Here is a 49,766-nt window from a genome sequence, read left to right on the forward strand (position 1 = left end):
GTTGGAAATGCGGATGGCTTCATCGATGTTCCTGAAGCGGATCACCGGCGACACCGGACCGAAGGTCTCGTGCTTTGCCACCGTCATCTCCGGGTCGACGTGGTCGAGCACCGTGGGCGAATACAGCGCGCCACGGCGCTCGTTGCCGTACAGCAGCTTGGCGCCCGCCGCGATGGCTTCGTTGACCACCGCCTCGAACTGCTTTGCAGCAGCTTCATCGATGACCGTGCCCATGTCGGTGTCGGGGTCCATCGGGTCGCCGTACTTCAGCGCCTTCGTCTTGGCCACCAGCAGCTCGACGAACCGGTCGGCCACCGACTCGTGCACCAGCATGCGCTTGACTGCTGTGCACCGCTGGCCCGAGTTCTTGTACGAGCCGCCTGCTGCTAGCGTGGCGGCCTCCTCGATGTCCGCGTCTTCCATCACGATGATCGGGTCGTTGCCGCCCAGCTCCAGGATCTGGCGCTTGTAGACCGCCTTGCCCGAGATGTACTTGCCGATGGGCACGCCACCGGTGAAGGTGACCAGATCGACGTCGGCATTCGTGAGCAGTTCGTCGGCGATCTCGCTCGGATCACCCGTGAGCACCGACAGCATCTGCGGCGGCAGGCCCGCTTCGTACAGGATGTCGGCCAGCAGGAACGCGGTGAGCGGCGTCTTCTCGCTGGGCTTGAGCACGATGCGGTTGTTGGTCGCAATGGCCGGCGCCACCTTGTGGATCACCTGGTTCAGCGGGTGGTTGAACGGCGTGATGGCGGTGATGGCGCCCAGCAGCGGCTCGCGCATCGTGTAGACCTTGCGGCTCTTGCCATGGTGCGTGAGGTCGCACGAGAACACCTGGCCGTCGTCCACCAGCGCCTGGTTGGCGGCGAACAGCAGCACGTCGGAGGCGCGGCCCACTTCGTACAGCGAGTCCTTGCGCGAGAGGCCCGACTCGAGCGTGATGGTGCGCGAGATCTCGTCCAGGCGCGAGGCGATGATCTCGCCGGCGCGCATGAGGATCTTGTAGCGCTCGTAGCGCGTGAGCGTGGACTTGTAGTCGCGGGCAATGCGCAGCGCATTGCGCACGTCGTCCAGCGTGGCCTTGGGCACGGTGGCGATCACTTCGCCGGTGTAGGGGTAGGTGACTTCGATGGTGCGGTCGCGGTGGACCTTTTCTCCGGCGATGCGAAGCGCTTCGCGGTGAACGATGCCTGGCTTCAGAGTGGCTTGGCTCATGGGGTGCTTGCTCCGGGCGACGGTTTTTTTACTGGGCGTGGTTCAGCGCGATGTCGAGCGCATCGAAGTTGCGCAGCCTGCGCGTGCTGGCGATGCCGGTGACGGGCCGGTTGCAGATCAGCGGCACGCGCTGCTCCGACACACCGCCGTGCGAGCGCAGCGGAACCTCCAGCGCCGACAGGTCGTGGCGGCTGGCCGAGGTTCCGATGACGGTGTTGCGCTCGCTCACGACCACGATGTCGCCGATGCGGTCGGGCGGCAGTTCGAAGCGCTTGGCTGCTTCGGCGCGCGTGAGCACCAGCTCCATGCCCGGCACCTGCTTGATGCGTTCGATCCAGCCGGGCACGCTGGCGTCGTCGGGTGCGTACACGGTGGCAAACGAGCCCAGCGCGCCGTGGTGCACTACGTACGGGTCGGTGATCGGCAGGATCACCCTCGCCTTTTCGGCGCCGTACCAGCCATCGAGCACGTCCTGCAGGTAGATGACGTTCGGCGAGCCATCCGCGCCATGCTTGTCGTTCATGCCGTGGTCCGCGGTGATGACGATGGTGGCACCCAGCGCATCGAGTTGCGCAAGATAGCCGTCCATCATTGCGTAGAAGGCATTGGCGGCGGGGCTGCCGGGCGCGGCCTTGTGCTGCACGTAGTCGGTGGTCGACAGGTACATCAGGTCGGGCCGGCGCGACTCCATCAGCTTCACGCCCGAGGCGAACACGAACTCCGACAACTCGGCGCTGTACACCGAAGGCACGGGCATGCCGACCATGTCGAGCACGTTGTCGATGCCGTTCTCTTCCATCGTCACCTGGTCGGACTTCTCCGACGAGAAGCAGATGCCCTTCATGCGATGGCCCAGCAGCTTGCGCAGCTTGTCCTTGGCGGTGACCACGGCCACCTTGGCGCCCGCATCGGCGAATGCGGCCAGCACGGTGCCGGCGCGCAGGTACTTGGGGTCGTTCATCATCACTTCCTGGCCCAGCTCGCGGTCGAAGAAGTAGTTGCCGCAGATGCCGTGCACGGCAGGTGGCGCACCGGTCACGATGGACAGGTTGTTCGGGTTGGTGAACGAGGGCACGACGCAATCGGCCAGCAGGCTCGCACCCGACTTCATGATGCGGCCCAGGTACGGCGCCACGCCGGCCTCCACGGCCGCATCGAGATACGCGGGCTCACAGCCGTCGACGCAAACGACCACGACGGGGCGCGCCATCCAGCGATAGCTCCTGGCATTGACTTCGAGTGTCTCCGGTGTCATTTCAGACTTCCTTTTGGGGTGGGTTGTTCGATGTGGTGGCCGCCGCGTTGGCATTGGCGTCGGTGCGGCCGAAGGCCTTGTGCATGCGTGCGCGGCTGCCCGCGACGTGCTCGCGCAGCGCGCGCCCCGCGATGTCGGGGTTGCCGCTGGCAATGGCTTCGACGATGTCGCGGTGTTCGTCCGCCGACACGCGCAGGCCGCCGCCGCTGTCGAGCGCGCGCATCCTGAAAAGGTGCAGCTCCTTGACGAGGCGCTTGTAGGTTTCGGTCAGCTTCTTGCTGCCGGCGGTGTCGAGCAGGATCTCGTGGAACTGCAGGTTGAGCTGCGCGTACTGCTCCACGTCTTGCGCCTGGGCTGCCGAGCGCATGGCGTCGAGCATGGCGCGCAGGCGCTCGACCGCGTCGGGCTTGATGGCCAGCGCCACGCGCCGGCCGATGATTTCTTCCAGTGCCTCGCGCAGTTCGTAGATCTCGTCGGCCTCTTCGAATGCGATCTCCCGCACGAACACGCCCCGGTTCTTTTCGTTGCGCACCAGGCCCGCTTCTTCCAGCGCGCGCAGCGCCTCGCGGATCGGGCCACGGCTGGTATTGAAGCGCTGCGACAGCTCGCTCTCGTTGATGCGGCTGCCCACGGGGAGCTCGCCCGTCATGATCAAACGCTCGATTTCTTCCTGCATCAGCATCGGCAAAGAGCTGGATTGAAGGAACGCGAGGGCGGCGGAGTGATTGCTGGTGACCATGGGGCGTATTTTCCCGAGGAATTGAAAACTGTCAACAATTTTTTATTGACAGTCTTCAGTCATCAATCTACATTGCCTTCACCGGACCTTGGCACGCCACTGCCGGAGCACGCCATTCACTCACCCGTGACAGCAAGCCACTTCAGGAGAAAAAGATGACGATGAAACAAAGCACGCGCCGTCTCACGGCGGTTCTGTGTGCAGCGGCGCTGGGCCTTGCGGCCAGCGGCGCCGCATGGGCGCAAAAGACCTCGCTCCTGGTCTACACGGCGCTCGAGACCGACGCCATGAAGCTCTACAAGGACAGCTTCGAAAAAGCCAACCCCGACATCGAGGTGAAGTGGGTGCGCGACTCCACCGGCATCGTCACCGCCAAGCTGCTGGCCGAAAAAGCCAACCCGCAGGCCGACGTGGTGGCCGGCCTGGCCGCCAGCAGCCTGGCGCTGCTGCAGCAGGAAGGCATGCTGCTGCCCTACGAGCCCAAGGGCTTCAAGGAGCTGAACCCGGCCTATTCCGATGCCGCGCGCCCGCCGGCCTGGGTGGGCATGGACGTGTGGGCCGCCACCATCTGCTTCAACCGCGTCGAGGCGAAGAAGCTGGGCCTGCCCAAGCCGGAAAGCTGGCAGGACCTGACCAAGCCGATCTACAAGGGCACCATCACCATGCCCCACCCGGCCTCCAGCGGCACGGGCTACCTCGACGTGTCGTCGTGGCTGCAGAACATGGGCGACGCCGAAGGCTGGAAGTACATGGACGCGCTGCACCAGAACGTCGCCCAGTACGTGCACTCCGGTTCCAAGCCCTGCAAGCAGGCGGGCGCGGGCGAGTTCCCCATCGGCATCTCGTTCGAGTTCCGCGCGCACCAGGTCAAGAAGTCGGGCGCGCCGGTCGACCTGATCTTTCCGAAGGAAGGCCTGGGCTGGGACATCGAGGCCACCAGTGTCATGAAGACGAGCAAGAAGCTGGACCAGGCCAAGCGCTTCGCCGACTGGATGGCCAGCAAGGAGGCCAACCAGATCACCTCCACCTGGTGGGCGGTGGTGGCCTACCCCGGCGTGGCATCGAAGCTCGAAGGCATTCCGGACAACTACGAAAAGCTGCTCGCCAAGAACGACCTGAACTGGGCCGCGAAAAATCGCGAACGCATCCTGGCCGAGTGGAGCAAGCGCTACGAAGGCAAGGCCGAACCGAAATAAGCCTCACGGCGTTCCCGACTTTCAATCCGCGGGCGCCGCCGCAGTGGCAGTGCTCCGCCAACGATGAGTGCGAAAAATGGATATGACCGCCACCAGGTTCATTGCCGAACAGCAACGACAACTTGCCCCCGCTGCATTGGAAGTCATCGGGATACGGAAAGACTTCGAGTCTTTCAGTGCGCTGCGCGACGTTCACCTGCGCGTGAACCCGGGCGAGATGCTGTGCTTTCTCGGCCCCTCGGGCTGCGGCAAGACCACGCTGCTGCGCATCATCGCGGGGCTGGAAACGCAGACCTCCGGGCAGATATTGCAGAACGGCAAGGACGTGTCGTGGCTGTCGCCCGACAAGCGCGACTACGGCATCGTGTTCCAGTCGTATGCGCTCTTTCCCAACCTGTCGATTGCCGAGAACATCGGCTACGGGCTGGTCAACAGCCGCGCCAGGCGCGGCGAGATCAAGGCGCGTGTCGAAGAGCTGCTGAAGCTCGTCGGCCTGCCGACCTCGGGCAACAAGTACCCCAGCCAGCTCTCGGGCGGCCAGCAGCAGCGCGTGGCCCTCGCCCGCGCCCTTGCCACGCGGCCCGGCCTGCTGCTGCTCGACGAGCCGCTGTCGGCGCTCGATGCGCTGGAGCGCATTCGCCTGCGCGGTGAAATCCGCCGGCTGCAGAAGCAGGTCGGCATCACCACCATCATGGTCACGCACGACCAGGAAGAAGCGCTGTCGATGGCCGACCGCATCGTGGTCATGAACCACGGCGTGATCGAGCAGGTCGGCACGCCGATGGAAGTCTATGAACAGCCGGCCACGCCCTTCGTGGCCGACTTCGTGGGCAAGGTCAACGTGCTGCGCTCGGTGGCGCTGGGCAACCACCGCTTCCAGGTCGGCGACATGGAACTGCAGTGCGACGCCTGCGACGGCGCCTTCGAGCCCGGCGAAGCCGTCAACCTCTACCTGCGGCCCGAAGACCGCGCGGTCGAGCACCTGGGCGACGACACGGCCAACCGGCTGCAGGCGCTGGTGACCAAGGTCGAGTTTCTCGGCGGCCTGTGCATTGCCGAAGTGACGGCCGATGCGTTGCACGGGCAAACGCTGGGCCTGCACTTCTCGCTCAACCAGCTGCACGACCTGGACATCCGCGAAGGCAACACCATCGACATCGCGCTGCGCGCCAACCGCATCCGCGCCTTTTCAGCCGCCCGCACGCCCAAGCCATGAACACGCTGGCCCACCCTTCCGCCATGAAGGCGCCGTCGTTCGCCAAGCGGCCAGCCATGAACTGGAGCCGCGACGAAACCATTGCCCGCGCCATCCTGCTGGTGGTGATGGCGATGCTGTTCGTGTTTCTCATCGCACCGCTGCTGACCATCCTGGCGCACGCGGTGCAGGACAAGGAAGGCCGCTTCGTCGGCCTGGCCCACTTCATCACCTACTTCCAGACGCCGAGCCTGCTGCGCGCGGCGTGGAACTCGGTGTGGGTGTCGGCGGCGGTGGTGATGATCTCGGTGCCCACGGCCTTCGTGTTTGCCTACGCGCTCACGCGCAGCTGCATGCCGGCGCCGCTGAAGGCGGTGTTTCGGCTGATCGCGCTGATTCCGCTGCTGGCGCCTTCGCTGCTCTCGGCCATTTCGTTCGTGCAGTGGTTCGGCAACCAGGGCGCGCTGAAGTTCCTGCTGGGCGGCATGTCGATCTACGGCGCGCCGGGGATCATCCTGGCCGAGGTCTACAACACCTTTCCGCATGCGCTGATGATTTTGGTCACCGCGCTGTCGCTGGCCGATGGCCGGCTGTACGAGGCGGCCACGGCGCTGCGCACGCGGCCGTTCCGCCAGTTCATGACCATCACGCTGCCCTCGTGCAAGTACGGGCTCATCAGCGCGGCCACCGTGGTGTTCACCTACGTGGTGAGCGACTTCGGCGCGCCCAAGGTCATCGGCGGCAACTTCAACGTGCTGTCGGTCGACGTGTTCAAGCAGGTGGTGGGGCAGCACAATTTTTCCATCGGCGCGGTGGTGGGCATGCTGCTGCTGATTCCGTCGATCATTTCCTTCGTGATCGACTACGTGGTTCGGCGCAAGCTGAAGGCGCAACTCACAGCCCGCTCGGTGCCCTACAGCCCCAAGCGCCGCAAGCTCGCCGATGCGCTGCTGGTGCTGTTCTGCACGCTGGTGTGCGGCCTGCTGCTGGCCACCATCGGCATGGCGATCTACACCTCGGTGATCTCGCTGTGGCCGTACGACCTGTCGCTCACGCTCAAGCACTACCACTTCGTGCTGGTCGAAAGCGACATGGCCGCGGCGTATGGCAACAGCCTGGTCGTTGCCATGGCCACGGCCGTGGCCGGTTCGCTCATCGTGTTCGTGGGCGCCTACCTGATCGAGAAGACGCGCAACCTGGGCCTGATGCGCAAGGGCATGCATTTGATGGCGGTGCTGTCGATGGCGGTGCCGGGCCTGGTGCTCGGGCTGGGCTACGTGATGTTCTTCAACCATCCGGCCAACCCGCTGAATTTTCTCTACCAGACGATGGCGATACTGATCATCTCGATGGTGGTGCACTACTACACGTCGAGCCATCTCACGGCCATTACCGCGCTCAAGCAGATCGACAACGAGTTCGAGGCCGTGTCGGCTTCGCTCAAGGTGCCGTTCTTCAAGACCTTCCTGCGCGTGACGGTGCCGGTGTGCCTGCCGGCCATCCTGGACATTGGCCGCTACTTCTTCGTGGTGTCGATGGCCAGCCTGTCGTGCGCCATTTTCCTGTACACGCCCGAGACCATCCTCGCCTCGGTCGCGATCATGCACCTGGACGACGCCGGCGACATCGGCCCGGCCTCGGCGCTGGCCAGCCTGATCGTCGTTACCTCGACGCTGGTGTGCATTGCCTACTCGCTGCTGACGCGCGTGCTGCTGTCGCGCACGCAGGCCTGGCGCAACCTGAGCCGTGGCTGAACACACAACGCATCTCTCTCATTTCCTTCCCCGCCTGGAGACACCATGAGTCAAACGCCCTACCCCATTCTGCTCACGCCCGGCCCCCTGACCACTTCGGACCGCACACGCAACGCGATGCTGCGCGACTGGGGATCGTGGGACGCCGACTTCAACCAGATCACCGCGCGCATCCGCAAGGAAGTGCTGAACATCGTGCACGGCACGGGCACGCACGAATGCGTTCCGCTGCAGGGCAGCGGCACCTTCTCGGTGGAAGCGGCCATCGGCACGGTCGTTCCGCGCAACGGCCATGTGCTGGTGCCCAGCAACGGCGCCTACTGCCAGCGGCTGGCGAAGATCTGCAAGGTGCTGGGCCGCAAGCTGACCACCATCGACTACACCGAAGAAAAGCAGGTGTCGCCCGCCGATGTCGACCGCGCATTGGCCGCCGACCCGGGCATCACGCACGTGGCGGTGGTGCACTGCGAAACCGGCGCCGGCGTGCTCAACCCGCTGCACGAGATCGCACTGGTGGTTGCAAAGCACGGACGCGGCCTGATCATCGATGCGATGAGCTCCTTCGGCGCGCTCGAGATCGATGCACGCAAGACGCCCTTCGATGCCGTCGTCGCCGCATCGGGCAAGTGCCTCGAAGGCGTGCCGGGCATGGGCTTTGTCGTCATCAAGCGCAGCACGCTCGAAAAATGCGAAGGCAACTGCCACTCGCTGAGCATGGACCTGTACGACCAGTGGGTGTACATGGAAAAGACCACGCAATGGCGCTTCACGCCCCCCACGCACGTGGTCGCGGCGCTCGACACCGCCATTGCGCAATACATCGAGGAAGGCGGCCTGAAGGCGCGCGGCGGGCGCTATGCGCGCAACTGCAAGGCACTGATCGACGGGCTGGCCGCGCTGGGCTTCAGGAGCTTTCTCGACCCGGCCATCCAGGCGCCGATCATCATCACCTTCCACGCGCCCGACGACGCCAACTACAACTTCAAGACCTTCTACCAGGAGGTCAAGAAGCGCGGCTACATCCTCTACCCCGGCAAGCTCACGCAGGTCGAGACCTTCCGCGTCGGCTGCATGGGGCACTTCGGCGAAGCCGGCATTCCGGGGGCGGTGGCGGCCATTGCCGACACGCTGAAAGCCATGAACATCCGGCAGGTCACGGCCACACCCGTCGCGGCATGAACGAAGCCACGCCGCGCCGCTACATCCTCACGCTGACCTGCCCCGACCGCACGGGCATCGTGGCGGCCGTGGGCAGCTTCATCGCGAGCCATGGCGGCCTGATCACCCAGGCCGCGCAGCACGGCGACGCGCTGCACAACCGCTTCTACATGCGCGTGGAAATCCAGGCCGACACGCTGCCCTTCTACCTGGACGAACTGCGCGAACGCTTCGCGCCCGTTGGCAAGCAGTTCGACATGGAGTGGAGCGTGTCCGACAGCTCGGTCAAGAAACGCATGCTGGTGCTGGTGAGCAAGCTGGACCATTGCCTGAACGACCTGCTGCACCGCTGGCGCAACAAGGACCTGCACTGCGAGATCCCCTGCGTGATCTCCAACCACAACGACCTGCGCTCCTTCGTCGAGTGGCACGGCATTCCCTTCTTCCATGTGCCGGTGACGCCCGACACCAAGGAGCAGGCCTATGCCGAAGTGGAGCGCTTGTTCCGTGAATTCAGCGGCGACTTCATGGTGCTCGCGCGCTACATGCAGGTGCTGTCCGACGGCATGACGCAGCGCCTGCGCAACCGCATCATCAACATCCACCACAGCTTCCTGCCGGCCTTCGTGGGCGGCAAGCCGTATCACCAGGCCTTCGAGCGCGGCGTGAAGATGACCGGCGCCACCAGCCACTACGTGACGGCGGAGCTCGACGCCGGGCCGATCATCGACCAGGGCGTGATCGACATCGACCACGGCAACTCCATCGAGGAAATGGTGCGCCTGGGCAAGGACATCGAAAAGAGCGTGCTCTCGCGCAGCGTGCGCCTGCACCTGGAAGACAGAATCCTGGTCCACCGCAACAAGACGGTGGTCTTCAAGTAGCCCGCTCCCTCACTCATTTCCATTCACCACCCACCGAACGAGCCCCACCACACACCATGGCGACGCCACTTCCCTCCCATGCACAGGTCGTCATCGCGGGTGGCGGCATCGCCGGCTGCAGCGCGGCCTACCACCTCACAAAGCTGGGCTGCACCGACGTGATCGTGCTCGAACAGGGCCAGCTCACCTGCGGCACCACCTGGCACGCGGCCGGCCTGGTCGGCCAGCTGCGCGCGAACCGCAGCATGACGAAGATGAGCCGCTACGGCATCGACCTGTATGCGTCGCTCGAAGCCGAGACGGGCCTTGCCACCGGCTGGAAGCAGTGCGGCAGCATCACCGTGGCGCGAACGCCCGAGCGCATGACGCTGCTCAAGCGCACCATCGCCACGGCCCGCAGCTTCGGCATCGAGGCGGAGTTCATCACGCCCGCCGAAGCACGGGAGCTGTGGCCGCTGATGCGCGTCGACGACCTTGTCGGCGCGGTGTGGCTGCCCGGCGACGGCAAGGCCAACCCGACGGACCTCACGCAGTCGCTGGCCAAGGGCGCGCGCAATCGCGGCGCGAAGATCTTCGAGGGCGTGCAGATCACCGGCACGCTCATCGAGAACGGCCGCATCGTGGGCGTGGAAACCGACCAGGGCACGGTGCGCTGCGAGAGCTTTCTCAACTGCGCCGGCCAGTGGGCGCGCGAGCTGGGCAAGATGTCGGGCGTCAACATTCCGCTGCATTCGGCCGAGCACTTCTACCTGGTCACCAAGGAAATCGAAGGCGTGCACCGCGACCTGCCGGTGCTGCGCGACCCCGACGGCTACATCTACTACAAGGAAGAAGTCGGCGGGCTGGTCATGGGCGGTTTCGAGCCCGTGGCCAAGCCCTGGGGCATGGACGGCATTCCGCCGAAGTTCGAGTTCCAGCTGCTGCCGGACGACATGGACCAGTTCCAGGTGCTGCTCGACGAGGCGGTGCACCGCACGCCCGCGCTGGAGACCACCGAGATCAAGCTGTTCCTGAACGGCCCCGAGAGCTTCACGCCCGACGGCAACTTCATCCTTGGCGAGGCGCCCGAGGTGCGCGGCTATTTCGTGGCCGCCGGCTTCAACTCGGCCGGCATCGCGAACGCGGGCGGCGCGGGCAAGCTGATAGCCGAATGGATCGTCGGCGGCGCCGCGCCGGCCGACCTGCTCGACGTGGACATCCGCCGTTTCGCGCCCTTCAACAGCAACAAGCGCTGGCTGAAAGACCGCACGGTGGAGGCGCTTGGCCTGCACTACGCCATGCGCTGGCCGCGCCACGAACTGGAATCCGGCCGGCCGCTGCGCCGCTCGCCGCTGTACGACAAGCTGAAGGCCAAGGGCGCGGCCTTCGGCAGCAAGCTCGGCTGGGAGCGCGCGAGCTGGTTCGCCTTGCCGGGGCAGAAAGCGGAAGCCCGCTATGGCTTCGGCCGGCCCGACTGGCTCGATGCCTGCATCGAGGAACAACTGGCGGTGCGGCGCGATGTCGTCGTCTTCGACCAGACCTCGTTCGGCAAGCTGATGGTGCAGGGCCGCGACGCCGAGTTGCTGCTGCAACGCCTGTGCGCCAACGACGTGGCGATACGGCCCGGCAGCATGGTCTACACCGCGTTGCTCAACGAGCGCGGCGGCTTCGAGAGCGATCTCACGGTGATGCGGCTCGAGGCCGAGTGCTTTCTCATCATCACCGGCTCGGCGCAGCCGTACCGCGACATCGGGCACATCAAGCGCCATCTTCATCCGCACGAGCATGTCACGGTGACGGACGTGACTTCGGGCTACTGCACGCTCACGGTGACCGGCCCGAAGGCGCAGCAACTGCTGTCCCGCGTGACGCCGCAGGACTTGCGCAAGGAAGCGTTCCCGCAATCGGCGGTGACCGAGATCGACGTGGGCCATGCGCGCGCGCTCGCGGCCAAGGTCTCGTATGTCGGCGGCCCCGGATGGGAGCTGTACATCCCGACCGAAATGGCGGTGCACGTGTACGACACGCTGTTCGAAGCAGGCGCCGACCTGGGCCTGCGCGACGGCGGCTACTACACCATCGATGCGTTGCGCGTCGAGGCCGGGCGCCGCGCCTTCGGCCTTGAACTGGGGCCGGACGAAAACCCGTTCGAAGCGGGCCTTGAATTTGCCGTGCAGCTCGACAAGCCGGTCGCGTTCATCGGCCAGGCCGCGCTCGCGAAAGTCGCACCGGAGCGCCTGTCCAAGCGGCTGGTGATGTTCCTGCTCGACGACGCGCAGGCCTTCGCCTGGGGCGGCGAGCCCATCCTGCGCAACGGCAAGGCCGTCGGCGAACTGACTTCCACGGCGTACAGCGCGGTGCTCGGGCGGATGGTGGCAATGGGCTACGTGCGCAGCGCCGAGCCGCTCACGCGCGACGAAGCGATGCAGGGGCCGTACGAGATCGACATCGCCGGCCAGCGCTTTGCCGCCACCGCGCAATCGCGCCCGCCCTACCCGTCGCTCGTGAAAGCCGCGCTCGACGTTGCGGGCTGACGGACTCACGGAATCGTGGGCTAATGGTTAACACTGCAGGCATTCGATTGACCCGCCGAAAAGTTCGCCCTTAGAATTTACGCACAGGTTCAGATTTAAAGACCATCTGTAAGATGGCTTTGTCGCGCCTGCATGGTTTGCATCGTCCTCTTGCGGAATATTCCAATGGAGACAACTGTGCAACCCAACGCGATCAAGATCCGCGGCATCGACGATGTCATCGCCTACCTGGATTCACGCCAGGGCATCGTCGGCCGGGCCGCCACCATCTGGTGGCTCGCACTCGGCGGATTGTTCCTCGACGCCTTCTCCAACTCCGCACTGAGCGCGGGCCTCGGGCCCATGACGCGCAACCTGCACCTGTCCGCCGGACAGGTGGCGCTGATGACGTCGCTCGCCTCGTGGGTGGCCATTGCCTTCAACCCCATCGGCGGCTGGATGGCCGACCGCTGGGGCCGCATACGCCCGCTCATCCTGGCCAAGTTCCTGGCCGTGGTGGGCGCCGTGCTGGTGGTGTTCGCGCCCAGCTTCGAGATGATCCTGGTCGGCCGCTTCTTCGTGGGCGCGGCCTACGGCATCGACTTCGCCATTGCCATGGCGGTGCTGGCCGAGTTCACGCCGGCCAAGCTCAAGAGCCGGCTCAATACCTGGCAGGGCATGTGGTACGCGGCCGTGTGCACCAACCTGCTGCTGGCGCTGTTGTTCTACTCATGGAACGTGGGTGATTCGATCTGGCGCTACTCGGTGGCGGCCACTGCGGTCTTCGGCGTGACCATCCTCGTGCTGCAGCTCGCGCTGCTGGTCGAAAGCCCCGTGTGGCTAGCCCGCAAGGAACGGCTCGACGAGGCCGCGCAGGCCATGACCCGCATCTACGCCCAACTGTTCGTTGCCGCGCCCAAGCACGAGCGCGTGCCGGTGCTCAACCAGGCCCGCCGCGGCGCTGCCAACGTGCTGCTGATTTTTCGCGGTGCCTACCTGCCGCGCACCATCCTTGCCGCCACGGTGCAGATCGGCCAGTCGATCCAGTATTTCGCGGTGGGCTGGTACCTGCCGCTGATCAGCGCCACGCTGTTCGGCAAGGACTTTGCGCAGGCCACCATCGGCGCCCTCGCCTTCAACATCTTCGGCATCTTCGGCGGCTTTCTCTCGCCGTGGATCGGCCGCAAGCTGGGCCTGCGCCGCGCCTCGGCCTTCGGTTTCGCGATGGTGTTCGTGATGCTGCTCACGCTGGGCCTGTTCCATGGCCGCATGCCGCTGTGGCTGGCGGTGATCGTGCCGTCGCTGTTCATCCTGTTCCACTCGGGCGGTCCGGGCGCCAACGGCAAGAGCCTGTCGTCGCTGTCGTTCCGCAGCGAGCTGCGCGCCGGCGCCAACGGGATCATTGGCGCGCTGGGCTCCATCGGCGCGGCGCTGGGCCTGCTGGTCTTTCCGCTGTTCCGCGAGAAGTACGGGCTGGAACACACCTTTCTCATCCTGTCGGTCGTGCCGCTGATCGCAAGCGTCATCTGCTTCGTGATCCGCTGGGACCCGACACGCACCACCATCAACCCCGACAACGAACCCGATGCACCCCAATTCGAAAACGACAAGCCCGCCATTTCCGAGCTTCGGCCGGCCGCGGGGAAAGTGAACTGATGGCGACACCTCAGGATGTGATCCTCTGCATCGACGAGGGCACCTCGGGAACCCGCGCGGCCGTGGTCGGCCGCGACGGCCACGTCTCGTGCCTCGAATACGCACCGCTGCAAGTCGACACGCCCCGCCCCGGCGTGGTCGAGCAAGACGCCAACGCGATCCTCGAGAAGACGGTGGCGGTCTGCCGCGCCAGCATCGCGCAGGCACAGGCGGCGCGGCTGCGCATCGCCGCGCTGGCCATTGCCACGCAGCGCTGCTCGGCGGTGCTCTGGGACACGCACACCGGCCGCGCGCTGGTGCCGGTCATGGTCTGGCAAGACACCCGCTACGTCGATGAACTCGACAAGCTCGCCCCCACCTGGGACAAGCTGCTGGTCCAGCAGCTGGGCCGACCGGCCGGCGTGCGCTCGCCCTACCTCTGGGCCGCGCACCACCTGCGCGAAACCGAAGCCGTCGGCCGCGCCTTCGAACAGCGCCGCCTCGCCTTCGGCACCATCGACAGCTGGCTGCTGTGGCACCTGTCGGACCAGCGCGCCTGCGTGACCACGCCGACCAACGTGACGTCGGCCAGCGCCTACGTCATGGGCGGCCACCGCTACCAGCTCGACTGGATCGATGCGCTGGGCTTTCCGCGCGAGCTGCTGCCCGAATTGCGCGAGGACGCGGACGACTTCGGCCGCACCCGTGCCGACCTGCTCGGCATCGACGTGCCCATCCTCGCCTGCGCCGGCGACCAGCATGCGGGCGCCATCGGCCTGGGCTGCCTCGACCGCGAGCAGGCCATGTGCGTGCACGGCACGGGCAGTTTCGTCGACGTGATCACCGGGCCGGTGCTGCCTGTGCATGCCGGCCTGCACGACGGCACCCTCACCATGACCGCACGGCGCGCGCAGGGCGTGTCGCATTTCGCGGTCGAGACCTATGTGGCCACCACCGGCTCGGCGCTGAACTGGGTCTGCGAAAAGCTGCAGTGGTTCGACAACGCCGAGCAGATCAGCACCATGGCCGCCACCGCCAGCTCCTCGTCGCGCGACGTGACCTTCATTCCCGCGCTGACCGGCTTTCGCGTGCCCGCCATGGAGCCCGCCGCGCGCGCGTCGCTCACCGGCATCTCGATGGCGACCACGCGCGCCGAAGTGGCCCGCGCCATCCTCGAAGGCATCGCGCATTCGGTGGCCTCGTGCATTCAGTCGAACGAAGACGTGTCCGGCGTCAAGGTGTCCGAGCTGGTGGTGGGCGGCGGCCTTTCGGGCAGCTCCGCGCTGCTGCAGATCCAGGCCGACCTCACCGGCATGCCGGTGCGGCGCATGAAGGAAACCGACCGCGCCAGCCTGCGCGGCATCGCCTTTCTCGCGGGCTCGTCGGGCCTGCTGTGGAACTCGCTGCAGGAGGCACGCGCCACGCTGGCCACCGACGCCGTGTTCGAGCCCGGCATCCAGACCGGCGAACGCAAGGCCCGCCGCACTTTGTGGCATGCCCGCGTGAAGTCGGAACTCGAACACGCCCGCAATTTCAAGAACACAACCCCAGGAGAGCTTCCAAGATGATGGGTCTGCCATCCTTTCGATCCGGCAAGGACCGGGCCGAGATGACAACCACCGAACCGCTGCGGCTCGACCGGCAGGACCTGCTGGCGCGGCTCGGCGACGAGACATTCGACATCGTGATCGTCGGCGGCGGCGTCACCGGCGCCTACGCGGCGCTCGATGCCAGCCTGCGCGGCTACCGCGTGGCGCTGGTCGAGAAAGACGACTTCGCCTTCGGCACCTCATCGAAGTCTTCCAAGATGGTCCACGGCGGCCTGCGCTACATCGAGCAGGGCAACCTGGGCCTGGTGCGCCACTCGCTGCTGGAGCGCCAGCGCCTGCGCCGCAATGCCCGGCACCTGGTGCAGCGCCTGCCCTTCCTGTTCCCGGTGATGGAGCGCGAAGGCGTGTTCGACAAGCGCCTGGCCAAGGCCTTCGAGAGCCTGCTCTGGACCTACGACATCGCCGGTGGCTGGCGCGAAGGCATCCTGCACCAGAAGCTGACCAAGGCCGAGGTGCTGTCGCACTGCCCCACCTTCAAGGACGAGCACCTGACCGGCGGCTTCATGTACTTCGATGCGCGGGTCGACGACGCGCGCCTCACGCTGAACATCGCGCGCACCGCCGCGTTCCATGGCGCCGCCGTGCTCAACCATGCGAAGGCCATCGAGATCACGCGCGACGGGCACGGCAAGGTCGACGGCGTGGTGGTGCAGGCCGACGGCCGCGAGATCCGCGCGCGCGCCGGCGTCGTCATCATGGCCACCGGCGTGTGGCTGCGCGACTGGGACGGCCGCAAGAAGAGCGAAGAAAAAACGCTGAACATCCGCCCCGCCAAGGGCGTGCACGTGGCCATTCCGTGGCTGAAGATCCGCAACGACTGCACCGTGACCATTCCGGTGCCGGGCCGCAACCGGCGCGCCACCATCACGCGCTGGGGCAACGTCTCGTACCTGGGCACCACCGACGAAGACTACGAGGGCAACCTCGACGACGTGTGCTGCACCCGCGAAGAGCTCGACTTTCTGCTCGACGGCGCGCGCTCCGCGCTCAAGACCGACCTGCGCGCGGAAGACGTGGTGGGCAGCATCGCCGGCTGCCGGCCGCTGGTGGCGCCGCCCGGCGGCAAGACGCTGGAGATCAAGCGCAACCACGAGATCCGCGTGGCGCCCGACGGCCTGGTGACCATCGTCGGCGGCAAGCTCACGACCTCGCGCCACATGGCCGAGCAGACCATCGACGCGGCGCAGAAAGTCATTGGCCGGCGCAACGGCTGCACGACCAAGTCCGCATTCTTGCTGGGCGCCGCGGGCTACGACGCGCAGGCCATCATGGCCTCGGGCGGCATCTCGGCCCACCTGGGCGAGCGCTACGGCACCGAGGCGCGCTTCGTCAGCGACATCCTGCAGGAAGACCCCGGCCTGCTGCGCCCCATCGTCGAAGGCCTGCCGTACAGCGAGGCGGAAGTCGTCTACGCGGTGCGCCACGAACTCGCCCGCACCGTCGACGATGTGTTGTCGCGGCGCATCCGCGCACGCCTCATGGCGCGCGACGCCTCGGGCCGCGCGGCAGCGCGGGTCGGCGAAATCCTCCAGGCCGAACTCGGCCTGTCCCCCTCGGAAACGGCGCAGCAGGTCGCGAGCTACCGCGCCGCCATCGAGCATGAAAAAACCATCCTTATGGGAGTCAAGTAAATGATCAGTAAAGACGCCATCCAACGCGGCTACAACCGCCGCAACTACGTCGTAGGCGCCCACACGCCGCCGGCCTACGCCAAGACCATCACCACCACCGACGGCCCGCCCGGCCTGCAGCGCGCGCCCGTCACCGTGGCGGCACCGCACCTCGACGCGCTGCGCAAGGCAGCCGACGAAGTGCTCACCGACACCGGCAGCGTCGTCGAATGGACGCGCGACTGGTGGGCCGGCTCGATGGTCTCGGAGACCGGCGGCAAGCCCGCCACCCCGCAGGCCGTGATCGTGCGGGTCTCGACCGTCGAGCAGGTCCAGGCCGTCATGCGCATCGCGAACTCGGCGTCGATTCCCGTCACCGTGTCGGCGGGCCGCAGCAACGTGACCGGCGCGGCCCTGCCGGTGCGCGGCGGCATCGTGCTGGACGTGTGCGAGCTCAACAAGATGATCGGCTTCGACGCCGGCAGCCAGATCGTCGAGGTCGAGGCCGGCATGTTCGGCGACGTGTTCGAGGAAACCATCCAGCGCGAGCACGGCATGACGATGGGCCACTGGCCTTCGTCCTTCGGCATCAGCACGGTCGGCGGCTGGGTCGCCTGCCGCGGCGCGGGCCAGCTGTCCACCCGCTACGGAAAAATCGAAGACATGGTGTTCGGCATGGACGTGGTGCTGGCCGACGGCAGCCTGGTGACCGTGGGCGGCTACTCGCGCGCGGCGGTGGGCTCCGACCTGCAGCAGCTCCTCATCGGTTCGGAAGGCACGCTCGGCGTGATCGTGCGCGTGCGGCTCAAGCTGCACCGCCTGCCCGACTACGGCCGCGCCATTGCCTACGGATTCGACAGCTTCGCCATCGGCCTGGAAGCCTGCCGCGAGATCATGCAGCGCGGTGCCAACCCGGCGGCGCTGCGGCTGTACGACGCGCTCGAAAGCCGCGTGCAGTTCAACCTGGAAGACACGCACGTGCTGCTCATCGCCGACGAAGGCGCGCCAGAAATGGTGGACGCCGTGCTGACCATCAGCGAACGCGTGTGCAAGGAACTGGGCCGCCAGCTCGACGGCCCGGTCATCTTCGAGCGCTGGCTCGACACCCGCTACCTCACCGGCAAGAGCGCCGAGGGCTTCAAGCGCAGCCCCGGCTTCGTGGCCGACACGCTGGAAATGACCGGCCGCTGGAGCGACCTGCCCGCCATCTACGACGAGGTGGTCGCGGCCATCAACGCCGTGCCCGGCACGCTGGCGGGCTCGGCCCACCAGTCGCACGCCTACGTCGATGGCGCGTGCCTGTACTTCTCGCTGCGCGGCGAAGTGGAAGTGGAAAACCGGGGCCGCTGGTATCGCCAGGCCTGGGACGCGGCCAACGCGGTGCTGGTGCGCCACAATGCCGCGCTGAGCCACCACCATGGCGTCGGCTTGCTGCGTGCGCCCTACATGGCCGATTCGCTGGGCAGCGCCTTCCCGGTGCTGGAAGCGATCAAGCGCACGCTCGATCCGAAAAACATTTTGAACCCGGGCAAGCTCGGCCTGACCGACAAGCTGCCCCAGACCGAAGACTGAGTTTCACCGAATGGACCGCTCCCTAGGCGCGCGACTTGCGCGGCACCCGATCATCGCGACGCTCTACGGCGCGGAGCAGATCGACGCCTTCATCGACAGTGCCACCGAGATCGCCATCGTGGCGAACGTGGAACTGCGCAAGCTGCACGCCGTGGTGGCGACCATCACCCGCGCCGACAAGATCGCCATCGTCAACATCGACAGCTGCGAAGGCATCTCGCCGGACAAGGGCGGCGTGGAATACCTGGCCGAGATTGGCGCGACCAGCCTGGTGTCCACCCGCGTGGCCACCATCCAGCGCGCCAACCGGGCCGGCCTGCTCACGATGCAGAAGGTGTTCGTGACAGACCGCTCCACGTGGCCGCGCAGCGTGAAGGCGCTGGAGCAGAGCGACCCCAACCTGGTCCAGCTGATGCCGGCGCCGATGCTCTCGCACATTTCCGTCAAGGAGCGCAATGCGCTGCCGCCCATCGTGGCCTCGGGCTTCGTCATTACCGAGAACGACGTGCGCAGCGCCCTGGCCGCGGGCGCGGTGGCGGTGTCGACCAGCGACACGGCCATGTGGAGCCTCGACACGAAGTCGTTCAACCTCGACGAATTGCGCCCGCGCTAGCAGGCTGGCGCGGCCAACCGCGGCCCCGCCGGGGCCACTCCCTTTTCGGTCAGCTCGCGCCGTTCTGCACGACGAAGCTCACGACCGTGGTCGCGCTGCCCCCGATGTTCAGCGTGGCGAAACGGTTCGCCCCCTCCACCTGGCAATCGCCCGCGCGCCCCGTCACCTGGCGGGCCGCGTCCAGCACCATCCGCACGCCCGTCGCGCCCACCGGATGCCCCAGGCCGATCAGTCCGCCGCTGGGGTTGACCGGCAGCTTGCCGCCGCGCGCGATGGTGCCGTCTTCCACCGCGCGCCAGCTCTCGCCCGGCGCGGTGATGCCGAAGTGGTCGATCGCCATGTACTCGGTGGTGGTGAAGCAGTCGTGCGTCTCGATGCCGTCGAGCTGCGACACGTCGGCAATGCCGGCGCGGCGGAAGGCGCCCTGGATGGCCTCGCGCACATGGGGAAACACATAGGGCTGGCCGGCACTGGCCGCCAGCTTCGGTGCCAGCTTGAGGTGCGCGGTGCGATGGCCCCACCCCGCGATGCGCGGCAGCGCGTCGAGCGATGTGCCGTGCCGTTTTGCCCAGGCCTCGGCAAAGCGCCCCGACGCAAGAATCACGGCTGCGGCGCCGTCGGTCACCTGGCCGCAGTCCTGGCGCCGGATCATGCCGTCGATCACGGGGTTGGCCTCGTCGTCGGCGGTGAAGCTGGCGGCGGTGTAGTTCCAGGCGCGCGTCTGCGCGAACGGGTTGCGGCGCGCATTGGCGATGTTGATTTCGGCAATGCGCGCCAGGTGCTCGTACTTCAGCCCGTAGCGCCGCTCGTATTCCTGCCCGACGAGGTGGAACATGTGCGGCCACATGTACTTGGCGCCCTCGCCCTCCTCGCCCACCCAGGTGGCCGCGGCAAGATGCTGCGCGGCCACGGCGCCGGGCACGTTGCGCTCCAGCTCGACCCCCGTGACCAGCACGCAGTCGTAGCGGCCGCACTCGATCTCGGCGGTGGCCGCGAGCATCGCGATGCTGCCCGACGCGCAGGCGGCCTCGTGGCGCCCCGCGGGCATGCCGTGGAAGCCGGGCGCGATGGCCGCGAACATGCCGCCGAGCTGGCCCTGCCCGGTGAAGAGTTCGCCGACGAAATTGCCGACGTGGCCCGACTCGATCTCGTGCGGCTCCAGCCTGGCATCGGCCAGCGCGCCGAGCACCGCATCGCGCATCAGCTCGAACAGGCCGTCTCCCGCGCGGGACGCGTTGACGGCGAAATCGGTCTGGTGACCGCCCAGGACATAGACAGGAGTGGAAGAAGTCATTCGGTGCTTTCTGAAGTTGCAAGGCTGCGCTGGCGAGCCGCCGCCAGCGCCTGCTCGCGCAGCGGCGCCTTGACGAGCTTGCCGTTGAGGTTGCGTGGCAGCGGCGCGGCGCTCACGCTCACGAAATCGGGGGTCTTGTAGTCGGCCAGCATGCGGCGGCACAGGGCGCGCACGGCCTCGGCATCGACCGGTTCAGTGGCATGCACGAACACATGCACCCGCTCGCCCAGCACGGGGCAAGGGCTCGCCACGGCGGCCACCTCGATCACGCCCGGGTGGCGCTGGATCACGTTCTCCAGCTCGACGCAGTACACCTTGTAGCCGCCCCGGTTGATCATGTCCTTGATGCGATCGAACACGCGCACGAAGCCTTCGGCGTCGACGCTGCCGATGTCGCCCGAACGCCAGTAGCCGGCCACGAAGGCGCCGCGCGTGGCGTCGGGGTTGGCCCAGTAGCCGATGGCGTTGCCGGGGCTGCGTATCCACAGTTCGCCCGACTCGCCGGCGGCCACTTCGCGCCCCTCGGTATCGAGCACGCGGATGTCGATGCAGGGCAGCAGCGTGCCGACCGTGTCGGGCTTGCGCGCCGCGTCGCCGCGCCCGGTGAGCGACACGGCCGACGTGGTCTCGGTGGCGCCGAAACCGTTGTACAGCGCCAGGCCGGGCAAGGCTTCAGCCAGCCGCGCGATGGTGATCTCGGGCATGGCCGCGCCACCGAAATGCCCGATGCGCCAGCAGGAAAGATCGTGCCGGCGCAAATCGGGATGCAGCAGGCAGAGGTTGTACATGGCCGGAACCATCACGGCGGCGGTGATGCGCCGGGCATCGATTTCGGCCAGCACCTGGCCGGCATTGAACTGCCGCATGCAGACAAGGCAGGCGCCCGCCTGCAGCGCCACCACGACCACCGCCAGCAGGCCGGAAATGTGCGAGGCCGGAATGACGAGCAGCATGCGGTCGTCGGCCAAGTAGCCGAAGCTGCGGATGTAGTTGCGCGCGGTGTGGAAGAAGCCCAGGTGCGACAGCACCGCGCCCTTCGGGTGGCCCGTGGTGCCCGAGGTGTACATGAGGCAGGCGGGCTGCATGTCGCTGAAGTCCGCGGCCAGCGGCGCGTCGCTGCCGGAGGCCAGCAGCGCGGCGTAGGCGAGCGCACCGGGCCGCACTTCGGCACCCAGCGCAGGCTCTTCGAGGCAGACGACGCAATGCACGCATGCGATGTCTTCGGCGCGCGGCAGTCGGTCGGCCAGCGACGCTTCGAACACCAGCGCCGCCGCGCCGCACTGGTTGAGCATGTACTTCAGCTCCTCGGCGCTCTGCCGGATGCCGATGGGCACCGCGATCGCGCCGAGCCGCCAGGTGCCCGCCAGCAGCACCACGAATTCGAAACGGTTTCCGACGAACAGCGCCACGCGGTCGCCGGCCTTCACGCGTTGCGCGGCCAGTCCGCCGGCAACGCGGTCGGCCAGCCGGTCGAGCTCGCGGTAGCTGAGGGTCGTGGCGCCGTCTTCGATGGCCGGCGCGTCGCCTCGCAAGGCCACCGACTCGCGCAGCATGGCGTCGAGGTTGCGCGGCCGTTCGGCGTAGCAAGGCACCAGCCGGTCGCCGTAGAGTGCTTCGATGCGCACGGTGTCGCCGTGCGGCGTGACGATGGGTCCGCTCATGTGGCTGGCCGTCCTTCACGCGCCTCACGCGGCATCGTGGGCTCGCGCATGCGCACCGCGCCATCGATGCGCACCACCGAGCCGTTCATCATCCCGTTCTCTATCAATGCCTGCACCATGTGCGCGAACTCTTCCGGCCGCCCCGGGCGCGGCGGAAAGGGCACGTCGTCGATCAGCGTGCGGCGGGTGTGCGCGGGCACGACCTCGTACATGCCGGTTTCGAAAGTGCCCGGCGCAATCGCCATCACGCGGATGCCGAAGCGCGCCAGTTCACGGGCCAGCGGCAGCGTCATGCTGGCCACGCCGGCCTTGGACGATCCGTAGGCCGCCTGCGCCGACAGCGCCTCGTAGGCAGCCACCGAGGCGGTGTTGACGACCACGCCGCGGTCTTCCTCGCCATCGTCCGACGATTCGCCACCGAGGCCTTCAGCGAACAGGCGGATGGTGTTGAAGGTGCCCACGAGGTTGATCTCGATCACGCGCCGGAACACGTCGAGCTCGCGCGGCACGATGCGGCCCGTGGCCTTGTCGGTGCGGAACACGCGCGCCGGGCCGAGCACGCCGGCGCAATTGACCAGGATGCGCGGCGTGCCCAGCGCGGCACGCACCTGTGCGAACGCGGCTTCCATGTCGGCCGCCGAACTCACGTCGCCGCCGATGGCCAGGAGCTTCATCTCTTGCGCCAGTGCATCGAGCGGCGCGCCGGCCAGGTCGATGGCCGCCACGTGGGCGCCCTGTGCGGCCAGCCGCTGCACGGTGGCACGGCCTAGCCCCGAGGCAGCGCCGGTGACGACGGCGACCTTTCCCTTGATCTGCATGGTTCTTCCTTGTTGCCTGCGTTCAGACGCGCGCCGGCATGCGCAGCCCGCCATCGAGGCGGATCACCTCGCCATTGAGCATCGGGTTGGCGACGATGGCCAGCACCAGTGCCGCGAATTCGCTGGCCTGGCCCGGGCGCCTGGGAAATGGCGGCATGGCCGCGAACACCACGTCGCGCGATCGGGGCGCGAGGTTCATGGTCATCGGTGTCTCGAACACGCCGGGCGCGATGCCCATGACGCGAATGCCGTGCTCGCCCAGTTCCCGCGCCAGCGGCAGCACCATGCCGGCCACGCCGCCCTTGGACGCGGCATAGGCGGCCTGCCCCATCTGGCCGTCGAAGGCGGCGATGGAGGCGGTGTTGACGATGACGCCGGCCTGCGCGTCGCCGGTGCGGGCCTCGATCATCTGCGGCACGGCGCAGCGGATGCAGTTGATGGCGCCCAGCAGGTTGATTTCGATGACGCGGCGAAACTCCGCCAGCGGCATCGCCACGCCGCGGCGCACCACGCTGCCGGGGTCGGCAATGCCGGCGCAGTTCACCAGGATCGCGACGGGGCCGAGCCGCGAAGCGATGTTGCCGAACACGGCCTCGATGCCGTCCGCATCGGCCACGTCGGCCGCGAATCCGCTGGCGCCCATGGCCGCGGCGGTGGCCGCGACCGCCGCCGCGTCGCGGTCGATCAGCGCGACGCGCGCGCCCGCGTCGCGCAGCGCCTGCGCGGTCGCGGCGCCCAGCCCCGACGCGCCGCCGGTGACCACCGCCACGCGGCCCTGCACCGCCTTGCCGATATCGATGCCTGTGTCTTGCACGCCCATGTCAGTCGGGCCGACTCATCTTGCAGTTGACCGGCAGCTCGGTCACCGCGCCCGGCACCTTGGCCACTGTTTTCCAGCCCATGCCCAGGCCTTCGGCGTCGTACTTCACGCCCTTCACCAGCTGGTTGATGTACAGCGGGTGCGTGGCCTGATGGTCGTCCTTGCGCATCTGGATCTTGCCGAAGGGCGAGTCGTATTCCATGCCTTCGAGCGCCTGCGCGATCTTCACCAGGTCGGTGGTGTTGCCGACCTTCTCGATGGCCTTGGCGAGCATCTCGGTCTGCACCACGATGGAGGTGTAGTACAGGTCTTCGCCGAACTTGGCCTTGAAGTCCTTCTGGTACTTCTCGAGCGCCGGCGTCTTGTCTTCGACCGGCACGTTCGGGTGCCACGACGAGACCTGGAACACCGTGTTCTCGCCCGCCGCGCCGATCGACGTGGGCACGCCGAACAGGCCGCCGTAGTAGGTGATGTAGCGCGCGCCCAGGCCCGCGTCCTTGCTGGCGCGCACCAGCAGCGACAGGTCGTTGCCCCAGTTGCCGGTCAGCACCGTGTCGGCGCCCGACTGCTTGATCTTCAGCACGTAGGGCGAGAAGTCCTTCACCTTGCCGAAGGGATGGAAGTCGTCGCCGACGAACTGCACATCGGGGCGCGCCTTGCCGATGATCTCGCGCGCATCGGCGCTGACCTCGCGCCCGAAGGCGTAGTCCTGGTTGATGAGGTAGATCCTCTTGATCTGCGGGTTCTTCTTCACGTAGTCGGCAATGGCGTACATCTTCATGAGCTGGTGCGCCTCGAAGCGGAACATCCAGAAGCTGCACTTCTCGCCCGTCAGCTCGGGCAGCGCCGAGCCGTAGTTGAGGTACAGCACGCGTGATTGCGGGTTGCGCTGGTTGTGCTTTTCGACCGCGCCCAGCAAGGCGCCGGCAATGCCGGAGTTGCCGGCCTGCACCATGAAGCTGATCTTCTGGTCCACCGTGCTGTTGAGCATCGAGATGGCCTTGGCCGGATCGCCGGCGTTGTCCATGGCCACCACTTCGAGCTTGCGGCCCAGCACGCCGCCGCGCTCGTTGATGAGGTTCACCGCGTACAGCAGCGTCTTGGACACGGTCACGCCGGTCGAGGCCGTGGGCCCCGAGAACGTGTCGATGTGCGCAATGCGGATCGGCGGCTGTTGCTGTTGTTGTGCCGACGCGGCGAGCGTGCAGGCGGCCAGTGCCAGGGCTGCGCCGCAAGAGCGAAAGAAAGCCATTTTTGTCTCCGTTGATGGCCGGCGCGCGGAGGGTGCGAGCTGGCCCTTTTCTTCTCGGTCATTTAAAGTTACTTTGCAGTAACTCGTGGTGAATATAAAGTTGGCACCGCGTCCCGTCAAGCGGGCAGACCCCGTTTCATCGTTGACCGACAATCCACTTCCACCCATGGTTGCACCGCCCCCAGACTCCTCCACTCCCAAGACAGCGCGCTGGAACAACGCGTTGGCCGACGCCCCCGATCCGCGCGAAATCCGCAAGCGGGCGCTCATCGCCGCGGCCGGGCGCACCTTCGGCGTCAAGGGTTTCCACAACACCACGCTGGACGACATCGCGAGCGCTCTGTCGGTCACCAAGCCGGCGCTGTACCGCTACGTCAAGAACAAGCACGAGATCCTGTACGAGTGCCATGGCCTGGCCATCGGCATGGCCGAGGAAGCACTGCAGAGCGCCGAGTCGGAGAGCGCCACCGCGCTGGACGCGCTGCGCCTGTTCGTGAGCCTCTACATCCGCAAGATGACGAGCGAGCTGGGCACGTGCGTGGTGCTGACCGAGTACTACTCGATGACCGAGCAGCACAGCGCGCTGATCCAGCAGCGGCGGCGGGTGGTCGACACGCAGCTGCGCGCATTGGTGTCCCGCTGCATCGACGAAGGCTCGATCGCGCCCTGCGACCCCAAGCTGGCGGTGTTCTTCTTCATGGGGGCCATCAACAACATCAACCGCTGGTTCACCGAAAAGGGTGCCACCAGCGGCGAGGCCATTGCCGAGGCCTTTGCCGACCATGTGGTGCTGGGGCTGCGCCCCACGAAGCGCTAGCTAGTAGCGCGCGTCCACGCGGCGCGAACCGGTCGACCCGGCCGCGGCTGCATGCGTCTCCGGCTCCTCGAGCACCGCGGCCATGTCGCCCAGGTATTGCCCCACGACCGGCTCGTGCGTGAGGTTGAGCATGTGGTGAATGCCCGGCGGATCGTTCACGTAGCCCACCGTCCAGCCGCGTGCCGTCATTCCCCTGCCGATGGCCGCCATGTCGCGCAGCGGTGAGCCGAAGGCGAAGATGCACAGCTTCGGGTTCCCCAGCGTCGGCAAGCCCAGCGCATCGAGCCCTTGCTGCATGGCGCGCCGCGTGGCCATGATGCTTTCGGTCACGCGCAGGTAGCCGTCCTTGCCCAGGTAGTTCATGACCGCCCACGCGGCGGCGATGGCGCCGCCGGCGCGCGTGCCGACGAGCGTGTGCGTGAAGTACTGGCCGCGCGGCCAGTTGTCGAAGTAGTAGCCCATGAGCGCGAACGACGCGGAGTCGGCAAAGAACAGCGTCGACGCGCCCTTGGCCGTGTAGCCGTACTTGTGCAGGTCGGCCGAGATCGACGTCACACCCTCGACCGCGAAATCGAAGTCGGGAATGTCGGCGCCCAGCTCGCGCGCGAACGGTGCGAAGTAGCCGCCGACGCAGGCATCCACATGCATCCAGATGTCGTGCTCGCGCGCCAGTGCGGCGATCTGGGGAATGGCATCGACCACGCCATGCGGGAACGCGGGCGCCGAGCCGACGAGCATCACCGTGTCGGCCGTCAGGGCCGCGCGCAGGGCGGCCACGTCGGCGCAAAAATCTTCGCCCAGCGGCGTGCGCACCGGCTCCAGCCCCAGGAAGTAGGCGGCCTTGTCGAAGGCCGGGTGCGCGCTCTGCGGCATCACGATGCGCGGCTTGCCCATGCCGGGGCGACGCGTCAGCGCGCGGTCGCGGGCGCACTTCACGGCAAGAAAAATGCTCTCGGTGCCGCCTGTTGTCATCGCGCCGCAGGCCTCTGCCCCGCCATGCAGCAGGCCGAGCCCCATGGCCACCACTTCCGCCTCGAACTTGGCAAGGCTGCCGAAGGCGCGCGGCCCCAGGCCGTTCTCCGAGAAGTACATCAGGTAGGCCTGCTTGGCCACGTCGAGCACGTCTTCGCCGGCGTAGTGAATGAACATCGGCACGCGGCCGCCGCGCCAGTCCACGTCGTTGCTGCTGGCGTCCTTCAGCTGGCGCTGCAGTTCTTCCCAGGCAATGCCGTGGGCGGGGAGTCGTGTGGTCATGGTGGGGGCTATCCTTCTTTGCCGCCCCAGTGGACGACCTTGTTTTCGAGTGCGCGCGCCAGCAGGTCGAGCGCATAGCCCAGCACCGCCATGATCAGCGCGCCGACGATCACGACGTTGGTGAGCAGGAAGTCCGAGGCCGACATCGCCATGTAGGCAATGCCCGCGTTGGTGGCGATCATTTCGGCGCCCACCAGCATCGTCACGCCGATGCCGATGCTCACGCGGATGCTGGTGAAGATGCCCGGCAGGCTGGCCGGAAAAATCACGCGCCGGAAGATCATGGTGCGCGAGGCACCCAGCGCCATCGCGGCCTGCACCTTGCGCCGGCCCACGCCGCGCACCGCCTGCATCGAGCTGATCGACAGGATGGGGAACAGCGCAAGCACGATGATCACGATCTTCGCAACCTCGCCGATGCCGAACCAGATGATCAGCAGCGGCAGCAGCGCGAGCTTGGGCATCGGCCGCGAAATCTCGATGGGCGGATCGAGCACCGCCTTCACCGTTTCGTTCATGCCCATCCACAGGCCCAACGGCACCGCGACCAGCACCGTGAGCACGAACGCCAGCCCGAAGCGAAACAGGCTGATGCCCAGGTGGTGCGCCAGCGTCTTGCCCTGGTAGCCGTTCTGCATCAGCTGCAGGAAGGTCTGCCACACCGACACCGGCGACGGCAGGAACAGCGGCGCCACCAACGGCTTGTCGCCCATCAGCGGCGTGGTGATGAGGAACCACAACAGCAGCAGCACGCCGAACGAGCCCAGGTTGATCCAGCGCGAGCGGCCCGTGGCGCCCGGCGTGTGTTGCGCGGCCCCGCTCATCGCTCGCTCTCCTGGCGCTGCGCCGTCAGGGCCTCTTCGCGCAGCAGCCCGAATATCTCGGCCTTCATGCGTGCGAACTCGGGGCTGGCCACCACGGCCGGGTCGGCGCTCTGCGCAAACACGGGCCGAAACTTCGCCTTGATGCGGCCGGGCCGCGCCGACATCACCACCACTTCCGTGGCCAGGAACAGCGCCTCGTCGATGCTGTGCGTGATCCACAGCACCGTCTTGTGGGTCTCGTGCCAGATGCGCTTGATTTCTTCCTGCAGCAGCTCGCGCGTCTGCGCGTCGAGCGCCGCGAAGGGCTCGTCCATCAGCAATATCTCCGGGTCGTTGGCCAGCGCGCGTGCAATGCCCACGCGCTGCTGCATGCCGCCCGAAAGCTCGTACGGATAGCGCTTGGCAAAGCCCGTGAGCCCGACCATCTCAAGGTAATGCGCCGCAATGCGCGCCGCTTCCGCCGCCGGCTTGCCGGTCGCCAGCGGACCGAAGGCCACGTTGTCGTGCACGCTCATCCAGGTGAACAGCGCGCCCTGCTGGAACACCACGCCGCGCCGGGGGTCGGGGCCGCGCACCGGCAGGCCGTCCATCAGCACCTGGCCGCTGGTCGGCTGCTCGAAGCCCGCAAGAATGTTGAGCAGCGTGCTCTTGCCGCAGCCCGAGGGGCCGAGCAGGCAGGTGAACTCGCCCTTGGCGATGTCGAGCGTGATCGGCTCCAGCGCCTGCACCGCGTCGGGCCCCTGCCCGAAACGCTTGCTCACCTGCTCGAAGCGGACCTTGGGCGAACCGTTCGCGTGGTGTGCCGGCTGCTGCATCGGCTCAGGCCACCATCTTCGCGACGAAGCTCGAATCGACCAGGCCGCCCACGTCCTTGGGCATGGCCGTGATCTGGCCCGACTCGAACAGGAACTGCGCCTGTGTCTGCAGCGTCTTGACCACGCCCGTGTCTTTCTCGCCGGGCTTGCCCATCCAGCGGCTGCTGAGCTGCTCGCTGGCGGGCACCGGGTAGAAAGTGTTGAGCGAGCGCATCACCGTGGCCTCGTCGACGTTCAGGAATTTGGTCATGGTGTCGACCACGTCCTTCGGGTCTTGCTTGAAGCCGCGCGCAATCTGCTCGTAGTCTTTCAGGAAGGCCAGCACCAGGTCGGGCGACTTCTGCTTGAACTCGTCGCGCACCAGCAGGCCGTCGAAGATCAACAGGCTCTGGCGGTTCAGGTCGCCGGTCTTGAAGATGATCTTGCCGCCGTCGTCGGTCAGGCGCGGCAGCACCGGCACCCAGATGTAGCTCGCGTCGATCTCGCGGCGCTGCCACGCCGAGGCGATCTGGTCGGCGCGCATGTTGATGAGCTGCACGTCGTTGAGCCCCAGCCCCGCGAACTTGAGCGCGGCCACCGCCGCGAAGTGCACCGAGGTGTTGAACGGCAGGCCGATCTTCTTGCCCTTCAGGCCCGCCACCGTCGTGATGCCCGAGTTGCCCTGCACCACCAGGCATTCGCTGTCCACGATGTTCTTGTAGACATACACCATCGACGCCTTCAGGCCGTTGGCATAACCCACCATCATCGGGCTGGAGCCGATGTTGCACATGTCCAGGCTGCCGCCGGCCATGGCCGAGATCACTTCGGAGCCGGCGCGCACCGTGACGAAGTCGCTGCTCACGCCCGGCCCGAAAGTCCGGGGCGACAGGTTCTTCGCGCGGATGTAGTTCTGCGCATCGATGGCGCCGAAGGTGCCGAGCTTCACGGCGCGCGGCGACTGCGCGAACACCGGGCCGGCACTGCCCAGCAATGCACCGCCGGCGGAAGACGCCAGCAGCATGTGGGCGGCGGTCAGATGGAACTCGCGGCGGGAGAGATTCAGCTTCATGGGGCGGCCTTTCCTGAGACGAAGGAAGAACGAAACCCACCGTGCGGCGGGTCTGGCCGCAGTTTAGAAGCGCTTGAATATATTCAAAATGCTCCAAAACCCACCCACGGGCGAATTTCAGGGCTTCAGCAGTCGAATCAGGAAGCGCGAGCCGTGCGCCAGGTCGTCGCGCATCGCCTGCCCAAGCGCATCGCCGTCGCGCCGGCGCAGCGCGTCCATGGCCACAAGATGCGTCTCGTGGCCGGTCAGGCTGCCACAGTACTGGGGAAACAGCAGGTTGAGCGTGGGCCCCACGCGCAGCCACAGGCTCTCGATGACGCGGATCAAAATGGGCTGCTTCGACGCACGATATATTGAAAGATGAAAATCGGAGTTCTTCATCAGCGTCTGGTGCGCGTCGCCCGCCTGGATGGCGGCAAGGTGCGCCTGCATCACGGCATCGAGCCGCTCGATCTCTTCATTGGAGATTCGCGGTGCCGCCTCCTTGGCTGCGAGGCATTCGAGCTCCATGCGGATCTTCAGGATTTCGCGGTAGGTTTCCACGCCCAGCCGGGGAACGCGGATGGTGCGGCCATTGACCACCTCGAGCCCCTGCTCCACCACCAGCCGCTGCACCGCCTCGCGCACCGGCGTCAGGCTCACGCCGAAGGCCTCCGCCACGCCGCGCACCGTGAGCACCTGTTCGGGCAGCAGCGCGCCGGTCATCAGCGCGTGGCGCAGCTTCTGGCAGGTGCGGTCGGTCAAGGTGTCGCCGGGCGCGCCTTGCAGGTCTTGCAGCGCGAAGCCCGGGAAGTCGCCGTCGGCGGCCAGGGTGTTGGTCTTGACGCCGGTCTTGGCGGCGGCAGGCCGGGCGCGCCGCGTGGTGCCCGCCGGCGCAGCCCCCGCCGCTGCAAGGCGTTTCGACGGGCGATGGGGGATCGAAGGCGGCTTGGGCATGGGATGGGGCATCGGCGCTGTGGAGGCGCTTGAATATACTCTGCCGAATTCGGGCGCTCCACCCGTCCATGGGGCGGCACGGGTCGTCTTGCTAGGCTGCGGCGGCCCCGCGCTCGCTGGTGATTTCCGCGCCCTCGCGCATCGTCTTCGTCACCGGCGTGTTCGCAACCACTTCCAGCAGCCGGCTCCACTGCGCATCGGTCAACGGCGCGTCGGAGTGAAGAACGCGGCGTATGTGCGCCTTGCCATCCTCGTCTTTCGTCAACGTCAGTTCGGCGCGGAACTCCCCGAGCTCCCAGCCTTTTCGCTTGGCATACATCCGCAGCGTGATCGCGGTGCAGGCGGACAGCGCCGCAAGGTAATAGTCGTAGGGCGCGGGGCCACTCCCCTGCCCGCCCAGCGCCGCCGGCTCGTCCGCGATGAGCTGAAACTTGCCGACCTCGATGCGGTGGCTGTAGTCGGTTCCCGTGGAGACGATGGTTGCGGTGGTGGCGTGGCTCATGGGTGGTGCTCCTGAAGAATCGGGAAGAGTCTGATCGGTCTGATCGAAAAACTGTAGCAAAACCGCCTTGGTCCGGCAGTGCCGATCACGTAGCATCCGCCCCATGAGCTACACCGTGAAACTGATCGACTTTCCCGATGCGCCGCATGACGTCATCGCCACCGCGGAATCGCGCTTTCGTCGTGAACTCGACAAGCTGCTGGGCGACGGCGTCGAAGCGGCGCTGAAGGCCTTCGAGAATGCCAGCGAATCGAGCGCCGACGAACTCAACCGGGACGAAGTCGCGCTGGCCGCCAGTTGGGCCAAGGCCTACGACGCCGCCAAGACCGCGGGCTTTCGCGCGCTGGGCGAAGCCGACGAGGCGTACTTCGAGGTTCGCGCCGACTGAGCCCCGCTCTTGCCCCCCGGCCCTTGGCCCCACCGTCGGAACACGGAACCAGACAGACCATGAAGCTGCTGTTCGCCCTGCTTTTTTCCAGCCTGCTCGCTGCCTGCACCACCGCGCCCGGCACGACGCCAGGCGCCGCGGCATCGTCGTCCACCGAAGCCGCTGCTGCAGCGCCCGCTCCCACCGGCGTCCGGTGGCAGTACATCAACTCGAAGTCGTACGACGCACTGAACGCCGGGCTCGGCAACAGCCACCGCCATGAAAGCAGCGTGGGCTGGGTCGACGTGTACGTGTACGACATGAAGCGCACCGACTGGCAGCCGGGCGTGAGCGATCCGCAGTTCGACGAGCACTTCAAGGGCACGCTCGCCGAGGTGCAGCGCGCCGTTGCCCAGGGCTCGTACACCAGCGCGAAGGTCGGGCCCACGCGCGACGTGCGCATCGAGGGGCTGACGTTCCGCTCGGTGTCTTTCCGCATCGTGCATGCCCGCGACGGCAAGGCCTACGACTCGTACACCTACCTCACGGCACGCAACGGCCGCCTGCTGAAGTACCGCATGTCGTTCTATTCGCCGGCCCCGGCCAACGTGGAAGCCATTGCGCGCGAGTTCATCGAACGCAACATCCGAACCGGCCCCGACACACCGGCCGGAACGCGCGCCCTTCGCAGCACCTGAACGGCGCTCAACGCACGGCAGGCACGCGAACGGCGCCGGGCAGCTTCGACACGCGCTCCGCAAGAAAGTCGACCAGCACGCGCACCCGCAACGGTTGATGGCGGCGCGGGGCGTAGAGCAGGTGCGCCTCTTGTGCCGGGCCGGTGTGGCGGCCGAGCACACGCACCAGCCGCCCTTCGGCCAGCAGGTCGGCCACCATCCACGTAGGCTGCAGTGAAATGCCCGCGCCGGCCAGCACGCTGTCGAGCATGGCCACCGCGTTGTTGACGCGATAGCGGCTGCGCACCGGCACGGTCACCGGGCCTTCGGGGCCCGTGAGCAGCACGCCGTCGTCGCCCGGCGCATAGCGCAGGTAGTCGTGGGCCAGCAGGTCTTGCGGCTTGCGTGGCTTGCCGCGCAAGGCCACGTAGTCCGGCGAAGCCACCAGCACGCGCGGCCATGTGCCCAGGTGGCGCGCGACGAGGTCTGGCGGCAGCGCGCCACCCACCCGCAGCGAGACATCGATGCGCTCTTCGCGCGGATCGACGAAGCGGTCGTCGAGCACCAGTTCGAGCTGTATCTGCGGGTACAGGCGCAGGAACTCCACCGCCATGGCATTGAGGTGCCGCTGCCCCAGCGTGACCGGCGCGCTCGCCCGCAGCAGGCCCTGCGGCTGCTGCACCTGTTCGCGCGCATCGGCCACGGCGTCGCCGTAGTCTTCGAGCACGCGACGGGCGCGCTCATGAAAGCGCTGCCCTTCTTCCGTCAGGCTCAGGCCCGTGGCGGCACGGCGCAGCAGGCGCACGCCCAGCGAGCGCTCCAGCCCCGCGACCAGCTTGCTGACCGTGGGCTGCGTGGTGTCGAGCGCGCGGGCGGCGCCCGACAGGCTGCCGAGATCGACGCTGAGCACGAAGGCCGAGAGCGCGCGCAAGGTATCCATGGTGTATTCGATTCAGGAATGGATTGGATGCCATTCTGCCTTCTACCCATCCATTCATGAATGAAAGAAAGTCGAGGCCTCATACCCATTTCAAGGACTTTTCAATGACCACACCCACACTCGGATCGATCCTGCGCCAGGGCGCGCTGGCCCTCACGCTGGCAAGCGCCGCCGCAGCATCCACGGCGCAAACCACTGCCGCACCGCCCACGTACTGGAGCCCCAGCTGGATGGCCGCCACCCAGCCGCTGTGGGACGGCAACTTCGTGCTGCCATCGGGCGTTCCGTTCCAGTTCAACCGCCAGACGATTCGCCAGGTGGCGCGCCTGAGCATCGGCGGCACACGGCTGCGCGTGGTCGTCAGCAATGAAGGCGGCACCGCGCCGCTGCACATCGGCGCGGCCCGCGTGGCGCGGCATGGCGAAGGCTCGGCCATCGTCGAAGGCAGCGACCGCGCACTGCGCTTCGGCGGGCAGGCCGAAGCCGTGGTGCCGCCCGGCGCGCGGCTGGTCAGCGACCCGGTCGACCTGCCGTTGCCCGCGCTCGGCGAAGTGGCGGTGTCGCTCTACCTGCCGGGGCCCAGCCAGCCCGCGGGCTTTCACTTCGACGCCCGGCAGGTCGCCTACGTGGCCGACGGCGACCTCACCGGTGCCGCGCGCCTGCCCGCCACGGCCACGCAGTGGAGCACCCGCGTGTACGTCAGCGGCCTGATCGTCGAGACACCGAAGGCACCCGTTACCGTCGTCGCGCTGGGCGATTCGCTGACCGATGGCAACGGCGCCACGCCCGGTGCCAACACGCGCTGGCCCGATGCCTTGGCCGAGCGGCTGGCGGGGCGTGGCGTGGGCGTGCTCAACGCCGGCAACTCCGGCGGCCGCCTGCTGAAAGACGGCATGGGCCGCGCCGCGCTGGAGCGCGTCGGTCGCGACGTTTTCTCGCAGCCCGGCGTGCGCGCCATGGTCGTGCTGCTGGGCACCAACGACATCGGCTGGCCCGGCGGCCCGTTCGCGCCGCAGGAACCCGCGATGCGCGCGGAAGAAGTGATCCGGGGGTTCCGGCAGTTGATAGAAATGGCGCATGCCCACAACGTGCGCATCATGGGCGCCACCATCGCGCCCAACGAGCGCGGGCTCGAAGGCACGCCGCTGGCCGGCCACCACTCGCCCGAAAAAGAAAGGGTGCGCCAGGCCGTGAACCAATGGATTCGCGAGAGCGGCGCCTTCGACGCGGTGGTCGACTTCGACGCCCTGCTGCGCGACCCCGCCCGGCCGATCCGCATGAAGGCCGCGATGGACTCGGGCGACCATTTGCACCCCGGCGACGCGGGCTACAAAGCGATGGCCGCGGCGATCGATCTCGGCGCCTTGCTGGGCAACGCCGCGCAGCCCTGAAGCCTCCAAATATACTGTACATAAATACAGTATTTCTCTAAAATTCGTCGTCTCCCAGAACAACGTCGAGGCGACCCCCAAATGACCACCGCCAGCCCGCCTGCGCCCTCCGCGCAGGTTCTTTTTTTCTCCCGACTGCAGCAGTTGCAGTCGCGTTCCCGCACAGGCCGCATCTCGACCTGGCCTTTCAAGGTGGCCCGCGAGAAGGGCTGCGACGACACGCATGAAAAGGACGACGTTCGCGTTCAGGCGGCGCGCGTCATCCGGACGACGGCAGAGCATTGGTGGCCGTCGGACTCTTGAACCGCCTCATTGCAGGAGAGCCGCATGGAACACGCACAACCGCTTCAGGCAGACAAGGCGCGCAGCCAACTCCTCATCGGACTGTTTCCCGACGAACCGGTCCGCGCTGAAATCAAGGCGCATTGCGACGATTGGTGGTGGCCCAGGGGCTGTCACTTTCCTCCCGCGAACCGATGGCACCTAACGCTGCAATACCTCGACGATCAGGATGAATTCGCGGAACGGCGTCTGCGGGCCGCATTGGCGCGGGTGTCCCTGCCAGCGCTGGAACTCACGCTCGATCATTCGTGCACCTGGCGCAATGACATATCGGTGGTCCAGCCTGCGGACCACCAGGGCCTGCGCGCGCTCCAGGCCCACGTCGAACACGCGGTGCATCGGGCCGGGTTCGTTCCGCTGGTGCGCGGATGGAACCCGCACGTCACGATTGCCAGGGACGCGGAGCATGCCGCATGCCCGCCTCTGAAACCCATCCGCTGGAACGTGCGGGAGTTCAGGCTGGTTCGCTCGCATTTCACGCAGCCTTTTCGCCATGAGTTGCTTGCGTCCTACCCCGCGCACCCGAAGTCCGGCGCTATATTTCCTGCATGCTGACGCCGCCCTCCCTTTCGCAAGAAGCCATCGCCCAATGCCTCGCCGACGAATACGGGCTGCACGCCATATACGCTGAATTCCTGCCCCTTGGGGCCGATGTGAATTCCGCCGTCTTCCGTGTCCATGCCCCCAACGGATCGACCTACTTCCTGAAATTGCGCCGGGGTGATTTCACGCCGACCGCTGTGTTCATCCCCCTCTTCCTGCATCACGAGCAAAGCATCGATGCCGTGATGACGGCGTTGCCTACGACGGGCGGTCAACCCAGTGCGCAACGCCTTGGCTTCGACTGGATGCTCTATCCCTTCTTCAACGGCGACAACGGATTCAAGCGCCCGTTGTCCAACGCGCAATGGATCGCGCTCGGCGCCACATTGAGTGCCGTGCACCACACCAGATTGCACGAAGCCATGCAAGAAGGCATTCCGCGAGAAAGCTATTCCCACCACTGGCGCGAAGGCGTGCGGCGCTACCAGCGGCGCTTCATCAACGGTGTGGCCGGCGACGACATCGTGCGCCGCTTTCTCGCGTTCTGGGAAGCGCACGACGAAGAGATCGACACCGTCGTCTACCGAAGCGAACAGCTGGCCTCGATTCTTCTGGAGCGGTCGTTGCCGCTGGTGCTGTGCCACTCCGACATCCACGCCGGCAACGTGCTCGTCGGCGACAACGACAGCCTGTGCGTCATCGACTGGGACACGCTGATCCTCGCGCCGAAAGAGCGCGACCTGATGTTCATCGGCGGCGGTGTCGGCAACGTGTGGAACCAGCCGCAGGAAGAAGCGCTGTTCTACAAGGGCTACGGACCGGCGGACATCGACTCGATGGCGCTGGCTTACTACCGCTACGAACGGATCACGAAAGACGTGCTCGAAATCTGCGACCAGATCTTCGATGCGTCCGCCAGCCTGGAAGACCGCGAAGAAGGCCTGCGCCAGATGGCGAACCAGTTCCTGCCGAACGACGTCGTCGCCATCGCGCACCGGAGCTACGAAGCAATCACCTGAGCCCGGGTGCGCCGGACTGCGCGAGCCGGCCTCGTTCAGATCCGATCAGATCAGCAGGTCTTGCGCGTCGTCCTCGAAGCCCGGAATGGGCTGCGCCTTGGCCAGCGCGAGCCACACGCCGAAGGGAATGCGGTCGAACGCGCGGTGCACCGCCGCGCGCGCCACCACCAGGCGCTCGCCTTCGAGCACCATCACGCCGCATTCGGCCGGCACTTCTTCGGGCCTGGCGATGCAGCGGCCCTTGGCATCGTTGCCCAGCACGTACCAGCACTCGCCGCCCAGGTCGAGGTAGGCCGCGCGCTTGTCGGGCTTGCGCAGATCGCCCAGCAGGTCGGCACGGCTCACCTTGACCTCGTGCACGATGGGGTGCGCATAAGCCTCGACGCTGGTGTTGCGGATCGAAAACACATCGGGCCGCGCAATGCACCAGCGCGCCTTGCCGCCCTCTTCCAGCGGCGGCAGGCGTGCGCGCAGCCCGAGGCCGCGCCATGCGATGCGGCCGCCGCGCGTCATTTCGCGCGCCACGCGTTCGACCAGCGCCTCGTGCGGCGACAACGCCGCGCGGTTGATGGTGAGCGTGGTGGCAATGCGCGCAATGCCGGCGTCGGTCACGCGCAAGGTCTCGTGGCCGTGCACGGTGCGCACGCGCTCGAGATAACCGCCGGCGAGCAGCTCGACCTCGATGCCGTCGCAGCACGGCCAGCCGGCCGAGCGATAAATCTCGCGCAGGCGCCGTGCATGCAGCTTGCCGAAGGGCACGGCCGTCTGCACGGGCGGCGGCGGCTCGACCACCGGCGACGGAAAACCGGGGTCGGTAACGGGCGGGACCACAGGCGGCGGATCGCCCTCGGGCGGTGGCACCGGGGGCACTGGCGGCGTGACGGGCAGCGGCACGTCGGGCGCGGGCGGCGGCGGGCCGATGGGCGCGGCGACAACGGGGTCGGGAACAACGAGTTCGGTCATGGCGGGAACAGGTTAGCGAAAAGTCGGGGGCGGCGCGAGGCATGGAACGATCGGTTGCATCCGGCGGTGGGCATCGAAAGAGGCATGCGCCGGGCTCAATGAAAGTCCCGGCTGGTGTTGCTCTGCGCCAGCCGGCCCATGAGCGGCGTGAGGTCCTTGAAGCCGGTGGCGATGAGGTGCTGCACCTTGCCGCCGCTGTCGTCGTCGCGCTGCCAGGTGCCCTGCACCGCGAGCAGGTGCGACTTCAGCAGCGGCTCGCGCCAGGCCTCGATGACGTGGCTCCAGACGATGACGTTGACGTTGCCGGTCTCGTCTTCCAGCGTGACGAAGATGGTGCCGTTGGCGGTGCCGGGCCGCTGGCGTCCCTTGACGATGCCGCAGGCGCGCACGGTCTGGCCGCTGGGCACGGGGCGCAGCTCCGCGGCGCTCATGAGCTTCATGCGCGCCAGGCGCGGGCGCAGCAGCGCGAGCGGATGGCGGCGCAACGTGAGACCGGTCGAGGCGTAGTCGCCGACGATTTCTTCCCCCTCGGGCGCGGCCGGCAACAGCAGCGCCTGCTCGTGGATCGGCACGCCCTTGAGCAACGCCGGCGACCGATGCTGCGCCGTGGCGTCCCAGACCTGCTGGCGCCGATGGCCCGAGAGCGACATCAGCGCATCGGCGGCGGCGAGCGCGGCCATGTCCTTGCCTTCGAGTTCGGCACGCAGGGCGAGGTCTTCGGTGCTGGTGAAAGGTGCTTGCGCACGCGCCTTCAGCAGGCGCCTGGCGCCGGCTTCGCTGAGGCTCAAGACCCGGTTCAGGCCGAGCCGCACGGCGGGCTGGTTGTCGTTGCCCAGGCGGTCGGCATGGCGCGTGTCGGTGCCGGCCGGCATGCGCGGCGCATCGGGGGCACGGGCTTCGAGCGTGGTGTCCATGTCGCTGCACGTGACATCGACCGGCCGCACTTCGACGCCATGGCGGCGCGCATCCTGAACGAGCTGCGAAGGGCTGTAGAAGCCCATGGGTTGCGAATCGAGCAGGGCCGCGAGGAAGCAGGCGGGCTCGTAGTTCTTGAGCCAGCTGCTCACGGTGACCAGCAGCGCGAAGCTCGCGGCGTGGCTTTCAGGAAAACCGTAGTCGCCGAAGCCGAGGATCTGCTTGAAGATGGCTTCGGCGAATTCGGCCTTGTAGCCCTTATGGACCATGCCATCGACAAGCTTGTCATGAAATTTTCCGAGGCCGCCTTTGCGCTTCCACGCAGCCATGGCACGGCGCAACTGATCGGCTTCGTCGGCGGAGAAGTCGGCGGCAATCATCGCGATCTGCATCACCTGCTCCTGGAAGATCGGAATTCCCAGTGTGCGTTCCAGGGCAGGCCGAAGATCCTCTTTCTCGTAGGTTATCGGCAACCCCTTGGCCACCCGCTCGCGTTGCTTGAGATACGGATGCACCATGCCGCCCTGGATGGGCCCCGGCCGCACGATCGCGACCTCGATCACCAGGTCTTCATAGGTGCGCGGCTTCAGGCGCGGCAGCATCGACATCTGCGCCCTGCTCTCGATCTGGAACACGCCGATGGTGTCGGCGTCGCAGATCATGTCGAACACCTGCGGGTCGTCGTTGGGGATGTGGTGCATCTCCATCATCGAGCCCCGCCAGCGGTTCATGTGGGCCAGCCCGCGGCGGATGGCGCTGAGCATGCCGAGCGCGAGCACGTCGACCTTGAGCATGCCCATGGCTTCGAGATCGTCCTTCTCCCACTGGATGACGGAGCGATTCACCATCGACGCCTTCTCTACCGGCACCAGCCGCGTGAGCTTGGTATGGGTCAGCACGAAGCCGCCCACGTGCTGGCTCAGGTGGCGCGGAAAGCCCTTGAGCTTTTGCGTGAGCTCAATCCACTGCACCAGCTTGAGTTCGTCTTCCTGCACGCCGACGCGCGCGGCGGCCTGGAACAGCTGTTCGCCGAGCACGGTGTCGTCGAACCAGTAGTGGTCCTTGGCGAATTCGTCGATCAGCCGCTCGTCGATGCCGAGTGCCTTGCCGACGTCGCGCAAGGCGCTGCGCGAGCGGTAGCAGATGACGACGGCTGCAATGGCTGCGCGCTCGCGGCCGTATTTTTGGTAGATGTACTGGATGACTTCTTCGCGCCGCTGGTGCTCGAAGTCGACGTCGATGTCGGGCGGTTCGTGGCGATGGCGGCTCAGGAAGCGTTCGAACAGCAGATGGCCTTTTTCCGGATCGATCGCGGTAATGCCAAGGCAGTAGCAGACGGCGGAATTGGCGGAGGAGCCGCGGCCCTGGCAGAGAATTTCCTGCGACTTGGCAAAACGCACGATGTCTTCCACGGTCAGGAAGAACATCTCGTACTTGAGTTCGATGATGAGCTGCAGCTCTTTGTGCACCTGCATGCAGACGCCCGCGGGAATGCCCGAGGCGTACCTTTCGAGCGGATATTTCTTGAGCGCCCCTTCCCATGTCTTGCGCACCAATGTCTGCGCGGCGGTCTCGTTGTTGCCCACCATCTCGAGCGGGTACTTGTAGTTCTCCCGGATCACCTCCGGATCGAACCTGCACCGCCCGGCCACCACCAGCGTGTTCGCCAGCATCCGCGGCAGATAAAGCTCGGCCAGCCGGACCCGCTGCCGCAGGTGCCGCTCGGCATTCGACTGCAGCGCAAAGCCGCACTCGGCCACCGTCCTGCCTTCGCGCACGGCCGTCAGCACGTCGTGCAGCGGCTTGCGTGCACGCACATGCATGTGCACGTCACCCGCTGCCACCAGCGGCACGCCGGCCTGCTCGCCCGCCTGCATCAACGCTACGAACCACAGGTCGTCGTCGATCTCGTTGAGCATCTCGACGGCCAGCCAGAGGTTCTCTCCGTAGAGTGCCTTGGCGGCCGACAGGTCTTCATGCAGCGTGGCCACGTCCATCGCGCCGCCGGGGTTGCGCCGCGGCACGAAAAGAACCTGGCAGTCCTGCAGCGAGGCGACATCGCTGTCTTCCCAGCTCACGCGGTATTCGCCCTTGGGCAATTCGGTGTTGCGCGCGGCGGTGATGAACTCGCAGAGGTTGCCCCAGCCCTCGGTGTCGTTCGCGATCACCACGAGCCTGAAGCGCTCGAAGCGGAACTCGCTGCCGAACAGCAGGCGGAACGAAAGGTTGCGCGGAACCGGCGGCTCGTCGGGGTGCTCTTTCTCGTACTCGTCGAGCCTGGACTCCATGCTGCGCTGATGGACGTGCGCGCGCACGATGCCCGCCACCGAGCATTCGTCGGTGATGGCCAGCGCCGAATAGCCCAGGTGGTAGGCGCGCTCGACCATGTCTTCAGGCATCGATGCGCCGCGCTGGAAGCTGAAGTTCGTCAGGCAGTGCAGCTCGGCATAGTCGGGCAGGCCCGGCACCGGCTTGAGCCGCTGCGGCAGCACATGCACCTTGGCGGGCAAGCGGGCCCGCATCTCCTTGCCGCTCAGGTCAGGCATAGAACCCCTGCAGGTACCAGCGCACCTCGCCCGAAGAAAAGCGCGCCGAAGGCCGTTCGCGAAAGATCCACACCAGTCCGGCTTCGGGGCTTTCGGCGACGTAGTAGTCGCGCATCGCGGGCTGGCCGCCATCGTCCTTGTCGCCCCACCAACCGGCTTCGACGCGCTGCGGGCCGATCAGCTTGCTCAGCGGCCCGCGGTAGCAGGGCCGCTCGCCGTCCATCTCCAGCAGCAGGGGTTCGGGCAGCAGCCACGGCGGGTAGAGCGCATCGGGTTGCGAAGCCGCAGCCCTTGCTTCCTTGCGGCCCCTCCCGGGCTTCTCGGGCTTCTCGGGCGGCGCATCGGCTTTCTGCAGCGCGGGCCGCCACGCCTGCTTACGCTCCGGCCGGTGGTCGGCCTGCGCCGCGGGCACCAGCACCTGCCGGGCGCCGAGCCGCACGCTGAGCCGCTCGACCATTTCGTGGAGCTTGTCGCCCTTGCGGTTGTCTTCCGGCAGAAAGCTGGTGCTGGCGCCGGCCCATGGATCGGTTTCGAGAGTGCGCAGCTTCAGCCAGCTCGCGGGCGCGGCCAGCGTGGTGAGCGCCAGTTTCTCGGAGAGCAGGCGGCGCAGGTGCGCCATGTCCTGCGTGGGCTCGGCGGTGCGCACGGTGACCTGCTGGTGCGGCGGCAGGTTGACGCCATTGAAGCGTTTGAGGTCGAGCGTCCATTGCAGCTCGAGCGCGCGCGCGCCGCGTTGTCGCGCACGCAGCCAGTACTGCAGCGTCGTCAGCAGGCGGTTGGCCGACCACATCAGCTCGGGCGCGGTTTCGGCCAGCGCGGGCAGCTCCAGCTTCTGCTCGAACACGTCGGGCAGCGTGAGCCAGGTATGGCTTTCGGGGCGCAGGCCCCAGGCCATGTCGAGCGCTTCGCGCAGGCCCGCGCCGAAGCGCCGCGTGAGGCCGCCGCGCGGCAACGCGGCCACGTCGCCCCAGGTGCGGCAACCGAGCCGTTCGAGCAGGTCCAGATGCCCGCGCGCGGCGCTCAGCGTGTCGAGCGGCAGGCCGCCGGGCATGTCTTTCGGCCGTGTTTCTTCGCGCGAGAACAGGCGCAGCCGTGCCAGCGCGATCAGGCTGGTGGCGCCCTGCGCGCCCAGCATGCGCGCATCGGGAATGGGGTTGGCGCCGAGCAGCACGCGCATCATCTGCAGCCGCCCACCCCACAGGCGCTCGCAGGCGGAGACTTCGAGCATCAGTGCTTCGTCTTGCCAGGTGACGTGGGGCGTGTAGTGCAGGGCCCACCAGCCCAGGGCTTCGGCCGTGGGCAGAGGCGCCGCGGCGTGTGCGTCATGTGCCTTAGGCGCCCGATGTGCCTCGGGCGTGTCGGCTTCAAGCGACCACCGCAATGCGATCCAGTGCATTCGGTCCTCCTTTCCACGCGTCGATGCGCACCACGGTGGCCGTGGCCGCCGCTTCGCCCACGGGCGCCGTGCCCAGCTGCTGCAGGCGCAGCTTGCGCCGCAGCCGGGCGGCCGCCAGCAGCGCGCTCATGCGCTCGTTGCGCGCGGGCAGCATCACGGGAGAAGCCAGCGGCGGACCGCGGCGCTTGAGGATGCGCAGCTCGATCTGCGCACTGTCGCTCTCGCAGCGGTCGACCTGGATGCGAAGCCGCGCGGGCGAAGCCGACTGCGCCACCGAGTCGGGCCGGCACACGAACAGCAGCACTTCATGCTGCGCGGCGGCCAGCTGCAGCCGCCGCAGTTCGGCCACGCGCGCCTGCGGCAGCCAGGCCACGACGGCGGCCACGTCGGCGCAGCGCAGCGCCTGCTCGCAGGCCCACAGCCGCGCGGGCGCGGCATCGCTCTTGACCCACATCAGGGCTTCGACCGGCAAGCCCTGCGCAGCCAGCGAGGGGCCGCAAGGCTCGTACGGCGCACCGACCAGCACGACCGGCCCGCCGCGCGTGTCCACCGCCTGCGCCAACGCGGGCAGCAGCAGCCGCCAGACATGGGCCTCGGGCGCGGCCTGCAGCAGCTCCGTCATGGCGCCGACCGGCCAGCCGCCGCCCGGCAGCTCGGCGTCGAGCGCGGCATGGCCGGTGGCCGTGACTTGCGCGTCGGCCAGGCCAAGCTCGTCGGCGTGCCAGACGCCACGGCCCGCGGCAGCTGAGAAGGAGTCGAGGAAAGGGAGGCCCATGATTGATCCGTTAACTGTATTTTTATACAGTATTTAGCGGGTCGCAAGAAAGAAGATGTTTTTCTTGTCCGCAGGCCTCTTCATATTCCTGTTGCTCATGCCAAGGTGCCCAGAAGTCGTTTGAGCTGAGGCCGTGCTTTCGCTCCAATGCCAGGCAAAGGAGCCACGCATGAACGACCTGAGCCACCCCACCGTTACCGCCGGCCTGAACTACCTGCAGCCCAGCGCGCTGCGCCCGTTCAGCTACACCTTCCAGCCGCCGCCCGGCACGCCCTGGGAAAGCGGCAGCTACGAACTGCGCCCCGTGCCGATTGCGGATGCGCGCGCCGCAGCGGTGCCGGCCGACATCGAGCGCGAAGGCTTCGTGCTGCGCGATGCGCCCACGGCCGTGGCCGACTTTCTTGACGATGCCGAGGTCACGGCGATCTATCACCGCGAGGTGGCCGAACTGGCGCTGCAGGTCACGGGCGGCGCGCGGGCCCATGTGTTCGACCACCTGGTGCGCCGGCGCGAAGCCGACCGCGTGGCGCTGAGCTTCGGCCGCCGCGCGACCGACGGCAGGGCCGCCGCCAACGGCCGCATCCACAACGACTACACCGAAGAATCGGGCCGCCGCCGGCTGGGCCTGGTGCTGGCCGACGCCGCCGCGGCAAAGGCCGTGCGGCGCTACTGCATCGTCAACGTCTGGCGCTCGATCAGGGGCCCGGTGCTCGACACGCCGCTGGCCGTGTGCGACGCGCGCTCGGTCATGGCAACGGACCTGGTCAGCGCCGAGGTGCGCTACCCGCGCCGCACCGGCGAGATCTATCTGGCGACCCATTCGCCCGCGCATCGCTGGTCGTACTTTTCGGCGATGGACCGGCACGAGGCGCTGGTCTTCAAGCAGTACGACTCGCAACTGAGCGGCGTGTCGCGCTACACGCCGCACGCGGCCTTCGACCACCCCGATGCACCCGCCGACGCGCCACTGCGCGAAAGCATCGAGGCCCGCTGCCTGGTGGTGTTCGAATGACGCCGCCCGGCGCCCTGCCCATGCTCGACTTCTGGTTCGACTTCGGCAGCAACTACAGCTACCTGAGCGTCATGCGCATCGAGCAGGAGGCGGCTCGCCACGGTGTCGGCATCCGCTGGCGGCCCTTTCTGCTGGGACCGATCTTCCGTTCGTTCGGCTGGGAGTCGTCGCCCTTCGTGCGGCAGAAGCAGAAAGGCGACTACGCGTGGAAAGACATGGCCCGCCAGTGCCGCAAGCACGGCCTGCCGTGGAAGCAGCCGACGCACTTTCCGCGGCCGGCGGTGCTGCCGCTGCGCATCGCGCTGGTGGGCGCCGAACAGCCATGGATGGGCGAGTTCTGCCGCCGCACGATGGCAATGAATTTCGCCGAAGACCGCGGCATCGATTCGCCGCAGGCCATGCACACGCTGCTGGTCGACATGGGGCTGCCGGCGCACCGGATCATCGAGGAAGCCGTCTGCGACTTGAACAAGCTGAAGCTGCGGCGCCAGACCGGAAGCGCCGCCGAAAAAGGCATCTTCGGCGCACCCACCTTCTTTGCCGGCGACGAAATGTTCTGGGGCAACGACCGCCTCGACGACGCGCTGGCGTTCTGCCGGGCGGCAGGGTCAGGCAGCGCCTGACCGCTGTTGCCGCGCCTCGGCCGCCAGCCAGGCGGCCACATGGCGCACGTCTTCGCGCGGGGCCTCTTCGGCCTGGATCAGCCAGTAGGCGTGCCCCGAGGCCTGCGCGGGCGCGGGTGAGGCCACCCGGGCAAGGCGCTTTTCATCGAGCAGCGGCTGGATCAGTTCGAGCCGACCCAGCGCCACGCCCTGCCCGGCCAGCGCGGCCTGGATCAGCTGGTCGTACTGGTTGAAGTGCAGCACCGCCTGCGGCTTCGCGTCGGCCCAGCCCACGGCCGCCAGCCAGTCGCTCCACTGCAGCCACGGGTGCTGGGGGTCGTCGAACGCCAGCAGGCACAGGCCCGACACGTCCCCGGCCGAGCGCAGTTGCTTCAAGCCCAGCGAAGGATGCGCCACGGGCGCCACGGTTTCGCCGAAGAGCCGCAGCGCACCGGCCGGCGCCAGCGCGGGCGTGGTGTAGCGGATGGCCAGGTCGATGCCCTCGTTGCGCAGGTCGGCCAGCTGGTTGTTGGACGAAACGCGCACGTCCACGCCCGGGTGCAGCTTCTGCACATGGCTCAGCCGGGGCAGCAGCCAGAGCCCGGTCATGCCGATGCTCGCGCTCAAGGTCACGGGGCGCTGCTCGCCGGCCTGGCGGATGCCACCCATCACGTCCTGCAGTTGCTGCACGGCGCCGTCGGCACTGCGAAAGAGCCGCTCGCCCTCGGTGGTGAAAGAAATCGAACGGTGGCCACGCACCAGCAGCTTCACGCCGAGCTGTTCTTCAAGCGCATGCACCTGCTTGCTGACCGCCGACTGCGTAAGGCACAGGTCCTGCGCCGCCAGCGAGATGCTCATTCGCCGCCCCACCGCGACAAAGCCCCGCACCAGGTCGAGCGAGGCCATGCGAAGGAGTGAAAGTGGCATTCCCATGATGAATATGAAGGCGGATTCTCATGCGGCCGGTGCCGCGCGGCAACCACAGAGCGATTTACCCGCGGAGAGCCGAGCCTTAAGATGATTTATTAACAGTTTGTGACCATGACACACAAAAAGATTCATTTGCGGGTTCCGGCCCTGGCCGCTTTTGCCTTCGCCCTCCTCGGCCTGCTGCCTGCCGCACAGACGCAAGCACAGGCACAGACCAAGCCAATCTTGGTCGGCCAGACCTACGTGAAGACCGGTCCGCTGGCCTCGCTGTCGACCGAGCCGCTCATCGGCATCCGCGCCATGTTCACCGCGCTGAACGCCAGCGGCGGCATCAACGGCCGGCCGGTCGAGCTGCGCCAGTTCGACGACGCCTACGACCCGGCCAAGGGCGCCGAGAACGTGAAGGCCTTCGTCAACGACGGCGCGGTCGGCATCCTGATGCCCATCGGCACCTCGTCGTCGGTCGGCGCCCTGAAGGCGGCCAACGAGCTCAAGGTGCCCGTGGTCGGCCCCTATACCGGCGCGGGCCCGGTGGTGAAGTTTTCCGAATACGGCTTTCCTGTGCGCATCAGCTTCGACGAGGAATACAGCCGCATCGTGAACCACCTCTTCACCATCGGCCTGTCGCGCATCGCCTTTGCGCACAACGACAACCCGGGCGCGCGCTCGGCGATGGAGAGCACGCAGAAGTTCATTGCCGAGCGCGGCGACAAGATGGTCGGCAGCGTGGCCATCAAGAACGACGGCTCCGACGCCGCCGAGCGCGCGGCCGAACTGGCAAAGCTCAAGCCCAAGGCGGTGGTGCTGTCGGCCACCAACGACGTGGCGGCGAAGTTCATCACGGCCTACCGCGCGGCCGGCGGCGAGACGGCTTTTTATTCGTTCTCTTTCCTGAACGGGCAGAAGCTGTTCCAGGACATCAAGAAAGACGCGGCCGGCGTGGTCATCTCGCAGGTCGTGCCCTATCCGTGGAACAGCGCGATGCCGGTGATTGCCGAGTACCAGTCGGCCATGAAGAAGATCGGTGCCACCGAGTTCAGCTATGCCAGCCTCGAGGGCTACGTCACGGCCAAGGTCATGGTCGAAGGCCTGAAGCGCGCGGGGCCCAACCCGACGCCGGACACGCTGCACAAGGGGCTCGAGTCTTTCAAGACGCTCGACATCGGCGGCATTGCCGTGTCTTACAGGCCCGGCGAGCACCGGGGGCTGACCTTCTCCGAGCTGTCGATGCTGAAGGCCGACGGGCGCTATTTGCGCTGAGCCCTTTCAGCCTCAGTCCAGGAACCGCAGCAGCCGCGCGTTGACCTGCGCGGCGCGCTCGTACTGCACCCAGTGCCCGGCGCCATCGATCACCGAGCCTTCGCGGCCCGGCCCTTCGGCCAACAGTTGCGCCACCAGCGGCCGTGGGTCGGCGGTGACGTCGTATTCGCCCCAGAGCAGCAGCGTCGGCACGCCCAGCGTGTCGAGTGCCGCCTGCAGCCCGCCAGAGAGCGACACCTCCTTGCTGCGAAAGCGCGTGCCGTGACACGAGACATCGTGAATCTCGAAGGCCAGCGGGTCGATGGCCGCCTTGTCGTGAAGCATCAGCGCGCCAAGGTTGTGCAGCAGCGCGGTGCGCTCCGCCTCGCGGTCGGGCGCGGCGCGCCAGTTGATCATCTGCACCGTCATGCGCCGCAGCGTGCCATGGCCGCCGCTGCCCAGGAGCGCCATGCGCCGTATCGCGCGGCGCTGCACCGCGAAGCGCGCGGCAGTGAGGCCGCCGAAAGAAAAACCGCCCAGGTCGATGGGCGTGCCGGCGCCGATCAGCGCGTCGAGCGTGCCGCCCAGCGCCTTCAGCAGCGGCGGGAGCGAGTCTTCGCCGGGCGCCACGCGGGGCAGCGCATCGGAATCGTGAAAGCCCGGCATGTCGGGCAGCCAGAGCGTGCGGCCGGCCGACAGCGCCTCGGCATTGCGCAGCCAGTGCATCCAGCTGCCGTGGCCGCCATGCAGCAGCACCAGCGGCGGCTTCGAGGTGTCAGTGCCGAAGCGGCGCCAGCGCACGCGCACGCCCTCGTGCACCGGGTCATGGTGCGTAGAGAGCGCGTCGATGCGCGCGATTTCGGCGCGGGCCTGTTCCAGTTCCGCCGTGCCAGTGCTGGTGCTGGTGCCGCTCATGGCAGCATCCGTTGAAGCTCGGCCTCGCCATCGAGAAACTGGTGCTTGAGCGCACCCAGCACGTGCAGCCCGAACATCACGTAGAGCACGTAGCCGGCCCAGGCATGAACGCCGCCGAGCACCGTGTGCCAAGTTTCCTTCACGGCCGGCTCGATGGCCATGATCCAGCCGATGCGCGGCCATTCGAACAGCCCGAAAAGCTGCATCGGGTGCGTGGCCGCGTCCTTCCAGGCCGAGTCGTGCATCCAGCCCGACAGCGGCAGCAGAATCATCAGCAGGTACAGCACGCCGTGCGCCGCATGCGCGGCAAAACGCTCGAGCTTTCCGTACGAGCCGGGCATGGCCGGCGGCCGGTGCGTGGCGCGCCACAGCAGCCGCAGGATCACCAGCCCCAGCACCGTGATGCCGATCGACTTGTGCGTGTCGACGGCCGGGCGCACCCAGTCGTCGGGGTAATGGTCGACCAGCAGAATCAGTGCAATGTTGGCGGCCATGAGCACCGCGACCAGCCAGTGCAATGCGATGGCGGTTCGGGTGTAGCGGGTTTGTACGGGCATGCGGGGAATTTTCGGGCGTGGGCCGACTCAGTCAGGGGCGCTTGCGATTGTCCCGGCATTGTTCCGGGCCTTTCGAAACCGCTGGCCGATTTTTTGCGTACTCCGTTCGTCGCCTGGGCACCTCCTCTTGAACGATTCCCTCCAACGCGCTTTCGTGGCCGCATCGCCGCGCCTGTCTCCCCCCAGCACCCCGCTGCGAAGCTGGCTGATTCATGGGGGCGTGCTCGTGCTGTGGGCCCTGCTCTTTGCCATGGCCTTTCGCGTCGGCAACGTACGGGCCTGGTCGGTCGGCGTGGCCTATGTGCTGTACGACACCGTGCTGCTGCTGTTCGTAGGATGGATGACGCTGCCGATCCTGCGGCCCAGGCCCGTGCCCGCTTCAGAAACCGCATCCGCCGAAGCGGGCCGCCCCATGCGCCGCAATACGCTGGGCGTGATCGTCGCCTCGCACAACGAAGCCGCGGTGCTGCCCGTGACGCTGGCCGCGCTGCTGGGCCAGAGCGACCTGCCTGACCGCATCGTGATCGCGGACGACGGCTCCAGCGACGGCACCGCCGAACTGCTGACCACGCGCTACGGCCTGGCCGAGCCGCCCCTGGGCCAACTGAGCGCGGCCAGCACCACGCACCCGGGCCTGTACTGGCTGCGGCTGCCGCACGGCGGCAAGGCAGTGGCGCTGAACGCGGCCATTCTCTGCATCGACACCGACACGGTGCTCACGGTGGACGGCGACACGCTGCTCGACCACAAGGCCATCGGCGCGGTTCGCGATGCGTTTTCATCGGAGCCGAACCTGGTGGCGGCCACGGGCGTCATCACGCCGGTGTGCAGCCGCACGCTGACGGGCCGCTGCTTCCAGTGGTTCCAGACCTACGAGTACATCCGCAACTTTCTCTCGCGCTATGCATGGATGCGCGTCAACGGCCTGCTGCTGATCTCGGGTGCCTTCGCGGGCTTCCGGCTCGACGCGGTGCGCGCGGTCGGCGGCTTCGACACCGATTGCCTGGTGGAAGACTACGAGCTCATTCACCGCCTGCACCGCCACGCGCAGGCGCACGGCCTGCCCTGGACCGTGCGTGTGCTGGGCGATGCGCAGGCGCACACCGATGCACCGAGCAGCGTGGGCGCGTTCCTGCGCCAGCGCCGGCGCTGGTTCGGTGGCTTCTTGCAGACGCAATACTGGTACCGCGCGATGGTGGGCGACCGGCGCTACGGCTGGCTGGGCATTGCAATGCTGCCGGTGAAGGCGATCGACACGCTGCAACCGCTGTACGGACTGGCAGCTTTCGGGCTGCTGCTGATGTACCTGGTGCGCGGCAACTTCGGGGTGCTGGCGCCGGTGGCGGGCGTGATCGGCGCGAAGATCGTGCTCGACTTGGCCTTTCACCTGTGGTCGGTATACCTGTACCGCCGCTGGATAGGCCACCGCAGCGAGGGCAGCATGGCGCAGGCCTTTCTGGCAGCGCTGGTCGAGCCGTTCACGTTCCAGATCCTGCGTCACACGGGGGCGGCGTGGGGCTGGTGGACGTTCCTTACAGGGCGCGGCACATGGGGTCGGCAGACGCGCGTGGGGCTGGTCGATGCTGACGGTGTTGGGCGTCGCGGGTCTTAGGCTTGCCTGTTCTTTGCGCTCTTGTTCAGGGCGCTGCTGTTTGGGAGCGG

Annotated in this window: 44 protein-coding genes; 22 read left to right on the forward strand and 22 right to left on the reverse strand. The window is 67.2% G+C overall.

Features of this window, described 5'->3' with window-relative positions:
- From phnY to DBV14_RS27905, 3 genes are all read right to left on the reverse strand, one after another.
- Nucleotides 1–1,218 (reverse strand): phosphonoacetaldehyde dehydrogenase (phnY, locus tag DBV14_RS27895; protein ID WP_124464289.1); only part of this gene is annotated, 1,218 nt, incomplete at its 3' end.
- 28 nt (nucleotides 1,219–1,246) lie between these two features.
- Nucleotides 1,247–2,473, reverse strand: a complete 1,227-nt coding sequence (phnA, locus tag DBV14_RS27900) for a phosphonoacetate hydrolase (protein ID WP_124464291.1) — start codon at nucleotides 2,471–2,473, stop codon at nucleotides 1,247–1,249.
- Nucleotide 2,474: 1 nt separating this feature from the next.
- The gene (locus DBV14_RS27905; RefSeq protein WP_124464293.1) at nucleotides 2,475–3,212 is read right to left on the reverse strand and encodes a phosphonate utilization associated transcriptional regulator; all 738 of its coding nucleotides are present in this window, start codon (nucleotides 3,210–3,212) and stop codon (nucleotides 2,475–2,477) included.
- Between the two features lie 155 nt (nucleotides 3,213–3,367).
- Between DBV14_RS27905 and DBV14_RS27910 the strand changes: the two genes are divergently transcribed.
- The 11 genes from DBV14_RS27910 (at nucleotide 3,368) to DBV14_RS27960 (ending at nucleotide 18,931) form a co-directional block, all read left to right on the forward strand.
- A complete protein-coding gene (locus tag DBV14_RS27910) occupies nucleotides 3,368–4,408 on the forward strand; it encodes a putative 2-aminoethylphosphonate ABC transporter substrate-binding protein (RefSeq protein ID WP_124464295.1) in 1,041 nt (346 codons plus the stop codon).
- 76 nt (nucleotides 4,409–4,484) lie between these two features.
- Entirely contained in the window at nucleotides 4,485–5,624 is a 1,140-nt protein-coding gene (locus DBV14_RS27915) for a putative 2-aminoethylphosphonate ABC transporter ATP-binding protein (protein ID WP_124464297.1), read from the forward strand.
- Between the two features lie 23 nt (nucleotides 5,625–5,647).
- The gene (locus tag DBV14_RS27920; protein ID WP_124464373.1) at nucleotides 5,648–7,357 is read left to right on the forward strand and encodes a putative 2-aminoethylphosphonate ABC transporter permease subunit; all 1,710 of its coding nucleotides are present in this window, start codon (nucleotides 5,648–5,650) and stop codon (nucleotides 7,355–7,357) included.
- A 45-nt stretch (nucleotides 7,358–7,402) separates the two neighbouring features.
- Nucleotides 7,403–8,536, forward strand: a complete 1,134-nt coding sequence (locus DBV14_RS27925) for a 2-aminoethylphosphonate--pyruvate transaminase (RefSeq protein WP_124464299.1) — start codon at nucleotides 7,403–7,405, stop codon at nucleotides 8,534–8,536.
- Nucleotides 8,533–9,399 (forward strand): formyltetrahydrofolate deformylase, encoded by an 867-nt coding sequence (gene purU, locus DBV14_RS27930; RefSeq protein WP_124464301.1) that lies wholly within the window; start codon nucleotides 8,533–8,535, stop codon nucleotides 9,397–9,399. Before DBV14_RS27925 ends, purU begins: the two co-directional genes overlap by 4 nt.
- 56 nt (nucleotides 9,400–9,455) lie before the next feature.
- A complete protein-coding gene (locus DBV14_RS27935; protein WP_124464303.1) occupies nucleotides 9,456–11,912 on the forward strand; it encodes an FAD-dependent oxidoreductase in 2,457 nt (818 codons plus the stop codon).
- 177 nt (nucleotides 11,913–12,089) lie between these two features.
- Complete coding sequence (locus DBV14_RS27940; protein ID WP_124464305.1) at nucleotides 12,090–13,547, forward strand: nitrate/nitrite transporter; 1,458 nt, start codon at nucleotides 12,090–12,092, stop codon at nucleotides 13,545–13,547.
- Nucleotides 13,547–15,094: an FGGY family carbohydrate kinase gene (locus DBV14_RS27945; RefSeq protein ID WP_124464307.1), complete on the forward strand. Its 1,548-nt coding sequence runs from the start codon at nucleotides 13,547–13,549 to the stop codon at nucleotides 15,092–15,094. Before DBV14_RS27940 ends, DBV14_RS27945 begins: the two co-directional genes overlap by 1 nt.
- The gene (locus DBV14_RS27950; protein WP_124464309.1) at nucleotides 15,091–16,767 is read left to right on the forward strand and encodes a glycerol-3-phosphate dehydrogenase/oxidase; all 1,677 of its coding nucleotides are present in this window, start codon (nucleotides 15,091–15,093) and stop codon (nucleotides 16,765–16,767) included. Before DBV14_RS27945 ends, DBV14_RS27950 begins: the two co-directional genes overlap by 4 nt.
- Nucleotides 16,768–18,318 (forward strand): FAD-binding oxidoreductase, encoded by a 1,551-nt coding sequence (locus DBV14_RS27955; RefSeq protein ID WP_124464311.1) that lies wholly within the window; start codon nucleotides 16,768–16,770, stop codon nucleotides 18,316–18,318.
- A 10-nt stretch (nucleotides 18,319–18,328) separates the two neighbouring features.
- Entirely contained in the window at nucleotides 18,329–18,931 is a 603-nt protein-coding gene (locus DBV14_RS27960) for a glycerol-3-phosphate responsive antiterminator (protein WP_124464313.1), read from the forward strand.
- A gap of 49 nt (nucleotides 18,932–18,980) precedes the next feature.
- On the opposite strand, the gene DBV14_RS27965 is transcribed toward DBV14_RS27960, so the two are convergent.
- Genes DBV14_RS27965 through DBV14_RS27985 form a run of 5 tightly spaced genes read right to left on the reverse strand, consistent with a single transcriptional unit; the run spans nucleotide 18,981 to nucleotide 24,776 of the window.
- Nucleotides 18,981–20,225 carry an acetyl-CoA acetyltransferase gene (locus tag DBV14_RS27965; protein ID WP_124464315.1) on the reverse strand — a complete coding sequence of 415 codons (1,245 nt, stop codon included), beginning with the start codon at nucleotides 20,223–20,225 and terminating at the stop codon, nucleotides 18,981–18,983.
- The gene (locus DBV14_RS27970; RefSeq protein WP_124464317.1) at nucleotides 20,222–21,886 is read right to left on the reverse strand and encodes a class I adenylate-forming enzyme family protein; all 1,665 of its coding nucleotides are present in this window, start codon (nucleotides 21,884–21,886) and stop codon (nucleotides 20,222–20,224) included. Before DBV14_RS27970 ends, DBV14_RS27965 begins: the two co-directional genes overlap by 4 nt.
- Nucleotides 21,883–22,704, reverse strand: coding sequence for an SDR family NAD(P)-dependent oxidoreductase (locus tag DBV14_RS27975; protein ID WP_124464318.1), 822 nt, complete (start codon nucleotides 22,702–22,704; stop codon nucleotides 21,883–21,885). Before DBV14_RS27975 ends, DBV14_RS27970 begins: the two co-directional genes overlap by 4 nt.
- A gap of 22 nt (nucleotides 22,705–22,726) precedes the next feature.
- Complete coding sequence (locus tag DBV14_RS27980) at nucleotides 22,727–23,518, reverse strand: SDR family NAD(P)-dependent oxidoreductase (RefSeq protein ID WP_260397255.1); 792 nt, start codon at nucleotides 23,516–23,518, stop codon at nucleotides 22,727–22,729.
- A gap of 7 nt (nucleotides 23,519–23,525) precedes the next feature.
- The gene (locus DBV14_RS27985) at nucleotides 23,526–24,776 is read right to left on the reverse strand and encodes a branched-chain amino acid ABC transporter substrate-binding protein (protein WP_185546146.1); all 1,251 of its coding nucleotides are present in this window, start codon (nucleotides 24,774–24,776) and stop codon (nucleotides 23,526–23,528) included.
- A 166-nt stretch (nucleotides 24,777–24,942) separates the two neighbouring features.
- Between DBV14_RS27985 and DBV14_RS27990 the strand changes: the two genes are divergently transcribed.
- Nucleotides 24,943–25,593, forward strand: a complete 651-nt coding sequence (locus tag DBV14_RS27990) for a TetR/AcrR family transcriptional regulator (protein WP_124464323.1) — start codon at nucleotides 24,943–24,945, stop codon at nucleotides 25,591–25,593.
- Here the strand turns inward: DBV14_RS27990 and DBV14_RS27995 are convergent, their stop codons facing one another.
- The 6 genes from DBV14_RS27995 to DBV14_RS28020 form a co-directional block, all read right to left on the reverse strand.
- Nucleotides 25,594–26,847, reverse strand: a complete 1,254-nt coding sequence (locus DBV14_RS27995) for an aminotransferase class V-fold PLP-dependent enzyme (RefSeq protein WP_124464325.1) — start codon at nucleotides 26,845–26,847, stop codon at nucleotides 25,594–25,596.
- Between the two features lie 8 nt (nucleotides 26,848–26,855).
- Nucleotides 26,856–27,671, reverse strand: a complete 816-nt coding sequence (locus tag DBV14_RS28000) for an ABC transporter permease (protein ID WP_124464327.1) — start codon at nucleotides 27,669–27,671, stop codon at nucleotides 26,856–26,858.
- Nucleotides 27,668–28,486 (reverse strand): ABC transporter ATP-binding protein, encoded by an 819-nt coding sequence (locus DBV14_RS28005; RefSeq protein ID WP_124464329.1) that lies wholly within the window; start codon nucleotides 28,484–28,486, stop codon nucleotides 27,668–27,670. Before DBV14_RS28005 ends, DBV14_RS28000 begins: the two co-directional genes overlap by 4 nt.
- A 4-nt stretch (nucleotides 28,487–28,490) precedes the next feature.
- On the reverse strand, nucleotides 28,491–29,537 hold the full coding sequence (locus tag DBV14_RS28010; RefSeq protein WP_124464331.1) for an ABC transporter substrate-binding protein: 1,047 nt from the start codon (nucleotides 29,535–29,537) through the stop codon (nucleotides 28,491–28,493).
- Between the two features lie 117 nt (nucleotides 29,538–29,654).
- The gene (locus tag DBV14_RS28015) at nucleotides 29,655–30,473 is read right to left on the reverse strand and encodes a GntR family transcriptional regulator (protein ID WP_185546147.1); all 819 of its coding nucleotides are present in this window, start codon (nucleotides 30,471–30,473) and stop codon (nucleotides 29,655–29,657) included.
- A 91-nt stretch (nucleotides 30,474–30,564) separates the two neighbouring features.
- The gene (locus DBV14_RS28020; protein WP_124464335.1) at nucleotides 30,565–30,975 is read right to left on the reverse strand and encodes an OsmC family protein; all 411 of its coding nucleotides are present in this window, start codon (nucleotides 30,973–30,975) and stop codon (nucleotides 30,565–30,567) included.
- A 103-nt stretch (nucleotides 30,976–31,078) separates the two neighbouring features.
- On the opposite strand from DBV14_RS28020, the gene DBV14_RS28025 reads away from it, so the two are divergent.
- Nucleotides 31,079–31,363 (forward strand): hypothetical protein, encoded by a 285-nt coding sequence (locus DBV14_RS28025; RefSeq protein ID WP_124464336.1) that lies wholly within the window; start codon nucleotides 31,079–31,081, stop codon nucleotides 31,361–31,363.
- A 59-nt stretch (nucleotides 31,364–31,422) separates the two neighbouring features.
- Nucleotides 31,423–32,040, forward strand: coding sequence for a hypothetical protein (locus tag DBV14_RS28030; protein ID WP_124464338.1), 618 nt, complete (start codon nucleotides 31,423–31,425; stop codon nucleotides 32,038–32,040).
- A gap of 7 nt (nucleotides 32,041–32,047) precedes the next feature.
- Here DBV14_RS28030 and DBV14_RS28035 read toward each other — a convergent pair whose 3' ends face one another.
- Nucleotides 32,048–32,959, reverse strand: a complete 912-nt coding sequence (locus DBV14_RS28035) for a LysR family transcriptional regulator (protein ID WP_124464340.1) — start codon at nucleotides 32,957–32,959, stop codon at nucleotides 32,048–32,050.
- A 104-nt stretch (nucleotides 32,960–33,063) separates the two neighbouring features.
- Here DBV14_RS28035 and DBV14_RS28040 point away from each other — a divergent pair, with 104 nt between their 5' ends.
- The 4 genes from DBV14_RS28040 to DBV14_RS28055 all read left to right on the forward strand — a co-directional run bounded on the left by DBV14_RS28040 (nucleotide 33,064) and on the right by DBV14_RS28055 (nucleotide 36,254).
- A complete protein-coding gene (locus tag DBV14_RS28040; RefSeq protein ID WP_124464342.1) occupies nucleotides 33,064–34,350 on the forward strand; it encodes an SGNH/GDSL hydrolase family protein in 1,287 nt (428 codons plus the stop codon).
- 81 nt (nucleotides 34,351–34,431) lie between these two features.
- Nucleotides 34,432–34,653, forward strand: coding sequence for a hypothetical protein (locus DBV14_RS28045; protein WP_124464344.1), 222 nt, complete (start codon nucleotides 34,432–34,434; stop codon nucleotides 34,651–34,653).
- A gap of 24 nt (nucleotides 34,654–34,677) precedes the next feature.
- Entirely contained in the window at nucleotides 34,678–35,247 is a 570-nt protein-coding gene (locus tag DBV14_RS28050) for a 2'-5' RNA ligase family protein (protein ID WP_124464346.1), read from the forward strand.
- Entirely contained in the window at nucleotides 35,241–36,254 is a 1,014-nt protein-coding gene (locus DBV14_RS28055) for an aminoglycoside phosphotransferase family protein (protein WP_124464348.1), read from the forward strand. Before DBV14_RS28050 ends, DBV14_RS28055 begins: the two co-directional genes overlap by 7 nt.
- Nucleotides 36,255–36,299: 45 nt before the next feature.
- Here the strand turns inward: DBV14_RS28055 and DBV14_RS28060 are convergent, their stop codons facing one another.
- The 4 genes from DBV14_RS28060 to imuA form a co-directional block, all read right to left on the reverse strand.
- Entirely contained in the window at nucleotides 36,300–37,217 is a 918-nt protein-coding gene (locus DBV14_RS28060) for a hypothetical protein (RefSeq protein WP_124464350.1), read from the reverse strand.
- 95 nt (nucleotides 37,218–37,312) lie between these two features.
- Entirely contained in the window at nucleotides 37,313–40,678 is a 3,366-nt protein-coding gene (locus DBV14_RS28065; RefSeq protein ID WP_124464353.1) for an error-prone DNA polymerase, read from the reverse strand.
- The gene (locus tag DBV14_RS28070; RefSeq protein WP_124464355.1) at nucleotides 40,671–42,074 is read right to left on the reverse strand and encodes a DNA polymerase Y family protein; all 1,404 of its coding nucleotides are present in this window, start codon (nucleotides 42,072–42,074) and stop codon (nucleotides 40,671–40,673) included. Before DBV14_RS28070 ends, DBV14_RS28065 begins: the two co-directional genes overlap by 8 nt.
- Nucleotides 42,043–42,849 carry a translesion DNA synthesis-associated protein ImuA gene (gene imuA, locus DBV14_RS28075; protein WP_124464357.1) on the reverse strand — a complete coding sequence of 269 codons (807 nt, stop codon included), beginning with the start codon at nucleotides 42,847–42,849 and terminating at the stop codon, nucleotides 42,043–42,045. Before imuA ends, DBV14_RS28070 begins: the two co-directional genes overlap by 32 nt.
- A 169-nt stretch (nucleotides 42,850–43,018) precedes the next feature.
- Between imuA and DBV14_RS28080 the strand changes: the two genes are divergently transcribed.
- Both DBV14_RS28080 and DBV14_RS28085 read left to right on the forward strand, forming a co-directional pair.
- On the forward strand, nucleotides 43,019–43,861 hold the full coding sequence (locus tag DBV14_RS28080) for a CmcJ/NvfI family oxidoreductase (RefSeq protein ID WP_124464359.1): 843 nt from the start codon (nucleotides 43,019–43,021) through the stop codon (nucleotides 43,859–43,861).
- Nucleotides 43,858–44,484: a 2-hydroxychromene-2-carboxylate isomerase gene (locus tag DBV14_RS28085; protein ID WP_124464361.1), complete on the forward strand. Its 627-nt coding sequence runs from the start codon at nucleotides 43,858–43,860 to the stop codon at nucleotides 44,482–44,484. Before DBV14_RS28080 ends, DBV14_RS28085 begins: the two co-directional genes overlap by 4 nt.
- On the opposite strand, the gene DBV14_RS28090 is transcribed toward DBV14_RS28085, so the two are convergent.
- Nucleotides 44,470–45,390 (reverse strand): LysR substrate-binding domain-containing protein, encoded by a 921-nt coding sequence (locus tag DBV14_RS28090; RefSeq protein WP_124464363.1) that lies wholly within the window; start codon nucleotides 45,388–45,390, stop codon nucleotides 44,470–44,472. The two genes, DBV14_RS28085 and DBV14_RS28090, sit on opposite strands and share 15 nt — an antisense overlap.
- A gap of 114 nt (nucleotides 45,391–45,504) precedes the next feature.
- On the opposite strand from DBV14_RS28090, the gene DBV14_RS28095 reads away from it, so the two are divergent.
- Nucleotides 45,505–46,653 carry an ABC transporter substrate-binding protein gene (locus tag DBV14_RS28095; protein WP_124464365.1) on the forward strand — a complete coding sequence of 383 codons (1,149 nt, stop codon included), beginning with the start codon at nucleotides 45,505–45,507 and terminating at the stop codon, nucleotides 46,651–46,653.
- Between the two features lie 12 nt (nucleotides 46,654–46,665).
- Here DBV14_RS28095 and DBV14_RS28100 read toward each other — a convergent pair whose 3' ends face one another.
- A complete protein-coding gene (locus DBV14_RS28100; protein ID WP_124464367.1) occupies nucleotides 46,666–47,547 on the reverse strand; it encodes an alpha/beta fold hydrolase in 882 nt (293 codons plus the stop codon).
- The gene (locus tag DBV14_RS28105; protein WP_124464369.1) at nucleotides 47,544–48,104 is read right to left on the reverse strand and encodes a cytochrome b; all 561 of its coding nucleotides are present in this window, start codon (nucleotides 48,102–48,104) and stop codon (nucleotides 47,544–47,546) included. The genes DBV14_RS28100 and DBV14_RS28105 overlap by 4 nt, the downstream gene beginning before the upstream one ends.
- A 127-nt stretch (nucleotides 48,105–48,231) precedes the next feature.
- On the opposite strand from DBV14_RS28105, the gene DBV14_RS28110 reads away from it, so the two are divergent.
- Nucleotides 48,232–49,716 (forward strand): glycosyltransferase, encoded by a 1,485-nt coding sequence (locus tag DBV14_RS28110; protein WP_124464371.1) that lies wholly within the window; start codon nucleotides 48,232–48,234, stop codon nucleotides 49,714–49,716.
- Nucleotides 49,717–49,766 lie beyond the last annotated feature (50 nt).

The sequence above is a fragment of the Variovorax sp. KBW07 genome (assembly GCF_003852515.1).
Lineage (GTDB): Bacteria > Pseudomonadota > Gammaproteobacteria > Burkholderiales > Burkholderiaceae_C > Variovorax.

What these genes read in the sequence shown, in the direction of transcription:
- phnA (WP_124464291.1), bottom strand. Translation starts at nt 2,473, where the DNA reads ATGACACCGGAGACACTCGAAGTCAATGCCAGGAGCTATCGCTGGATG.
- DBV14_RS27905 (WP_124464293.1), bottom strand. Translation starts at nt 3,212, where the DNA reads ATGGTCACCAGCAATCACTCCGCCGCCCTCGCGTTCCTTCAATCCAGC.
- DBV14_RS27910 (WP_124464295.1), top strand. Translation starts at nt 3,368, where the DNA reads ATGACGATGAAACAAAGCACGCGCCGTCTCACGGCGGTTCTGTGTGCA.
- DBV14_RS27915 (WP_124464297.1), top strand. Translation starts at nt 4,485, where the DNA reads ATGGATATGACCGCCACCAGGTTCATTGCCGAACAGCAACGACAACTT.
- DBV14_RS27920 (WP_124464373.1), top strand. Translation starts at nt 5,648, where the DNA reads ATGAAGGCGCCGTCGTTCGCCAAGCGGCCAGCCATGAACTGGAGCCGC.
- DBV14_RS27925 (WP_124464299.1), top strand. Translation starts at nt 7,403, where the DNA reads ATGAGTCAAACGCCCTACCCCATTCTGCTCACGCCCGGCCCCCTGACC.
- purU (WP_124464301.1), top strand. Translation starts at nt 8,533, where the DNA reads ATGAACGAAGCCACGCCGCGCCGCTACATCCTCACGCTGACCTGCCCC.
- DBV14_RS27935 (WP_124464303.1), top strand. Translation starts at nt 9,456, where the DNA reads ATGGCGACGCCACTTCCCTCCCATGCACAGGTCGTCATCGCGGGTGGC.
- DBV14_RS27945 (WP_124464307.1), top strand. Translation starts at nt 13,547, where the DNA reads ATGGCGACACCTCAGGATGTGATCCTCTGCATCGACGAGGGCACCTCG.
- DBV14_RS27950 (WP_124464309.1), top strand. Translation starts at nt 15,091, where the DNA reads ATGATGGGTCTGCCATCCTTTCGATCCGGCAAGGACCGGGCCGAGATG.
- DBV14_RS27955 (WP_124464311.1), top strand. Translation starts at nt 16,768, where the DNA reads ATGATCAGTAAAGACGCCATCCAACGCGGCTACAACCGCCGCAACTAC.
- DBV14_RS27960 (WP_124464313.1), top strand. Translation starts at nt 18,329, where the DNA reads ATGGACCGCTCCCTAGGCGCGCGACTTGCGCGGCACCCGATCATCGCG.
- DBV14_RS27965 (WP_124464315.1), bottom strand. Translation starts at nt 20,225, where the DNA reads ATGACTTCTTCCACTCCTGTCTATGTCCTGGGCGGTCACCAGACCGAT.
- DBV14_RS27970 (WP_124464317.1), bottom strand. Translation starts at nt 21,886, where the DNA reads ATGAGCGGACCCATCGTCACGCCGCACGGCGACACCGTGCGCATCGAA.
- DBV14_RS27975 (WP_124464318.1), bottom strand. Translation starts at nt 22,704, where the DNA reads ATGCAGATCAAGGGAAAGGTCGCCGTCGTCACCGGCGCTGCCTCGGGG.
- DBV14_RS27985 (WP_185546146.1), bottom strand. Translation starts at nt 24,776, where the DNA reads ATGGCTTTCTTTCGCTCTTGCGGCGCAGCCCTGGCACTGGCCGCCTGC.
- DBV14_RS27990 (WP_124464323.1), top strand. Translation starts at nt 24,943, where the DNA reads ATGGTTGCACCGCCCCCAGACTCCTCCACTCCCAAGACAGCGCGCTGG.
- DBV14_RS27995 (WP_124464325.1), bottom strand. Translation starts at nt 26,847, where the DNA reads ATGACCACACGACTCCCCGCCCACGGCATTGCCTGGGAAGAACTGCAG.
- DBV14_RS28000 (WP_124464327.1), bottom strand. Translation starts at nt 27,671, where the DNA reads ATGAGCGGGGCCGCGCAACACACGCCGGGCGCCACGGGCCGCTCGCGC.
- DBV14_RS28005 (WP_124464329.1), bottom strand. Translation starts at nt 28,486, where the DNA reads ATGCAGCAGCCGGCACACCACGCGAACGGTTCGCCCAAGGTCCGCTTC.
- DBV14_RS28010 (WP_124464331.1), bottom strand. Translation starts at nt 29,537, where the DNA reads ATGAAGCTGAATCTCTCCCGCCGCGAGTTCCATCTGACCGCCGCCCAC.
- DBV14_RS28015 (WP_185546147.1), bottom strand. Translation starts at nt 30,473, where the DNA reads ATGCCCAAGCCGCCTTCGATCCCCCATCGCCCGTCGAAACGCCTTGCA.
- DBV14_RS28020 (WP_124464335.1), bottom strand. Translation starts at nt 30,975, where the DNA reads ATGAGCCACGCCACCACCGCAACCATCGTCTCCACGGGAACCGACTAC.
- DBV14_RS28025 (WP_124464336.1), top strand. Translation starts at nt 31,079, where the DNA reads ATGAGCTACACCGTGAAACTGATCGACTTTCCCGATGCGCCGCATGAC.
- DBV14_RS28030 (WP_124464338.1), top strand. Translation starts at nt 31,423, where the DNA reads ATGAAGCTGCTGTTCGCCCTGCTTTTTTCCAGCCTGCTCGCTGCCTGC.
- DBV14_RS28035 (WP_124464340.1), bottom strand. Translation starts at nt 32,959, where the DNA reads ATGGATACCTTGCGCGCGCTCTCGGCCTTCGTGCTCAGCGTCGATCTC.
- DBV14_RS28040 (WP_124464342.1), top strand. Translation starts at nt 33,064, where the DNA reads ATGACCACACCCACACTCGGATCGATCCTGCGCCAGGGCGCGCTGGCC.
- DBV14_RS28045 (WP_124464344.1), top strand. Translation starts at nt 34,432, where the DNA reads ATGACCACCGCCAGCCCGCCTGCGCCCTCCGCGCAGGTTCTTTTTTTC.
- DBV14_RS28050 (WP_124464346.1), top strand. Translation starts at nt 34,678, where the DNA reads ATGGAACACGCACAACCGCTTCAGGCAGACAAGGCGCGCAGCCAACTC.
- DBV14_RS28055 (WP_124464348.1), top strand. Translation starts at nt 35,241, where the DNA reads ATGCTGACGCCGCCCTCCCTTTCGCAAGAAGCCATCGCCCAATGCCTC.
- DBV14_RS28060 (WP_124464350.1), bottom strand. Translation starts at nt 37,217, where the DNA reads ATGACCGAACTCGTTGTTCCCGACCCCGTTGTCGCCGCGCCCATCGGC.
- DBV14_RS28065 (WP_124464353.1), bottom strand. Translation starts at nt 40,678, where the DNA reads ATGCCTGACCTGAGCGGCAAGGAGATGCGGGCCCGCTTGCCCGCCAAG.
- DBV14_RS28070 (WP_124464355.1), bottom strand. Translation starts at nt 42,074, where the DNA reads ATGCACTGGATCGCATTGCGGTGGTCGCTTGAAGCCGACACGCCCGAG.
- imuA (WP_124464357.1), bottom strand. Translation starts at nt 42,849, where the DNA reads ATGGGCCTCCCTTTCCTCGACTCCTTCTCAGCTGCCGCGGGCCGTGGC.
- DBV14_RS28080 (WP_124464359.1), top strand. Translation starts at nt 43,019, where the DNA reads ATGAACGACCTGAGCCACCCCACCGTTACCGCCGGCCTGAACTACCTG.
- DBV14_RS28085 (WP_124464361.1), top strand. Translation starts at nt 43,858, where the DNA reads ATGACGCCGCCCGGCGCCCTGCCCATGCTCGACTTCTGGTTCGACTTC.
- DBV14_RS28090 (WP_124464363.1), bottom strand. Translation starts at nt 45,390, where the DNA reads ATGCCACTTTCACTCCTTCGCATGGCCTCGCTCGACCTGGTGCGGGGC.
- DBV14_RS28095 (WP_124464365.1), top strand. Translation starts at nt 45,505, where the DNA reads ATGACACACAAAAAGATTCATTTGCGGGTTCCGGCCCTGGCCGCTTTT.
- DBV14_RS28100 (WP_124464367.1), bottom strand. Translation starts at nt 47,547, where the DNA reads ATGAGCGGCACCAGCACCAGCACTGGCACGGCGGAACTGGAACAGGCC.
- DBV14_RS28105 (WP_124464369.1), bottom strand. Translation starts at nt 48,104, where the DNA reads ATGCCCGTACAAACCCGCTACACCCGAACCGCCATCGCATTGCACTGG.